Raw genomic sequence first — 50,456 nt, forward strand, 5'->3', positions numbered from 1 at the left:
TCACAGAGTCCCGATTCGCGAAGAAAAGGCGCCAGTCACCCATGGCAGCCCATTCGCTCAGGTTGACCGCTGTTTCATTGCTATTAAAGCTCAGCGTGAAATTGCGCGAGGCATGCTGCTGATAACGTTTCAGATGTGCAAGGTTTAGCTGGTCAGGCTGCAGAGTTTCCAGGATTTCGATCATCCGAAGCGCGAGTTTTTCAGGCTTTTGTCCCTTCGCGGCTTTGGCAAAAAAACTTATGACGCCGGGTTCCGCCGCATTCCATATCGAACCTTCCACCTCGGACGCGAGCCCTTCCTCGACCAGTTCTTTGTAGAGCAGCCCTTGCGGCTGTTCAGCCAGCATGGCGACCAAAGCCGCCACGGCCGCGGCCTCGGGATGTCCACCGGCAACTGTATGATACATAAGGCCGACCGTTGCCTGGTCACCAGCGCGGCGGATGGTCAGCTGACGTTCACCCTCCTGCACGGGTTCGGTGGTATAGGTCGCCTGCAACGGACGCTGAGGCTTGGGCATGGGACTGAAATATTTTTCGATCAGCTTTTTCGCGTCGGCTTCTTCGAACTGTCCGGCCACGATCAGCATGGCATTGTCGGTCTGATAGTAACGCTTATAGAATTCACGCAGGCGCTCCGCCGATACATTTTCGATATCGCTCTTATTGCCGATAGTCGCGCGGCCATAGCCATGCCACTGATAAGCGACACCCAGCATCTGCTCGCGGAGCACGTCCTGAGGATTGTTTTCATCCATTTCAAATTCGTTGCGAACCACAGAAAATTCTGTCCGAAGTTCATCGGCCGTGATGCGACTGTTCAGCATTCGATCCGCTTCCAGACTCAGCGCAAATTCAAGGTTATCCGGAGTCGCGGGCAGGGTCTCATAATAAAGGGTCCCGTCCGGCCAGGTCATGCCGTTGAAGTCACCACTTTTCTCCTCGAGCAGCTGCATGATATGGGTGCGCGTGCGGGTGCTGCGAAAGAGCATATGCTCCAGAAGATGGGCCATCCCCGCCTCACCGTAACCTTCATGGCGGGAACCCACAAAATAGGTCATGTTCACGGTGATCGTGGCTTTCGAATGATCGGGAAAGAGCAGAACCTTCAGGCCATTCTGCAGCTGATATTCGCGAATGCCTTCGACTTCGTGCCTGACCTGCCAGCTTTCTTTGCCGTGCGCAACGTTTTCGCGCAGAAGACCGACGAGAAAGGCCAGAATGAAGATGCTGGCACGCAGAATTTTGTCGGATGTCATGGAAAGTTCCTTCTCAGTCACGCAAGCCTTCGGGGACAGGGAGTCCCCATTGGTTCTTTCGGCTGAGAAGGCGGTTGGGGCGAGGGCAAAATTTGCCGGGTGATTACAGCTCTCTTTTGAACTTTTCAGGATATTTGTAATTCAGGAAGATGGCGCCCAGCAGGATCCCGACCATAAGCGGCAGGAAGATGCCTTCTGGAACATGCAGGCCAAGCATGGGAATCACCGTGCCGCCGAGTTTGATTTCATGGATTTCAAGAAGCACCTTCAGACCGGCGATGCCGACCAGAACAAAAGCGGTTTCAATAAGAATCGGAAAGCGCTCAATCAAACGAATGAAGTAGGACGCTGCCACCCGCATCATGAGTATGCCCAGGATAGCACCCGTGACGAGCACCCATTTTTCCTTGGAGACAGCCAAAGCCACAGCCACGGAGTCGATTGAAAACATTAAATCCATCAGCTCGACGGCGATGATGGTTTTCCAAACGGCCTTCCATCCGGCACGCTGCATAACAGGCTGCCCGACTTCATCCGGCAAACGGAATTCCTGCGCTTCCTTAACAGGCTGTTCTTTTTCCTTGGCTTTTTTCAAGAAGAGTTCATTAACGGCGAGCCACACGAGATAGCCACCCGCTAAGAACTTAATCCACTCATGCTCCATGAGAGCCACACCGACGAACACGATGCCAACCCGCATGACGTATGCGCCCCAGATACCCCAAAGCAGAGCGTGTCTACGATCCTCGGGATGTTTAAGACGCGCGCTCACGAGAGCGGCCAAAGCCAGGGCATTGTCGAAACTCAAAAGTCCTTCGAGAATGGCCAACTGTACAACCATTCCGATCTGCGTTGGGGTAATATCCAAAATTTAATCCTCAAAGTGGCGCGGTCAAACCGGTCAGAAAAATTTTCTTTAACAATGTAGGCTATACACGATAGGTACGCAATATTAGGCAAGGCTTTCAAGGGTCCCGATCGCTTTTTTTCTGCGACGAGGACGTTCAAAATGCCGGGAATGCTGGCGGATTGCGTGCAAAATCAGTATACCGTGGGGGAAACGTTGTCGCGAAAGGAATTTTGCATGGCCACTCCTGCACCGAGCAAAAAAGTCATTTTATCTGGAATTCAACCCACCAATCGCTTGCAGTTAGGCAACTACCTGGGTGCTATCAAGAATTGGGTGAAGCTCCAGAAGGACTTTGATTGCCACTACATGGCCGTCGATCTACATGCGATAACGGCACGTCAGGACCCGCAGGAGTTGCGAAACAACACGTACACGGCCATTGCCCTTTATATCGCTTCGGGCGTGGATCTGGAGCACTGCTCTCTCTTCGTTCAATCGCATGTGCCCCAACATTCCCAGCTTGCTTGGCTGCTCAATTGTTACGGTTATATGGGCGAACTCAGTCGGATGACTCAATATAAAGATAAAAGCAGCAAGGCCGGAGCCAATATTCCCGTCGGGCTCTTCACCTATCCGCTGCTGATGGCGGCCGATATCCTGCTTTATGATACGCACCTCGTCCCCGTGGGAGATGATCAAAAGCAGCATTTGGAATTGACCCGTGATGTGGCTCAGCGCCTGAATGGGCTCTATGGTGATGATACTTTTGTTGTGCCGGAACCCTATATTGCGCCGGTGGCGGCCCGGATTATGGATCTGCTCAATCCCACCACCAAAATGAGCAAAAGCGCAGTCAATGAAAACGGTAGTCTGTTCCTGACGGATAGCCCTGCGGATATCGAAAAGAAATTCAAGCGGGCGGAAACGGATTCAGGCAAAGAGATTCGCTTTGACGAGGAAAATAAACCGGGGGTGAGCAACCTTCTGTCTATTCAGTCGGCCATTACTGGTGAGTCCATAGCCGCAATCGAAGCCCGTTACGTAAACAAGATGTATGGGCATTTGAAAGTTGAAACCGCTGAAATCGTCAAACAGGAATTGGCCCCTATTCAAAAAAGAACCCAGGAACTTCTGGGTGACAAGGCGGAACTCGAGCGTATTCTTAAAACAGGTGCAGAGAAAGCCACGGCGAAAGCCGAGGTCACCCTGCGCCGCTTGCACGAGCGCATCGGCTTTATTCTGCGCTGATTGGAACGGGAACACATGGATATCAGCCTCATAGCGGAGCGCCTGCTCTTTGGCAATCGCCTGGAAGATAAGCTGGAACTGCCCGAGACCTGGACCGACGCCAGGCTCGGACCTGCCATCGGCATCCCGGCCTGCCCGGGCCGTCCCGAGGCCTTGAGTTTTGCGCCCAAGACCGAACGTGTTCCCTTTCCTCAGACGCGCGAACTTGTCGATGCTCGCACGCGCGGCATCGTTCTGCATTTCTTTGCCAATCACGAATTGCTGGCGATTGAAATCATGGCCCTGGCCCTGCTTCGCTTCCCCGATTCCCCTGTTAACTTTCGCGCTGGCTTGATCCAAACCATTGCCGAAGAACAGAGCCATCTGCGACTGTATCAGCGGCGCATGCAGGAGCTCGGTGTCGATTTGGGCGCCGTTCCGGTCAATCAATTCTTCTGGGATTGTCTCAAGAGTATGCAGAATCCCCTGGATTTTGTGATCGGGATGAGCCTAACCTTCGAGCAGGCCAATCTGGATTTTTCACGATACTACCAGCAGGCCTTTGCTCAACTCGGCGATACGGAGACGGCCGCGATTTTACAGACGGTTTATGACGATGAAATCGGTCACGTCAAGCATGGGGTGAGCTGGCTGAATCGTTGGAAGGATCCGGAGGAATCACAGTGGCAGGCCTATTCCAAGCGTCTTAAGTTGCCTTTAAGTCCAGCTCGGGCCAAAGGTCCTATTTTTGACATCGATGCGCGTCGGAGGGCAAACTTGAGCGAAGAATTTGTGGAACAACTGGATGTCTTTGCTGGGAGCAAGGGTGGCAAGCTTCCGGCCTTGCATTGGTATAACGCCGACTGTGAATTGGAACTGGCCCGCGAAAGCCCTGGATATAGCCCGAATCAAGGCACGCGCAAGGTCATGGGCGAACTCATGAACTGCATGATGTTTGTGGCCAAACCGGGTGATGTGGTCCTGGCCCACAAGGCGCCTTCGACGCGTTGGTTGAGTCGGATGCGTGAGCTTGGTTTTGATTTGCCTGAATTCTGTGAACAACCCGAAAGCGCGCGCGAATTGCGGCGCATGATTGAATCCCGCCGCTGGGAACGTCTCACGCCATGGGGCTGGACGCCGCGCAGTCTGGATATGGCGCGCATTATCGATCCCAGCGGACAAAAACCTTTGCCTATCGACCTGGCAACCGCCGGATTTTGGCAGAACCCCTGGATGGAACTGTTTCGCAAATCGGCGCTGCCCGCCTTGCGTCGTGAATTGCGTGAACATCTTTCCGGTGATGATCAAACCCTTTGGGGACCACAGGAAGCCGATGGAGCCCTGCTGCGCGACATGACGGATGTGCTCATGGCCATTGCGCGTTTGCACGATCAATTCGGAACGCCGGCGGTGATCAAGAGTCCCTATGGATTTGCCGGATCGGGTATGCTGCGAGCCTATCCTGGGCAGGACATGAGCGAATCGCAGCTCGGCTGGATCGAACGTCAGCTGAAGCTTTACGGAGCCGTTTTAATTGAACCCTGGCTGCAGCGCATTGCCGATATTTCCGTGGTCTGGAGTCCGGACGAGGAAGCTCTGAGCAGCTTTGTCTTTCACACCAATGCCAAGGGTCAATATAAAGGCCATTCCCTGCAGCCGGTGTCCTATGCCCTCGATCAGGAACTTCGTAGCATGATGTTTGCGGCAAAATCCGGCCACGAAGCGGCCTATGAACGGCTGCTCGAAGTCGCGAGCATTGTCCGCAGTAAATTGCAGGCGCGCGGTTATCGCTATGCGGCCGGGATTGATACCATGCTTTATCGTTGGCGTGATCGGGTTTATTTGCGCGTGCTCGGCGAAGTGAATTGCCGCATGACAATGGGTCATATTGCGCGGGGTCTGCGCAAGCGGGTGTCCCCTTACCAGCCAAGTTTATGGCAAACCATCACGGCTTTGGAAGCACAGGCCAAAGGCTGGGCAAAGCTGACTGATTTGGCAAGCGCGTTGCAAGATCAGCATCCCACTCGCAGCAAGCAAAATGCAGTGGAAAAAGGCATTTTCTTTACCAATGATCCCTATCAAAGTCAGTACGTGCTCGGGGTTGTCGCGGTCGGCGCGGATGCGATCGCAGCCTGTGAAGGCATGGGCGCTCTGTCTGCACAACCAACAGGATTGAGCGACCCCACGTAAAATTATGATGGACCGAGGCCGGGTCCTCCCGGCAAACTGATGGTCGATGCCGGACGCATTTCGATAGGGAGCAGACAGGTGTTGAATCGCAAGTCGGTCGCAGATGGATACCCGGAACAGGATCACTCGGAAGATGGGCTTCTTTTGGTGTTGACCAGTCATGGCCAACCTGTGAGTCCATGGATTGACGAGCTTAAAAAACAGGCGATTCCCACTCTGCAGCGCGAGATTCACTATGGCAAGCTGCACATGGGTTTTAAGGATCCCCGGCGACCCTTTGCTGTGGTCGAATGGTCGGAACCTGGCCGTCATACTCTGGAACGGCGTTGGATTCTTTCCCAGTTCTATCGCAGTCTGCGTCAACAGTGGCGTATCAAGAAACTTTGTCTTTTTATCGCGGCTTCTGCCGAACCGGTCCAGGAACTGATGCTGGCCGAGGATGGTTTCCTGGCCGCCATGCAGCCGAACGATCAGGGCAACGACTGGACCCGGGTCGATATTCTGAGCGCTGAAGGGGAAAAGCTGAAGAAAAGCGACCCGTATGCGGCCCTGCGTTGGGAAGCCATGCAAGGTTACCGGAAGTGGATCAATGAAAATCCGGATGACCTGACCTCGATTGAAATCGGCAACCGTTTGCGTAAATTCGCCAGCGAACAAAGCTGTGAATTTCGCGAGATGGGTTTGGAAGAACTGCGGCGTGAAGGTTTGAATCTTCTCCTTGCGGTTGGACAGGGGGCGCAACGCTCGCCATCCCGCCTCTATATGGTGACTCATCGGGTCAATCAAGGGGGCAAACCCTTGATGCTGATTGGCAAGGGTATTACCTTTGATACCGGTGGCATCAACCTCAAAGCCTTTGACAGTCATGTCAATGCCATGAAAAACGATATGGGTGGTGCGGCTCTGACAGCGCAGCTTTTCATGGCGTTGGTCAAAGCCGGCTATGAAGGTCCGCTGATTCTGGTGATTCCATCCTGCGAAAATTCCATTGATGCCAACGCCATGAAACCCGGTGTTGTGGTGAAAAGTCACAAGGGTTTGGATGTCTTTATCGAGCATACGGATGCCGAGGGTCGATTGATCCTGGCGGATGCCATGAGCTATGCGCATAGCCTCTATAAACCCGGCCTCACGCTGATGGCAGCGACCCTGACCACGGCCTCTCTCCGGCAGTATTCCAATTATTTTACGGGTGTGCATTTCGCCAATGACGAGTTGCAAAAACTTTTGCATCAGCGCGGGCAAAAATGGGGCGAAAGGTTCAGCTGCTGGGAAGAATTTCTGCCCTTTAAAACAGCCAACACGACCAAGGCTGCTGATCTCACCAACATGGGCCGCCTGCCCTCGCATGCGAATATAGGCGGAGGATCCAGCGTGGCCGCGCATTTTCTGAAGGAATTCGCCAGCCATCCCTTGGTCCATTTCGATATTTTCAGCACCTGCTGGAACTGGAGCGGTGATTATCCTGGTGTGGCGTTCGGTGCGACCGGCGCCCCCTTCAATACCTTGTTTGATGTCCTCAGGAATCATGGTCAGCAGCTGGCGGCTGGAGCATGAACGAGGTCACGGCATCCCCTTCCTTGGTTTCCCGGCTTCGATCCATACGGTGGTCCTGGTGGCGCGTGCTGCTGGGCATCGCTGCGTTCATCTTCCTCATCGAACTTGTAGGTCTGATCATCATCTGGCCTGACTGGGATGCCATACGTCAGGGCAAGGTGCCTGAATCAGCGTTGATCGAAGATTATAAAGAGAAGCGGGCCGAAAATCCGAAACTGCCACGCCTGCAGTGGACGCCGCTGCAGAAGCAGCTGCCGAATCGGGTGAAAAAGGCCTTTATTCTGTCGGAAGACAGCCGCTTTTACGAGCATAACGGCGTCGATTTTCAGGCCATCCAGGATGCCATCGATTACAATATGAAGCACGGCAAAATCCTTTTGGGCGCCAGTACGATTTCGCAGCAGACGGCCAAGAATATGTTTCTCAGTCTGTCCCGCAACCCTCTGCGCAAATTCCATGAACTGTTTTTAACATGGCTTTTGGAATACAAACTGAGCAAAGCGGAAATTTTGCATGTGTATTTGAATGTGGCTGAATTTGGCCTCGGGATCTATGGGATCGAGGCGGCCTCCCGTTATTATTATCATACAAGCGCCCATAATTTAACTTCGGCTCAGGCAGCTGAACTTGCGGCCAGTCTGCCAAGTCCGAAGAAACATAATCCGCGGACTCGCACCCGGTTTTTCACAAGGCATGTGGCTCGCCTTTCGCGAACGCTACAGATTGCAGATCAGTATGCCGAGCAGCAAGGCCAGAAGCCTACGACTGACAGCACGATGGTTTCCGCCGAACTTGCGAAAAAATTACAGGAGTTGCGGGAGTTGAATCGAGACGATGGCGATACGCCGGCGGAAGCGCCAGGCTCATCGATACCATCTGAGACCTCGCTGGAGGAACCCAAGGAAGATACGCCTGCTGATGAAGGGGACGTGACCGCCGGAACACCATCGGTCGACCCTGCGCCAGCCGCTTCACCTTCGCCTGAGCCTTCACCTGAGGCTAGCCCTACGACAACTCCCACACCGGTTGCTGAGCCCCAGGATGATGAAGATTATACTCTTCCACTGGAGTGATTCATGTCCGGCTATTCGCATCCTTATTGGCTTGAAGTCCCTGCATTAAAAGGCAGCCCTGATAAACCTCAGGACGCTGAGATTGTTATAATTGGCTCCGGTTTATCCGGCGTCAGCACCGCCTATTGGCTCCAGGAAAAAGGTTATTCCAATCTGCTCCTGGTCGACTACGAACCGGAAAAAGCGGCCACCTTTCGCAACTGCGGCCACATCCTGTATGGGACGGTGGAATCGATGCAGGCGCTGGTCGCCTTGCATGGCGCGGAAGTAGCCAGCAAACTCTGGTCCCTTTCCATCGATGTGTGTCACGAAGTTCGCGACACCATTCGCAGGCATCAGATTGAGGCCCACTATAAACAGGATGGGTACCTCGTGATTGCCATCGATGAAAGCGAGGAACGAGAAATTCAGCAGTCGATTGAACTTCTCCAGCAAAACGGTTTTGCCAGTGAATATGTGACGCGTGAACAGCTGGAAAAGAAGGGTTTTCGCAATGTTTTCGGTGGCCGTTTTGAACCCGGCTCGGCCCAGGCGCATCCGACTCTTTTCCGCAACGGGCTTCTTGACGTTTGCCTGAAGCGCGGACTGAAGTATCATTCGGGTGTGCGGGTGGAAGCTGTGGAAGAAGTCGGGGATAAGGTTCGACTGAAGACCACACCCTGGGGCTCGATCGAGGCGGATGCAGCGGTGATCGCGGCGAATGCCTATTCGCCTTTGCTATCTGAATTCTTTGCTCGATACCGACTGGTCGAACCCTACCGGGGGCAGATCATCACGAGCAAGCCTCTTCAGCATCGCTTCCCGGTGCGGTTTCCGCATTCCTTTGATCACGGTTATGAATATGCGATTATCACCGAGGACAACCGTCTGATGATCGGCGGCTGGCGGAACCGGACTGAAGGCGGCGAGCTGGGAACCTATGAAATCAATGTCAATCCACTTGTTGAGCTGGGTCTGAGGGAATTTGTGGAAAACCACTATGCCCTGACGGAAAAGGTGGAATGGGAATTTTCCTGGTCCGGAATCATGGCCGCGTCCAAAACCGGTTTTCCCTTTATCGGGCCCACCGATAGCCAGCGCATTTTCACCTGCAGCGGCTACACCGGTCATGGCTTTTCCTGGGCGCACGGATCTGCGAAAATACTGGCTGATATCATCAACGGCGATCCGGTGCCGGATATCGTGCGGGAAAAATGCAATCCGAGGTTTTTTATCTAAAGCGAGGCAACCATGCAGGACTTCACAAGCATTCCGATTGTCGATCTGGCTCAGGACAAAAAGAAGGTGGCGGCTGACGTGCGGAAGGCCTGCTGTGAAAGCGGCTTCTTTTACGTCATTCACCATGGTGTGGATGAAGCCCTGCAAAAGCGCCTTGAAGATTTGAGCCGGCAGTTTTTTCAGCAGGACGAAGCGTCCAAAATGCAGCTTCGCATGGCCTTGGGCGGCAAAGCCTGGCGGGGCTATTTTCCTGTCGGTGGTGAGCTGACGTCGGGCAAGCCCGATCTGAAGGAAGGTCTTTACCTCGGCACGGAATTACCGGCAGATCATCCCAAGGTCAAGGCAGGCGTGCCTTTGCATGGAGCCAATCTGTTTCCAAACGTGCCCGGTTTCAAGGCCACGGTGCTGGAGTATATGGATGCCGTCACCCGTCTAGGGCACCAGTTGATGGGAATCATGGGCCTGAGCCTCGGGCTTGCCGAGGATTATTTTCATCAGCATTGTACCAAGGATCCGCTCATCCTGTTTCGCATCTTCCATTATCCGCCCGATCCCCAACCCAAAACTCAGGATAGCTGGGGCGTGGGCGAACATACAGATTATGGTCTACTGACGATTTTAAAGCAGGACGACTGTGGTGGGTTGCAGGTCAAATCCAAATCCCAGTGGGTGGATGCACCCCCGGTGCCGCATTCGTTTGTCTGTAATATAGGCGATATGTTGGATCGCATGACGGGCGGGCTCTACCGTTCGACACCGCATCGGGTGAAAAATGTTTCGGGACGCAATCGCTATTCCTATCCTTTGTTCTTTGATCCGGGATTTGATAGCGAGGTGAAACCCCTGCCTCTGGCGAAGACGACGCGCGAAGACCGCGACGAGCGCTGGGATAAGGCCAGCGTGCATGCGTTTCAGGGAACCTATGGCGATTATGTGCTGAATAAAGTGTCGAAGGTGTTTCCGGACTTGAAGCAGGATGTGCTGGAAAAGAAATCCTAGGCTGTTTTTACGCTCGGATCGAGGGTAATGCCCTTTTGCTGAAGCATGTTGGCGAAGGCATCCTTTTCCACAGCTTTGGCATAAGCGTCACGCGGATCGACGATACCTTTGCTCACCAGAGCTATCAGGGCATCATTGAGCGTGCAGTTGCCTTTGGCTTTCTGGGTTTGCATGTGGTTTTGCACCATATGCGTATTGCCTTCACGGATCAGGCTCGAGACGGCCTTGTCCACGATCAGAATTTCCTGAGCTGCGACGCGACCGCCGCCTTTTTTCTTGACCAGGGTTTGCGCCACGACGCCTTTCAGGGATTCCGCCAGCATCACCCGCACCTGTTCCTGCTGATCCGCCGGGAACTGATCGACAAGGCGATCCACTGTCGAGATCGCAGTATTGGTGTGCAGGGTACCAAAAACCAGGTGACCGGTCTCGGCGGTTTCGATGGCAATTTCGACCGTTTCCAAATCACGCATCTCGCCGATCAGGATAATATCCGGATCCTCGCGCAAGGCTGCACGCAGCGCTCGTGAGAAGGATTGCGTATGCTTATGGACTTCGCGCTGATTGATCAGGCAGCGCTTTTGCTTGTGTACGAATTCGATAGGATCTTCGATCGTTAGAATGTGTTCATTGCGTGATTCATTGATCAGGTCCACCATCGAAGCCAGGGTGGTGGATTTACCACTACCGGTGGGACCGGTGACCACGACCAGGCCTTTATGCAATTCGCAGAGTTTGCGAACCGCCGCGGGCAAGCCAAGTTCATCAGCGGACAGAATTTTATCAGGAATCTGCCGCAGAACCGCGCCGACGCCCATGCGGTTACGGAAGACGTTGACACGGAATCGAGCCAGACCCGGCACTTCATAGGAAAAATCAGTATCACAGATGCGAGCGAATTCTTCGCGATTTTTCGGTGGCATGATGGGCAATAGATACGAGCGCACCACGTCTTCTGTCAGAGCGCCAGAACCCATGCGAACGATTTCGCCATCGATACGAACACAGGCTGGTTCGCCCAGCGTGAGATGCAAATCGGAGGCTCGCTTCGACACCATTTCTTCCAGAATGGTATCGATAGGCAAACGTCCAGTCCGCTCAATCGTTTCACCTGGGATACTGGCACCAAAATGGATCACAGGCTGATCATCAGGCGCTTTTCTAGGCGGAATATTGCTTTCCATGGCTTCCACCGCATGGGGCGCTGGGCCTGCCACGGGCAGATGAATGGCTGCATAGGTATTAGTGAATTCACTTGGACCACGGGACAGCGAATGAACCGACTGATTGAAGTGGTAATCTTCCGCGTCCGTGTATTCTTCTTTTTGAAATCCGGGCGGCGTCATCGCGGGTTGCAGTGCCTCGGGAACATGGGCGCTGATCACCGTATTTTGAGCCGGTTCAGGAGCTTTGAGAGGATCACTGTCCGCATCGGGACCAGGATCACTCGCAAAATCCACAGGAATAGGTTTATCAAATCGCGGCTTGACGACTGTCGCACCGGTATCACCAGCCGTGGCTTTGGGTAGGGGCGGCACTGTGAGTCCAATAACTGATGGAGGCAACGCAGGCTCTTCCGGTTTGGCCGCAGGTGTACCCGCGAAACTTTCGGTGCTGCCCTGTCCTGTGACCGTGGCCATTGCGAAATGTCCCGGTTGTTCCGATCGCGCAAAAGGCGAAGCCTCTTCCATGGCGATAGGTTTAGGAACCGGTTTCAAGGACTGATTCAGCAGTTGATTTTTGATCTGCTGATACATTTGATTGCCTTGCGGCGGTATGAACGCAAACAGGCGGGCCACATCACCGGTGGACGCGATCAGCTTGAGTTCACCGAAATTCACAATGGATAAGACGCCCTCACGTACGGGGGCGGAGGTCGGTTGACTCATGGGCAGCAGGGATTCGATCAGCTGCAGGATTTCCTGGCGAGTTTGTTCAGGCAATGGAGCCACCGGCCGTTCCACGGCAAACATCATCAACTGCGGTTTCTGTGCTTCTTCGAAGCGCACAGCTTCCGCCTTGTCGAGGATGGCTTGTTTGAGAGCTTTTTTAAAGTTCTCCATAACCCTTGCCTGTAGAAAAAAAAATAGTCTGAGTCCGAAATTCCTATCGGCCTGAAATCATCAGACTATAGTCTTTTAAAATTATACCGGGGCTTGGAAATGCGAAGGGATGAATGTAACTGGTTCAAAGGTCTGGGTAAAATGGCTTGAAGATCGGAAAACCTCAAGTATTTCTGCAAATTGCCGTAAATTAAAGGGTTCCATCAAGGAGGGACAGGACCTTGGGTTGGTTTACTCTCGCCATTTGTTGCATGATCTTTTGCAGCTTTAAATCTGTCCTGGCGAAAAAGCTTTTACATAACCTGGAACCTTCCAGTTTTTCCTTCTTTGATCAGCTCTTCACGATGCTTTTTGTCCTCCCTTTTTTGCATGCGCACAGTCTTGCCTCCCTCGACAGTGATTTCTGGTTGATGCTTGGCGCCAGCGTTGTTCCCGCCATGCTCGGCATTGTCTATCTCAGCAAAGCGACCAAACATGGGCAAATGTCGGACGTATCCCCGCTCCTGATTTTTCTGCCCGTTTTCGTGGCGCTCTCCGGTCCTTTATGGAGCGAGGATGGCCTCAGCTCCCAGGCCTGGGCAGGCATCTGCACCGTGGGTATGGGGGGGTACTTTTTGAAACTTGAAGCCTGGCGTCGGCCCTTCGAACCCCTGGTTAAAATCATGAGCGACCGCGCCGCGCGTTATGTGTGGATCACAGTCATCCTGGGGGTCTGGACCACTCATATTCAAAAGTGGATGGTGCAGGCCTACGATGCCGGTACAGCCCTCTTCTTTACGACTCTTGGTGTCATCATCTGCCTCGCTCCCCTCTCCTTCCGTCACGCCGGAGGCCTGCGCAACCTGTCCCGCGAAGCCAGCCACGTGTGGAAACTGCTCCTGATCCTCGGCCTCGTCTCGGCGGTTTCATCCTGGTCGCAATTCCAGGCGTACAACGTCGGCGGCGACGTCGCCACAGTGCTCAGCGTCAAACGGCTGAGTGTGATCTTTGTCAGTGTTTATGGATTTACCGTGCTGCGCGAAAGCATGAGTGCCGGCAAGGTCATCGGGATAGCCCTGATGACCCTGGGTGGTGTGGTGCTTTATTATGCGTGATTACCGGTCCAACACTTCCAAAGCCAGTTCCACTTTGCCGAAGGGCGCGGAGACCTGGAAACCCTGGACCGATGAACCCAATTCCTGAACCATGGCGCGAGCGATCTCGATACCGACCTTGCGGGCGTCTTCGGGATTCTTGGGGGCGGCCATGCGTTTCATGATTTCGTCCGGAATGAAAACACCCGGAACTTCGTTATGCATGAACTGGGCATTCCGGAAGCTCATCAGAGGCCAGATGCCGGCGATGATGGGGATCTTGAGATTATGCTTTTCAATGTATTCGAGCAGGCGATACAGAGCCCGCAGATCAAAGACGGGTTGGGTGATGGCCCACTCGGCACCGGCTTCGACTTTGTAAGCGAAGCGCTTCATCTCGTATTCGAAATCACGGTGCACAGGGTTGACGCCGACGCCTATGGATAAGGCCGTGGGTTCACCGATGGGTCGGGAACCGAGGTCCATCCCGCTGTTGAGTCGCGACACCATGTTGGTGAGACCGATGGCGTCGATATCGAAGACACCCGTGGCATTCGGATAGCTGCCCATCTTGGGCGGATCGCCTGTGACGAGCAGCATGTTGCGCAAACCAATGGCGTGAGCGCCGAGCATATCAGACTGCATCCCCAGAAGGTTGCGGTCACGACAGGTATAATGCAGAACGGTTTCGATACCGACTTTCTGCTCGATCATGACGGCGGTGAGAATCGCACTCATGCGCGCACTCGCCCGCGGGCCATCCGGAATGTTGATCGCATCGATGCCAGCAGCCTTGAGACGCGTGGAGTTATCCAGAATTTTAGTCGGCACCACGCTGGCTGGCGGCAGAAGTTCGACGCTGGTCACCTGCTGACCATGCGCGAGCTTATAGGACCAACGCGATTTTTCTTCGAAAGGTACGGGGACACAGAGCGCATTATGTTGGGTTTTGGTATCTTCCGATCCGGCAAATTCCATGGAAATGCGCGGACGTTGTGCGACTTCCGCGGCCGAGTTCATGGCCCGCTGATGCCGGAAGGTCTGGGACATGGCTTTGATATGCTCCGGGGAAGTTCCGCAGCAGCCACCCACGAACTGCACACCAATCTGCAGGAAGTGTTTGGTGAATTCAGCCATATACTCCGGCGTGCACATATAAATCAAACGACCATCGATTTCCTTGGGCAAGCCAGCGTTCGGCTGCACGATGAAAGGAATATTCAGGTCAGGGAACGATTTCTGAATCTGAGTCATGAGGGGTTGCGGGCCCACCGAGCAGTTGAAACCAACAGCATCAACGCCCCACTCCAGGACTTTTTTCAAAGCCCATTCCGCGGGCGTTCCCACCGGGGTCTGCCCTTCCGAACTGATCGTGATCTGAGCCAGAAGTGGCAGGTCAGGCGCCTCCTGTTTGGCTGCCTGAATGGCCTGTTGAAGCTCACTGATATCGCCAAAGGTTTCGAGACAGATCAGATCGGCGCCGCCTTCCTTGAGCCCGCGAATTTGCTCCGCAAAGGCATCCCGGGCTTCCTGGAAACTGGTCGGGCCCCAGGGTTCGATCCGTACGCCGAGCGGTCCCACCGAGCCCGCCACAAATGCCACATCTCCTGCGGCTTCCTTGGCTAATTTGGCTGCGGTCCGGTTGATCAGGACGGTCTGGTCCTGCAGGTTATGCTTGGCCAATTTGAAGCGATTGGCACCCCAGCTATTGGTGCTGAGAACTTCGGCGCCCGCCTTCAGATAGTCCCGATGCAATTCCAGAACGATGGAAGGACTGGAAAGGTTGGCGTCCTCGAAACAACGGTTGATGAATATACCGCGATTATAGAGTTCAGTTCCCGTGGCCCCATCAAAGAGCAGGGGAAGTTTCTGCTGAAGGACTTCTCGAAAAGATTTGGGCAGTTCCATCGTTCCATTCCCAGTAGCGTGCGGCTCCGGAACCCCTGCGGGCTTTTGAGCCAAGGTGACATGAATTGACACGATTTTGCTATCGTAATTCAGAATGGAAGGCTTGGAAAGAGGAGTTGTCAGTCAAAAATAGGAAAAAGGGCCTCGCTTGCCAGCGAGACCCCGGAAGGGAAGGAGTATGAGCAGACGCTTATTCAGCGTTGATCACTTGTTCAAGGTCTTCCGGTACAATTTCAGCTTCCATGGCGGCCTTTTTCGAAGTGTTCGCTGGCTTTTGCTTGGCAATCGCCGAGTCCTTCGGTTGGCTATAAACTTCAGCCTGAATGCGGCGCAGAAGGAAGTTGCCCTTGCGCTGCATTTCCACGTTTTTAATTTCCGGATCTTCGACCAAAGCAGTCAAATGGGTCATGGCAGTCTTGTTATCGTTCCGTCCATATTTCGCAACCAGGGCCAGATAGAATCGCGCATAAGCACTATGGGCATCTCGCTTCAAAACTTCTGAAAACACGGCCTCGGCTTTGGCAAAATCACGAAGACGGCTCAGGGCAATTCCATAACCCATCATCGCTTCGTTACAATCACCGCAGCGAGGACGGACAGCCTGGAAAATATCCCGGGCCGCTTCAGCGTTACCCATTTCCAGATTCAGGTGAGCCAGGTTCAAACCGCTGGCAATCTGCTGACCGGAACCATCAAAAGCCTGTTCAAACTTCTGCTTCGCGGCTTGATAGTCTTCGAAGTTGGCGCCGGGTTTATTCATCAAAGCCAGACCCAAAAGGTTATGCACTTCGGGATTGCCAGGATGATACTGATTCAAAAGGTTGGCGTAGTAGGCTGCCATGCTATAGTTTTTCTTCATCGACAGACCGATGGCCAGAACCGTTAAAGCCACTTCATCCTGGGGATGACTTTGCAGATAGGTCCGGGCGTCGGAAACTGCGACATCCCATTCGCCAGCGCCCAGAGCTGCATACAGTTTGATATGCTCGCTTTTGGTGCTGTTACGAATCTCGACCCAGCTGTCACGATCCAATTTCCGCATAATATTGCGGCCATTGGTCTGGTGCACGATGGGCGCCTTGCTATAAGACAAGGTGGAAGCGCCACGACGCGCTTCGCTGCTGCTCGTTCCACCACTGGTGGTGGTGCAGGCCGGGAGGGCGAGAATTCCAAGTCCCAAGATCAGATGCTTCCACTTCAACATAATACGCTCCTTCCAGATTCTTCCCAATATCGACTCGATCTTATTCACGATCTGTTTTCACAGGCATCCACTGCACATAACCATTACCGATGGCACCATGGCCACGATCCAGGTTGCCTTCCGAGCTATTGACCACGATCTCCTGCGACCAGACGGGAAGAGTGTCACCCTTCTCCGAGACGCCGAGGGCAATGATGTCAGCTTGCGAAGCGGTCTGTGAGATCACGTTAATGATCGACAGCTTTTGCTGCTCAAACTTCTGCACGATGCCTTCATCGAGAGTCTGAGGAATGCTCAGATCTTCAATCGCGCTCAGACTGTGGCGCGTGGTTTCGGACAGACGAAGCATGGCCAGACCACAGTAACTCGAAGTGCCAGCAGCGCAGACTTTTTCGTAACCCGCTTTGGTTTTCAGGAACACAGCATACTGAGTCTGCAGCGTTTTATACGGATCGGTCTGTTCCAGATTGAAAATCTGCTGTTTGGTTTCTTCCGCTTCCTTATCCGCCAGGACAAAGCGGGTCAATGCCAGACCTTCGGCCGCATTGCGATTCTCAAGACCAAGACCGCTCAACTGAGCTTCAAGCTGACGGAGTTTCGGGTAATCATTCTTCGAGGCCGCTTGACGGGCTTCGAAAGCAAGAACGTCAGCCAGCACAGCAGGATTATTCCCGGAGAGTTCACGAGCCTTGGTCACACCCCAGTAGGCATGACGAGCTTCACCATAACGCTCCTCGATAAACATCACAGCGAGGGCCGATTTGATCTGATCCTGACGGCTGACCTGAGCGTCGGCAACGTGAGCCTGGTGAACACGGACAGCATTGCCATAAAGTTCACGGCCCATATACAGATCCACAAGAGTCATACGAATCTGCGGTGCTTTGTTATCACGGGCATAACGGTCGACAAAGCGCTGATAGAAGAAGATCGTTTGTTCTTCCCAAGCCATGGGAACTGACCAGCTGCCGCCCAGGAGCAAGGCATCATGATCATAAGGACTGGCAGGATACTCATTCACGAGGGCAAACAGAGTCTCGACAGACTGGGGATGTTTCTCGTCGTTATGATAAGCCTTGCCCAGTATGAACATGCCTTCAGGACGACGGAAGTCCGAGCGATAGGATTTGGTGAATTCAGCCAGTTTCAAACTCGCTTTTTCCCAACGGGTGGCTGCAAAGTGTTCCTTGCCGCCTTCAAAGAGAGCGTCACCCAGGAGAGCCACAGCATCCAGTCTCTGATTTTGATAGATCGGCGTCAGCTTCGACTTGATCGCCAGACGAGCGATATCTTCCAGGTTTTGCCATTGACGCGCTTTCTTATAAGTTTCCAGCATCATGCCCGCTGCGAGCTGAGCATGGGAACCCTGGGGGTTCTTCTTCAAGGCTGCGGTCCATATAGCATAAGCTTTACCAGCTTGATTCAAGCTGATGTGCAGCAAACCAAGGTGAGCAAGGTCATCCCAGCTGCCGGTGGTTTGCAGGCGTTCTTCATACATCTGAGCCAAAACCTGCCGAGCAGGAGCCGCATCCTTCGTCACACCCGACCATGGCGCCCGCTCAGACCATTTGGCCAGAATTCGCTGCGATTGCATGGCCAATAGAAGATACTGCTGGGCCATTGCCGGCTGGCTGGCCGCCTTCAATTCCATGAAGACGCGGACAGCATCGGCATGCTGATCATTCAAGGCATACAGGCGACCGATATCGGTTTTCAAAGGAACCTTTTCGCTCTCGACAGCCTGACCTTCAAGATAGGTATTGGCCACGGCAATGGCATCGGTTTTCGTCTTGCGATCGCTGCCTGGGTTTTTGCCCTGAGCAATCAACTGCGATACGAGATTGCGATGACGCACTCGAACTTTTTCGGCAGCAGCCTTGGCCGCTTCCTGGTTTTGACCCAGGATGCCATCGGTTTCATAGAGCTGCTGAAAGCTAATCAAAGTCTTCTGGTAAGGTTTCACATTTTTGCTGGTACGGTACTGAGCTGCTTCGAGATCAAGAATGCGATCGGTCACCAGAGTCAGACGGGTTTGACCTTTGCTGGCATCGACCATGCCGCGATAGTAGCGAAGGGCAGGATTCAAATTACCTTGCGAGGAAGCCTGCAAAGCCGAGCGTTCGGCAACAGCCTTGGCCATCTCGGAATCGCGGTTGATCTTCAAATTCAAAGGAGCATTGTTCCAATCCGCACGGGAACCTTCCTCGGCTTTCCAGATTGTCACAGCATAAGCGAGCACTTTGTCACGATCACGACGAGCCAGGGACTTGGTTGCCGCCGTGGCACGATTCAAATGCGTACGATAGGCTTCATTATTACGAGCCGCTTCAGCTTTGGCCAGCAGGAGGTTGCCAGCCACGATGCCGGAAGCACCCAGGCGATTGGTCACGCGAGCGATATCCTGTTTGGCTTCGGTATCATTGCGCTGGGCACGAGCCGCCGCCACCATGAATTCCACGCGAGCCTGCAGACCTTTGCTCAGCTGCTTGGAAATACGCAGAAGAGCGTCTGGTTTTCTGGTTTCGCCGTTCAGATATTTGGCCACCATCGCGTGGTACACAGCATGGGCTCGACGCTCCTTGCTTTCACGAGCGAAGTCAGTCGCATGGCGAATGACAGCGGCGCGAGCTTCCTGCAGTTTCTGCTCGGGAGCTCCATAGTTACCTTGAACGGCTGTCAGTCGACCGGCTTTCATATCTTCAAAGAAATAGGCCAGCAGGACCTGATTCTTATAAAGATCAGCCAGCAGTTCGAGTCGACGACCGCCTTTGGCCAAAGCCAATTCACGAGTCTGCGCATCGATTTCTTCCAGGGTTCTTTGCACGTAGATGTCGTCGGTGAGACGGCGCGATGCCAGATCCGGATCACGCAGAGCGAGATCAAGAAGAGGCAATTCAGAGCCGGTCGACGGCAGGGGAATAATGGGGCTGAAATCAGCAGCCACGGCATGAGACGCCGATAAAAACAGATTGAGCCAAAGAATCAGTCTCGAAAGACTTCCAAACAGCTTTTCCACAACAAGCTCCACAGCAACAACTTCCATTCCGATTCCACCAGAGACGGGCTCAGGCCCTTCCTATCTTGCAAAGAATGGCCCATACGCGCTAAAAGGATAGAACCCTGATTTCGCACCATTACTTTGCAGAAAGATTAAGCTGGGCAAGGTTTTGTCAAAAAAATGGTCAGGACTGGGGATGACACTGTCTGGGAGGTGGGCGACCCTAATTATGGCTCGGGGTTACGGCTGGCGCCGCCGTGCTGCTTCTGGAAAATTCGAAGTTGCTCGGTGATAAATCCACCTTGCTCTTCCTGCGGCGAGCGCAGAAGGATTATGAAAATAAAGATAATGCAAAAGCCAAGGATCGTTAAAAACGCGATTTTCAATTCCTTGGGCACCCGACCCCAACCCTTGACAGCCTTATCCAGGGCGCTGTCAGGATAAAGTTCCTCGGCCGAGGGATTAATTTCGATCTTGGACTCAGGCTGGGCTTCGTCCCGGACTTCCGGCTGTTCCGCAGGCGAGAGTTCCATGGCAGGTGGCGACGCGGCAGGCGTGGCTGCGGCCTCCGCTGCGGGAACTGGTTTGCGCCGAGGTCCCAGACTTTCCTCGATTTTTTGCCGATAGTGCGAGATTAAAAAGTCCTTGAGCTGGCGCCGCTCACTCTGGCGAATGTCAACCAGTAAACCGTCGATTTTATAGGGGAATTCGTGAAGACTGGACTGGTTATGACCCTGGCAATCGGTGACCTTGAAGTGGACGCTACGGCCCAGAGTATTATGAAATAGAGGCGCATCCAACCCACAGATTCCATATCTTCCGAGGGGATAGCCAATAGCCAGTTGCGCGGCATCCGGATGCAACTTCGTAAGACGTGCGGGAATCGCCACATGAGCCAGCGAGATCATATGACTCTTGGGAATGAACGTGACGCTCGCTTGCGTCTGTTCGGTCCTTCCGGCCTGCTCGATCAGGTAGTCATCAAGGTTGGCCGGCAGCCTGGTCGACCGGAGTATACGGAAATTGCGCGAAATATCCGTGAATTTATCATCCATCACGTTGGGGCCGACGACCAGAATCGGAATGTCGGTGACCATATTGTCGAGCATTTCCTTGAATGCGACGCGGTTGGCGCCCACGCACATGCGATCTTCGATAATGATCACATCGGGTCCGATGAAACGCGGCTCATGAATCATATTGGTCTTGTTCAGGGCGATGGAGATTTGAAATTTTTGCGTATCCAGGCGGCGGATCAGATCGCGCCGCAGCTCCGGTGAGCGAATAATGCAGTAGATGCGATGCGGCGCGAGCGTGGGCTGGGCCGCGAAAAATTCCTGGAGTCGGTTCTTCTTTTCCTGATGAACTTTGGCCACATCCCAGCGGCAGAGCAAAGCATCCGAATAACGAAAATGCAAATGCGTGTTGTGATGGGCCAGGACCTTAAGCGTCAAATGATTGACATCTAAAAATTCTGCGATGCCACCACCCAGAGTCAACGTCGTGCCCACCGGCGGCGTCAATCGACTTTCGAGCCAGAGGTCCTGCCCATTCATCCAGGCGATGCGCGCTGGGATATGCAGGGCCGAGATATTTTTCATCGTGATTTGCGGATAGGGTTCGGCCATGTCAGCCGCCTGACCGGATGAGGCGAAGGAATAGCGCCGGACCCACAGATCAGCACTGATATCGATCGGAATAACATCGCGAAAACCCAGGGAAATGGCTCTTTTTACAATTTCATTCTGCAGGTGATTGATGGAAAGGATAAAGCGTACACCCGCATATTCCGGATGTGAGGTAAGGCGGCCCAGATGCTCGGAATTTTTCGTATCGATGATGGTGTCATCAATCATGATGGTGTTCAGACGAGCCGTGGGATAGGTGCGCGCGAGCGTGGGAAAGTCAGGCAAAACTTTGACATCCACCTTGAGCTTTTTCAGAATATCAATTTTTTCCTGCATCGCGGGATGCGGATTCGCACTGATCCAATAGATTTCTCGACCTGATGTCATGTCGTCTCCGGACACTTATCCTTTATTCCCTTCGGTAAACTTCGCGTCCAACATGAGTCGCGGCGGCCTTTGTACAGTCCTGACACACTGTGCTAGAATAATAGAAATAACACTTGGACCCAGAAAGTAGGGTGGGCTATGGAACTTTCGAGTATCTTGGGTCCGATCATTGCGATCGGCTCCATCGTTGCTGGGATCCTGCTCAAACATGCAGGCGCCCTTATCCCCCAAATCGTTTGGAATCCACCTTCCGTCGCTATCGTAATCGGCGGGACGTTAGGCTCTTTACTCGTCGCGTATCCTCTGAATGACTTCATCAACGCTTTCAAATCCGTGGGTATCTTTCTTAAAAAAGGTGAACCGGATCGAGCCGAGATCATGGCGCAGATCATCGATCTCGCTCAAGTCGCGCGTAAGGAATCGATCCTGGCTCTTGAAAAGAAACGCGATTCCATCACTTTTCCCCCACTCCGCAAAGCTGTGAAGCTGGCCGTCGACGGGACTGACCCCGCTGTCCTTCAGGAAACCCTGGAAACCGAATCCCACTTCGAAATGGAAGAGGCCGAGGTCAGTGTCAAGTTCTGGGAAGACTTTGGCGCGATCGCCCCGACCATCGGTATCCTTGGTGCCGTTATCGGTCTGATGAAAGTTATGAAGTCGCTCGACAAGCCCGAGGAAATCGGACCTGGTATCATGGTTGCTTTCGTTGCAACGCTCTATGGTGTGGGTTTCGCCAACATCTGGGGTATCCCGGTCGCCAAGAAACTGAAACGCAAAGCTGTTCTGCATCACTATGCGTTTGAAATGGTGATCATTGGTATCGATGGAATCCTGTCCGGTTTGAATCCCAAGATCATCGAAGAGCGCTTGAAAGTGTTCGTCGGTGGACACGAAGAAGAAGGCTAAAGGCACAGCCCTGACGGCGAAGGATAACGCTTGGCGAAGAAGCAAAAATGCCCTGAATTCGAAAACCACGAACGGTGGCTCGTGTCCTTTGCGGACATGATGACTCTCCTGTTCGCGGTCTTCGTGGTTCTTTATGCCTTGAAAAAGGAAGGCGCCAGCGAAGCCAAAATTCAGCAGGCTGCCGTGTCGATCCAGGAATCGTTCAATGATGTGATGGAAGATATCCCCGAAGTCAAACGCGTCGGTCCCACCGAGCAGGGCTTTGGTATTTTTGAGCATCGCAAGGGCGATCGCATTCGCCCGCCTATCGTCACCAAATATCCCTCCGCCGATCGGCAGACCAAGGTCATCGACGCTGAAATGCAAAAAGTCGCCGAAATGATCAACCTGCGGATGTATGGCAAGGAAAAGCTGCGTGAACTGGAAAAAAAGGGGCAGGAGCGCATCGTTTCCGTCCAGCGGGACAACGATGGGTTTCGGGTCAAGCTCTTGGCCACCCACTTTTATAAGCCGGGAGCCTATCGCGTCAACCAAAGGGCCATTGATGACCTGAATCAGGTCGGCAAGATCCTGAAGGAGCTGGGCCGCGATCTCACCGTGGAGGGCCACACGGATTCCGTGCCGGCCAGCGGTGAGCTGTCCAACTGGGAGCTGTCCAGTCTGCGCGCGTCCTTTATCGTGCGGCATTTTATTGAAGAATTGAATTTCCCACCAGCGACGCTGGCGGCAGCTGGATACGCGGATACCAAACCGATAGCCAGCAATTCGACGGAAGAAACCAGAGCCTTGAATCGGCGCATCGAGATAAAGGTGCACTACAATGAGTAAACCCTGGCTCAAGCTCAGTTGCCTTGCTCTGCCGCTCCTGGTCGGCTGCGATCCCTATCACAAGGACAAGTGTGAGTGGTATCTGGTCCCTGAGCCCGAACATATCCAACTGGTGGATACGGGTTGGGTTTCCCTTTGTGCCCGTAATTACACGATCAATAAGGAGCGGTGCTACCTCAAGAGCACCCTCGATTTTGCCAAGGAATTGAACGGCAAACTGATTCGCTTCTCCTCCCTTAAAGTAGCGGAAACGGGGCCCTATCCCCGTGAAATTTTAAGCGTGAAAACTTGCAAGCCAGATAAGGAATAAGTCGTGAGACGCAACAGTGGGGATGGGGTGCCTCAAAAGGGGCGCTCCTGTGGTGCCTGTACGTTGTGCTGTACGCAACTGGAGATCGAGTCCAAGCCTGGGTTCTCCACCCGCCTCGACACTGCTGAAGACATTGCCAAGGGCGCAGGCGCGGCCTGCCAGTACCTTACGCCCCAGGGCTGCAGCATTTATGAAGTGCGGCCGCTGGTGTGTCGGCAGTTTGCCTGTGATTGGCTGCTGGGGGAAAAAAAATTCGGACCTCAAGACTCCCCGATGAACACGGGTCGTATTGGGGTCCGCGGTGTCACATTACATTTTTATAACTACTGAGCCTAAGCTACGTTTAGAGACAGCCACAGATGCGGCGGTCGCCGATGCGTGGAAATTCAAACGGATTCGTATCCGATCTGTCGTAGACCACGCGACCGTTGGATTCAGTAAAGCAGCCCAGGCCCCGGCCATTGGTGTCGCCGAAATCCCAGTTTTCATTGCCTCGAATTTTTACAAACAGGTCATGACATTCCTGTTTGTTGAAATCGTTGTCCGTATCTGGGCCACTTCCGAAACGAGTCGCGATGTAAGGGTGTGGGTTCAGGCCGCCTTTCGCACAGTATTCGGTACATGACATTTCCACCGGAACAAAGCAGTGGCCATCCACCATGGTGCCGCCCAGGCACGTTGTGGTCGTGGTCGGTGCAGCGGGTGGGGCCACAGGCGCAGCCGGTGGCAGAGGCGCCGTTTCCACCCGAACGGTCTGACCAGCCGAGTTCGGATAGGTGTAACCGTAGATACTATTACGGGCAACATTGGATAGAGTTGTGCGATCCGAGCCGCGGAATGTGAAATGCACATCCCAGGCGACCAGGTTCGTGGCTATGGTTTTGGTGATGGTCACACCAAACGGTGCATCAGCGGGCAAACGAATGTCATAACTCTTCCACGCATCCACGGAAGTCATAACCCTGATGCCATCGGCTGTGGTCGTGTTACAACCCACCTGCACGTTATCATCCTGTACATTAAACGGAGAACAGTCGACCAGATAGCCAGGGACACCCGTGCCTGATTCCGTGGGGCGATCATTGGCCTTGGTATCAGGGTCGAGGGCTATAGCCTGACTCGTCGATTTGGATTTTTCAGTGAGGGAAAATGACTTCTGCGTGCACGATTGCGCACTGAACAGGAGCATCAAAGCTGCCAGCCGAATTGTCATCAAACTGTTAAAAACCTGCATGTGCCACCTCATGGGCACAAGATCGGCATTTTCTGCACTCAACTTGAACGAATTTTTTATATAACGGAAAGCATTGGCAAAAGTTTGCCAAATCCGCGTCGAAAAAAATGCAAAAAAGATTGGGATCAGCTTTTTTGGAGCCAATTGACTTCCTGGAGATCGGCCGCCAGGCGCAGGACATCGGCGTCGCGTCCTTCGCTCAGCTTCAGACTGATGGACTTGTATTCATAGAAGGCGATCGCCGCCAGCTGATAGTGGCGACTGCGATAAAGCCAGCGGGCCAGGGCATTCCACACCAAAATCTCCTGGTCGATGTAGTAAAGACCCGAGATCTTAGGAAGAATTTTTTTGATATCAATCAGCCGTTTGGCAAAAGGAATTTCACTATCGTAGGCTTCTTCCAGCGATTGGGTGATGGCAAACAGCTGAGCATTCTTGGGCGATTCCATCACGCGCGAACCGACGAGCCGGCTGATCTTGGGCAGCCGTTCCAGCCACTGGGTTTTTTTATGACCTGCAGTCCAAAGATAGAGTTCGAGTTTATAGGAGCTTGAATACTCAGACTTTTGTTTGCGGAGCAGGCTCATCATCTCGGTCAGGTCACCTGACAGGCTCGACTCCAGGCAGCATTGCTCCCAGGTCAATTCCTGACGACAGCTCGCATCGGTGATTTCTGATTCGATGGCTTTGGCTTTTTCTATGCCGGCTTCGAGCTGACCCGAGATGCGCAGTGATTTTACGATCCAAACGCGAATGGTATCGGTGACCTTGGAATCATCACAGTCGGCCAGGGCTCGATCCAAAAAGTGCAGGGCCAATGAAGCATTGCCCAGCCGCAAGGCGTAGATGCCCATTCCCAGGTTCTGACGCGCGGTGTGCTCGGGAGGCATGATCGCCATCTGGGCAGCCAGCTGCCGTTCCCACAGCGCCTGCAGGATCTCACTGTTGGAATGATGGATATCACTGATAATGGTATGAAGTTCGGAATACAAAAACGAAACCCGCGTATGCCCGGGCTTGACGCCGGCTACGCGAAGGATCGCCTGACCCAGGTTGGAAAGATCCTGAATCTGCCTTTTCCCGAGCCCACCATAACGATCATGATGGACCAGAGCCGAAACGATAAAGACAAAACGGCGAAGCAACTGGTCCGAGTCCTCGGCCGATTCCAAAAACTGGATCTGTTCGAGGATATAGTTCAGACGCTCGGCCTCACCCGATTGCTGGAGGATTTGATCCAGCTCGATCTTGATGGCCTTCTTCGTCTCGTCGATGGCGGTTTTTTTCCAGCCTTCTCGCCCTTTACGGGTCATGCCTGCGACTCCAAGTTTTTTTCGCTTAGAGCTTAAGTCGGACGAGGCGGGGGTCTTACTTTATGGAGAATTTTATAAGGTTCCAGAATCCATAAAGAAAGCCTCAAGAATGGGCCGGAAGCTTGCACACAACTTGAAAGGCTGAAACAGGCTGGCGAATATTTCTGATTCATTTCAATCTTCTAGGATCCTGTGCCGTGAAAGCACGCCTCTTTTGGACAAAACTTCTTTTGTTCAGGGGCCAATTCATCTTGAATTTTAGAGGCTTAATCTTCTGGCGCGGCAGGTGTCTGGACCGGTTGGACAGCCCCATGAAGCCTCTTGAGTGGGAAGTCCTGATAATGATTGCAAGCCATCGCACGGCACAAAGCGTGAAATAAGAGAAGCAGGGTTACACACGCACGCTAGGTTTTCCCAGGTCACCTGGGAGTATAGTTGAAAGGAATAAGATGAAGAAGGAGTTCTGCAATTTTGTTTCTTGTTTCTAGTATCTCGTGACGTCATCGTCGTCGCAGCGATGGCGCTCATCGTCCCCTATCTCGGTGTAGTGGTTTCTTCAGGGGTGCTTCATCCTCAACCTGCGTCGCATCAGGTTGAACTTACGGATGAGGCACCTTATCCTTTTCAGGGTCTTCGATAATTCATAGGCTGAGCCGGCCGCGCATTCATCGGATATTTCAATTTAAAGCGATCGATCTGCTCCTGAGAGATTTTCAGGTTGGCATGCAGAACGTTCCAATTCACCTTCTCACTGCAGGGTGGTGTGGTGAGTGAACCCGCGTAATGAAACGCGGTTAAAGATGCTGGCAGAAGGCCGCGCAGATTCAGAGTCACATTATAAGGCTTGATGGGGGCATTGGCCTTGACCGGCATGTAATCCCAAACCGTTTGATAGCCGTGATGGACTTTGCCAGGATTGATAAAGGCACCGACCACCGCCAGCTGACCCTTGTCGTTCGCATGAACAAAATGCACTTCCATTTGATACGTCCGATTTTCCACCAGATGCTCACTGGGCGCATGGAAATGAAATTGTTTTAGTTCATAGCGTTCACCCGCGATCGTCGCGAAGTTGCCACGCTCGACATTCACTTGAACCGTATGACCGTTATCCAGGACTTGGAACGTGCTCGGTTTGTAATCGAGTTCGATCGCGTCCCGCGTGGGCCAGGTGTTCATGATATTGATCGGACTTTGCTCAAGTCCGGTGCTGCAAACTTTGAAACCATCGGCGATGTCGCCCCAATGCTCCGGACCTTGATCACCCGAATATTCCCAATGCGGACCGTGGGCAGCAGGAGCTTTGGCGGCAAGGGCCAGGGTGTGTTTGCTGCTTTTTTTTGCGTGTTTTGCTGCTGGTGCGTGTTTTGCAGCCGGCGCATGGGCCGCTGCTTTTGTATGTTCAGTCTTGTCACGCAATTTGGCTTTTTGGGCTGCCGACAAGGTGCGTGGAGCGGGTTCCTCGTGTTCATGCGTCGCGTCTTCATTTTCCTTGCGCAGCGCTTTATGCAGACGGTCTTCACCATCGTCTTCATCTTCATGGGAAACAGCCGGATGGGCGGACAGTTTCATCCGTGCTGCCGATTTGGATTCGACTTCATGAGTGATGGTGGTTTCACTGGGCTCGTCATGAGCCGCGTGATGGGCAGGCTCGGCCCTTTGGTGATCGTCTTCCACCACTTCGAGTTTTTTAGGGGCATGGCTGCTCCGGTTTTCGATCGCGAGTTCACTCTGAACCGAGAGGGATCCTGGACGCAGGAGCGGATAAAGACTGCCAAATCCCACCAGAAATCCAGCCATCGTCGTCATCAGGAGAGCCGGCACCGGTTTTTGGTGATAGAGCAGCGCCGCCATCAGAGAGAAACCTGTGATCACCACAGCACCCAGGCCGCACTGATGAACGAGCTGCATGCGGCTCGCAACGACTTCACCCGGAACCAGAAGAGGCAATGCGATCGTCACCACCAGATAGGCCCATAGGCCGCCCGTGAAAAAGAAGGCGGTTAGATTTTTAAAGAGGCTGTCGTGGAGTCTTCGCCAGAAGAAGCAGATGGAAAGACCAAGGCCGATGAAACCCAGCGTGGTCGATTGCGTCTGATAATCCAGTCCTGTGAGGGCTATGGTGGCCTTCATGCCTTCCAGAGCAAAGATCACGATCGCAAAGAGAACACTCATGATGATGTAAGTTGGTGTTCCCTGATCGGGTTGCTGATGGTGATCGGAATGACTCTTCGCCATTTCACGTACTCCTTTGAGGGGCGCTAACCCACTTGTAGGGAGCATCGGAGGCATTTGGGGGGAATTAAGAAAGACCTCCTTACAGTTGGGTAAGGAGGTCTGTTCTTCTCTTGAACCCGATCAGACGCTTGGCGTATGAGGCAGGGGTCCCACACTCATAAGGGGGCGTCCTATCAGGGTTTCGGCGACTTTAAGGTAAGTTTCGGCCAGAGCCACCAGGCGATTCACGGGAACGTTCGGAACCACGCCCTGGCCACTGAAACCCAAATCGAGAAGATAGCGTCGCACGGTCTCCTTGTCGAGCATCTCGGGAGCGTCGCCTCGGGCCAGATTGGTTTCATAATTGGCTTTAACCCAAAGGCGGGAGGAATCGGGCGTGTGAATTTCATCGATCAAGCGAATCTGTCCCGTCCCGTCACGACCGAACTCATATTTGGTATCGACCAGGATCCAGCCTTTTTCTGCGTATTTTTGTTGCCCGAATCGGAACAGATTCAAGGCCATGGTCGAAATTTCCGTCCACTCCTCCTGGGTGCAAACGCCCTGCTGCACGAGCTGCCTAGGCGTGGCATCTTCATCGTGTTCAAAGGCAGCCGCTTTGGTGGTCGGTGTGATAATCGGTTCGGGCAGGGAGCGGTAGGGTTCCAAGCCTTCAGGAAGTTTAACCCCACAGAATTCGCGCTCACCCTTTTGATAGGCCCGCATCATGCTGCCTGCCATATACCCACGCACCACCACTTCCACTTTGTACGGCGTGCAGCTGATACAGCGTAAAACGCGTTCATGGGGGCGTGACAGATAATGGGTCGGGACCACAGCGGCTGCGGCTTCGAGCCAGTATTGCGAAATGTCCGCGAGGATGGTGCCCTTGTAAGGTACGAGGCCAATAAAACGATCGAAAGCCGAGAGGCGATCGGTATGATAAATGAGCAGTTCGTTGTCGGTGCGAATCAATTCCCGCACTTTCCCGGCATAAACATTCTGGTGTTTCTGCTGGAATTCCTTTTTTTCCGATTCGGAAAATCCCTGGTAAGCGTGTTCGGTGACGGCTCGGTCGGGGTCGCTGCTATGAGCGATTTCTTTGAGCAATTCGCGAATGGGCTTCACGTGCGGTCTCCTTTGTAGGGTGCGCTACTTCCCTATCAGAAGAGAAGCAGACGCACAAACCGCTAAATCAGCGCGGAAGCGATGGATGTGGACCATCAGGGGTAAGATGTCAATATTATTATGTTTTTCTTGAGCCCAGGTTATTGCGATTGATCGAAATCAAAAGTCCTATCGCCGTGCATATAGTGAGCATGGCGGAGCTTCCATAGGAAAAGAAGGGCAGAGGGATACCCACAACCGGGAAAATCCCCATGACCATGGCCACATTGATGGCGAATTCCAGGAAAATAAGGGATCCGAGGCCAACCGCCAGCAGAGCGGTAAAGGTATCCTTACAGTGCTTGGCGATATCAAGAGCGATATAGGTCAAGAGGCCAAAGCCCATAAAAATCAAGACGCTGCCCCAAAAGCCATGCTCTTCCGAAAAAACCGAGAAAATAAAGTCGGTATGCCGTTCGGGAAGGAAGCGGAGGTGAGCCTGGGTTCCTTGCATAAAGCCTTTACCAAAGATGCCGCCGCTCCCCACCGCAATCAAGGACTGCAGGGCATGATAACCGGTATTTTGTGGATCAAGATTGGGATTGAGCAGGTTGAGAATCCGCAGTTTCTGATAAGGCATGAGCAGAGTATTCCAACCCACGGCCGCGATAAAAGGCATGGCCAGCAAAACCGCTGCGATGGAGCGTAGATCGATGCGGATAAAGGCCAACTGACAAATGGCGATGAGCAAACAAATGCCTGCAGTACCAAAGTCAGGCTGGGCAAAAATAAGCGCGAAAATGAGGCCCATCATCATAAGGAGTGGCATGAGATCGCGCAGTCGATAGGGCGAATCCTGCCGATTGGACGAGAAAAAGCGAGCCAGGAGCAAAGCCATGCCAATTTTGGCAAATTCGGAGGGCTGAAAACTCAGGGGCCCCAGGGAAATCCAACGCTGCGCGCCGCCTGCCACGCGACCAGTAAAAAGTACGATCATGAGCAGAACACATATCAACCCGACAAACCAGTAGGTATAGGCTGCGACCTGTTTGATGGAAACGATCCAGCCGAAAATCACAAACGCGCTGAGCGTGATCACCAGGTTGCGTGTCTGGGCCCAGAAAAATCCAGCCCCGACACTCGCGCTATATAGGTTGATCAAGCCAATGCCAAGCAAGCCTGTGAAGAGCAGAAGCAACATCGTAATCTGTGGACTGCTGGGCTTTTTGAGGTCGCCTTCCGGAAGCAGAAAAACGCCATCAGAATGTTTTCTCTTGTTTCTCATGTCTGTGAGCCTCGGCTGCAGGTTTTTTCTCGCCCTGACTGATATCTTTATGTGCGGCCGCCAGCGCGGCTTTTTCATTTTTCAGGCGCCAGTAAGCTTCGATGATTTTGCCCGCGACCGGAGCCGCGGAACGACCACCACCGCCGACGGTATCGTTCTGGCTGACGATGGCCACGGCAATTTCTGCATTTTCCACTGGGGAGAATGCAGCGAACATCGCATGCTCTTTCCAGTTCATCGACACATCCGCCTGGTTGCGGTTTTTCTTCAAACTCACGACCTGGACCGAACCGGTTTTGCCCGCGACCGTGGTGCCGGGAACGTTGGCATTTTTACCCGTGCCTTTGGGATCCATGACGACCGACATCAGGACGTTGCGAAGGACCTGGAAGGTTTCCGGCTTGATTTCGGTCACCTTGCGAATGAGTTCTGGCTGATGCTCGTAAACCGTTTCACCGACATGATTGGTGACGCGATTGACCGCGTACGGTCGCCAGACTTTGCCACCGTTGGCGATGGATGCATAAAGATTGGCCATCTGCACGGGTGTAATCAAGTCATAGCCTTGACCGATGGAAATATTCGGCGTGTCACCGGCGGCCCAAGGGAAGCGGTGCACCAGCATTTTCCAGGCCGAGGTGGGAATCAAGCCCGGACGTTCCATGTTCAATTTAATGCCCAGTGCCTGACCCAGGCCCAAGGCCTTGGCGTAACGTGCGATACGATCGACGCCGAGTTCCACACCGACCTGATAGAAATAAACGTCACACGATTTCATCATGGCCAGATTCAGGTTCACGGTGCCGTGACCCCGACGTTCATGGCAATAAAAGCGGCGATTCCCGAGCGTGAAGTGACCGGGGCAATGATAGGTTTTGTTCACATCCACGACGCGTTCTTCCAGAGCCGCAATGGCTACGACCGGCTTATACACCGAACCAGGCGGGAATTCACCGCCAGTGGTTTTATCGAGCAGAGGCTTGAAGGGGTTTTCCGTCAGACGACGCCAGTCTTCACTGGAAACCCCGGTTTGCATGGCTCTGGGATCGAAACCAGGCTCACTCAACGCGGCCAGGATCTCTCCGTTCTGAGGATTGAGCACCACAACAGCCCCGTTTTTACCAGCGAAGGCATCCCGTGCCGCTTTTTGCAGCTCCTTGTCCATGGTCAGTTCCAAATCAGAACCAGGAATGGCGGCGACACTCGGATACTGCCAGCCATTTTCTTCAAAGGACTGCGTTTGACGACCGAAGGCATCCACCTGGATCAGGCGATAGCCGCGACGACCGCGCAGATATTTTTCCCAGCGGGCTTCCAGACCTTGCTTGCCGATCAAATCACCCAACAAATAAGGATTGTCCGGAGTCGCGTTATTCAAATCTTCCATGGCTTTGGGATCGATCTCGCGCAGGTAACCGATCACGTGCGGCGGCACATCCGGTCCATAATCACGGCGAGGCGCAACGCGGACTTCGATGCCGGGCAGAAAGATTTTGTTGGCTTCGATAATGGACACTTCATGCTGCGACATGTTGCGTTTGAGCGTGATCGGCAGGAATTTCGGTTGACCCTGCGCCATTTCCAGGCGGGTTTCAAAGCGGCTGGTCGGCACATGCAAAAGGCGCGCGAGGATTTTGAAGGTGGTATCGCGATCGGAGACATACTGAGGAATAAAAACCAAATCAAAAAACGGCGAGTTGCCGAGCATCACCTCGCCATTGCGATCGTAAATAATGCCGCGCGGCGCGGGAATCTCAATGCGACGCACACGGTTGCGTTCGGAGATATCCTTATAGTATTCACCCCGATAGATCTGAACATACCAGAGACGAAACAGCAGGCCGCTGATCACACCCAGGATCAGGATACTGGCCCACATAAAGCGGGATTCGATCAGCAGACTTTCTTGTTTATGTATGCGGGTCATTGCGGTACCGGCTCCTCGGCATCAATCGTCATCCATTCGCGGGAAAGGTACATGCCGTAGCTGACAGTCACGATAAAGCGGACGACCTGCTGCGCTATGTACGCCGGCTGATGGAGTGAGGCCGTTTGCAAAAAGTTGATGACGAACACTTCAAACAGGATCACCCACAGCGAGGCCAGAGCATACGAGACCAGCCATGGCGTTTTGTAGCGCCAGGACAGTGCCGGCCGCACCAGTGAAATCACATTGGCCAGGATCCAGTAGGCGCAGATATAAAGTCCGGCAGGAACCGCGAGGCGCGTTTCCAATATCAAGGCGCCCACCAGGGCCAGGATATGAGCCTGCAGGGGTCTTTGCCGAATGAATGTGATCACGAGCCAAGGTGTGATGAGGTCCAGATAGCCGAGTGAGCCAAAGAGATAAGGCAGGATCGTGATCTGGATAAAGCCAATGATCAAGAGAAACAGGATGTCCTTGGTCAGGCTGCCCGTGTTAGGCCTGGGTCGCCACTTTTTGAGAGTGCGACGCGTACGAGTCAAGGCATCTCGGCGCTCGAGGATGTCCATTTTCAGCCACCCTTTTGCTCATCAAATGGTTTGTCCAGCCAGGATTCTCCGGCTGTTTCGATAATCTTTTGCAATTCCTGATCGTGATTTTCCAGCACGATCACTTCCTCGATCCGATCAAAATCGGTCCAGGGTTCCACTGTAATGGTCTGGGAAATATTATCGGATTCATAGCTGATACGTACGACTTTGCCGACCGGCAAACCCTTCGCAAATCCACCGATGATGCCTGACGTGATCAACGTATCACCGATGCGCACTTCCGCGCGTCGATTCAGTTTCAAAAGACAGTGAGTATCGGCACCCTTGAGTACGCCGCGCACGCGGGTCCTTTGCAGGAGGACGTCGAGGTTAAAGTTGGCGTCGACCAAAAGATGCACGTCAGCAAATTTTTGTCCGGTACGAATCACGCGGCCCACCACGCCCTCGGCGGTGACGACCGGCATGCCCACCTTGACTCCATCGCGCTTGCCCTTGCTGACCCGCAGCGTTTTAAAGCTGGGATAACTGCGCGCGCCGATCACTTCAGCGACCAGATGCGCACCCTGGAAATGTTGTGTGAAACCTAAAAGATTCCGAAGCCGCGTGATCTCCTGCAGCTTGTCTTCATAGTCGAGCAGTTTGGTTTTCAAAACCGCGACATTCGACTTGAGCTGAGTATTTTCCTTGGAAACGCCGGTCAGCGCAAAATAATGATTCCACACGCGACCAAAGAAACCGCTGCCGTTATCCCAGACATACTCGAAGGGATAGAGAACTTCCTGGGTGACTAACGTCAACGTTGATCCCGTACTCCAGGGACTGAGAGTCGAGGATAGGAAGACGAACGGCGACAGAAGCGATGCCACCAGGACTAACCGCCAAAAAAATCTGGCCTTGCTTTTCGCCATGGACACTAACTCCAGGATCGCGTCGGCCCCGATGGGGCTGGCATGGAAACGTAGGTGAAGGAAAGGCTCAGGGGAAGACCCACTGAGCCATACAACCTTATTGGCTGTCTCATTGCAAACGATAATTCGTGGATCGGCAGCCTAAGAAAGGGATGGTCCTGCTTAACGCAAGGCCACATTGCTCAAAATATCAATCTGATCCAGCGCCTTACCGCTACCCAACACGACAGCTGTCAGCGGATCTTCAGCGATCATGATAGGCAATCCGGTCTCTTCGCGCAAAAGAATATCGAGGTTTTTGATGAGAGCGCCGCCACCAGCGAGCACGATCCCTTTGTCCACGATATCAGCGGCCAATTCAGGAGGGGTCTTCTCAAGGGCGATGCGAACCGTTTCCACAATGGTATTGACGGGTTCAGCAATGGCTTCACGAATTTCCTCAGAGGCGACTTCGATGGTTTTGGGAATACCAGCGACCAAATCGCGACCCTTGACGTGCATGGTCTGAATTTCATCATCGGGATAAGCGGTGCCGATGGCGATTTTGATTTGTTCCGCCGTCCGCTCACCGATCAACAGGTTATACTTTCTTTTAAGGTAGTTGACGATGGCTTCATCCATCTTGTCTCCACCTACGCGCACCGATTTGGAGTACACAATACCAGCCAGCGAAATCACCGCAACTTCAGTCGTTCCACCGCCGATGTCGACGATCATGTTACCGCTTGGTTCGGAAATAGGCAGACCAGCGCCGATCGCAGCAGCCATCGGTTCTTCAATCAAATGAACTTCACGCGCGCCAGCGGATTCTGCCGATTCTTTAACAGCGCGCTTTTCCACTTCTGTGATGCCGTAAGGTACGCAGATGATGATACGAGGTTTCACCATGGTCCGGCGATTGTGAGCTCGCTCAATAAAGTAGCGCAGCATGGCTTCGGTAATTTCGAAGTCTGCAATCACGCCGTCTTTCATGGGACGAACAGCGACGATGGAACCGGGTGTCCGGCCCAACATGTCCTTAGCTTCTTTGCCCACTGCGAGTATCTTTTTGCCTCCGCGAACGTCCCTTTGCACAGCGACGACGGAAGGCTCGTTCGTCACGATGCCTTTGCCTTTGACATAAACAAGAGTGTTGGCGGTTCCCAGGTCGATAGCCAAATCATTCGAGAACATTCCAGCCAACCAGTCGAAAATCATCCCCTATCTCCTGTTTCCAATAAACGATTTCTGTTTGCAGCTTATTATTAAAGCACGTTCTTGCGCATCCTCCAAACAAAGAAAGGGCCTGACCTCAAAATTTTCGAGATCTTCGGAGCCAGCGCTGTCTTCGTCCCGAGACGATCGAGCGGCCCCTCAGAATTGCCACTGCTTTGGGCAGAGGAATCGAGTCACGGTGAAGCCACAAAATCCTTGCAATCCATCTTAACGGCGCTCTCGCACTATGGTAAAGGTAGTAGCTTATCTTGTGCGCATGGGTAAATTGCGTCAAAAAGTACAGAATCAACTCTCAGCGTTGGGGAAAAAGGGGTCTAGGATGCTTAAGTGGAAGAGAACGACGGACTTGGACGCCAAGTCGATTACGAAGTCTTGGCAGTCTTATACCGTTTTGATTTTGGCCATGGGGGCCATGCTGTTCTTTGGCGTGTGTCAGCCGAATGAGGGTGGATTCATTCCCCCGACCGGTGCCGCTGCTTCTGTTGATGGCATTAAAATCAGTTCGCTGGACTTCCGCCGGGCTCATAGCAATATGACAAACCAGTACCAGCAACAGTTTCGGGATCAGTTTGATCCGGTGGCGATGGGTATTTCCCAGCGTGTGGTCGATCAATTGGTTGACTCGACTGTGCTGTACGCCGAAGCTACAAAAAACGGCATCTATGCCACTGACGAAGAAATTGAAAAACTGATTGTCGAAGGTGAGTACTTTAAGGGCGAAAAAGGAACCTTCGATCCCGAACTTTTCAAACGCTATCTGAAAAGCCAGGCGCACACCGAGCAAACTTTCACCGAAGAGATCCGCCGGAACCTCGTCGTGAATAAGTTCCGCACCTTGCTGTCGAGCACCTACCGCCCGACCGCGAAGTTCGCCGAGATCAATTACCTGATGGACGAATCCAAGGTGAACGTGGAGTACCTGCGTCTCGATCCAGGCGCCATTCCGGTAAAAATTGATCAGGCTGAAATCGACAAATTCATGAAAGAAGGCGGTGACGCCAAGGTCAAGGACTACTACGAGAAAAATAAGAGCGAATTCAACCAGGATAAAAAGGTCAAGGCCCGTCACATCCTGATCGGTTTCAAGGAAGGCCGTTCGGCCGCTGGCGAAGCCGCCAAACGTTCCAAGGATGACGCCAAGGCTCTGGCTCAAAAAGTGGCCGCAGAAGCCAAGGCGAAAAGCGGTGAATTTGCCAAGCTGGCGGAAAAATACACAGACGATCCATCGGGCAAATCCAAAGGCGGTGACCTTGGTTTCTTCAAGAAGGACCAGATGGTCAAGGAATTTTCGGACGTGGCCTTTGCTATGCAGCCGGGTGCCGTGAGCGACGTGGTGGAGTCACCCTTCGGTTTCCATATCATTAAAGTCGAAACCGTCCAGGAAGCCAAATCCGTCGCGCTGGAAGAAGCGCAAAAGGATATTGCGGAAAAGCTGATCGCCCGCGATAGAAAACCAGCGATGCTGGCCGAAAAAGTCAAAGCGCTGCAAGCTGCCCTGAAAGAGGGCAAAGGCGACGACATGATGAAAGAGCTGCAGGTTGCCTGGAAGGAAACAGGGGACTTTGGTCTCGGCTCACGCGTGATTCCCGGTGGTCTTGGTTCAGACCCGGCTGTTCGTCAGGCGATCGCGGCTTTGAAAAATCCTGGCGACATGGCTCCGGAAGCTGTCAGCGTCAACGGGGTTCAGTATATCCTACGTCTGAAGTCGAAAACGCCGGCTGACATAGCCAAGCTGGATGAAACCAAGCGTAAAGAGATGGTCGAGTCGGCCAAGTTCATGGAATCCTATCCGCTCTTTAACGCTTTGACATCGCAGATTCGTAAAAAATATGAAAGCGATGGAAAAATCTATAAAAATCCGGATTTTGTTCAGTATGATGCTCTGCTGACCCGCAAAGTTGAAGACTGAGTAGCATAGTTCCCACGGAAGCTCTGTGGTATCCTGTCAAAAAGTCTTAGACAGATGCCCAGAGCTTTTTGCATTTAAGCGAGCCGCCAATGACCAGGGCTTTGATCATTCGAAAACCTACGAATCTGGAGCAGCATCAGCAGCTTCAGGCGCAGAGCCTTGTCGTCTCCACGGACCCCGAATATTTGCAGATGGCGACAAGGTCGCATGAAGAGCACTATGCCTGTCTCGCCAAACTGAAACAAAGTCTGCTGGATCATCAGATCGAAATTTTGGAAGCCGGCCGCGGTCAGCATTGGCCGAAAGGTGATTTCGATGTGGTGATCGCCCTGGGTGGTGATGGCACTCTCATCACCGCCAGCTACGGTCTGCGCCCGGGCATGCCGCTGATCGGTATTCGCTCATCCTCGGCCAGCGTGGGTTTTCTGTGTGCGGGTGACCAGAGCAATGTCGATGATGTCATTCAGCGATTTGTGGACGGTCGTTTGATTTACGTCGAACGTCAGCGTCTCAGCGCCCGAATTGATCGCGCGGCGGGCGGTACGGAATCCATTCAAACGCCAGCCCTCAACGATTTTCTTTTTGCGGCCGCAAGTCCCGCGGCGACCACACGCTATCGCATTGGTTTTCAGGATCGGATCGAATCCCACCGATCCAGCGGGATCTGGATTGCGACAGCGACGGGTAGCACAGCGGCGATCGGTGCCGCCGGTGGTGTGCCCATGGATGCCGGTGATCAGCACCTGCAGTTTCTGGTGCGGGAGCTTTATCATCGGAAAGAGGAAGGCCTCGTCATCACGCATGGCTTTGCCGATCCAGTTCAGGATGACTTCTGGATTGAAAACCACTGCCCTGCTGCCATGCTCGCTTTGGATGGCGAAAAACAGGTCTTACGTATCAATTTCGGTGACGTGATTCGATTCACGCACGCTGAGCGCATTCGCGTCGCCATTCGACCCAATTGATTCGGACTTCGGTTATACTCGTGGTAGGGAGGGTCCAATCATGAGATGCCGTTGCGTTGTGATCTTAGCCGGGTTTTTCTTCTTTGCCTGTAAAACCGTCGAACCGCCTGAACCGCAGGCCCCGATTCCAGCTGCGGGCGCTCCGGCTGCGGCCACCACCACTCCTGTCAAACCTTCATCCTCTTTGCAGTCAACGCCCCATCTTGTGACACCGGGTCCCGACGAGGTTCTGACTCGCCGCAGTGCCAGCGCCCGTTGTCCGACATCGGTCGAACTTGACGAGATCGAGCGCGCGGTTCACGTTCTGGGTCGGGATACCATCGACCTTGTCCACGAAGACCTGACTTACCTCAAGCGTATGATGGCTCGGACGGACCGGGACGGGATCAATTCCTGCTGCAATCAACTTGAGCAGCTGGTGCAGGACTGCGAGATTATGAATGAAGACAAACCCTCGGCTGAGGCTTCGCTGGATAAAATTCGGAAGACCACTTTATTACTTTGCCCAGCTGGCTAAAGCCGGAAGACCGCTTTGCTACGTGGCCCGGCAAGACTACTTGACTACTTTGTCCCACTTGCTAAAGTCGCCCCATAATGGGCCAGCATGCGAATCAAGGCATCACGGTTGACGGGCTTGGTCATATGATTGGAAAATCCTTTGTCCAGGCACTGCTGCCTTTGTTCCTTGAGCGCATGAGCGGTCAGCGCGATAATAGGCAGCTGATAGCCGAGGCGACGAAGTTCCACCACGGCCTCGAAGCCATCCATCACCGGCATCTGGATATCCATCAGCACCACATCATAGGCCTTGCTTTGAATCATCTCAATGGCTTCGCGGCCATTGTTGGCTAGCTCTGCGTTACATCCTGCAATTTTCAGAAAACGCTGCACCACGATCTGGTTATCAATCGAGTCTTCGACCAGCAGAACCTTCAAACCATCGATGCGAACTGTCTGTCCAGGGACAGATGATGACGTCTGGCGGCCCAGGGCGTTGTTCGAACTCTGGAACAGCACCCGACTCGTGCGACCCGAGTCAATGGTGATGGTAAACGTGCTGCCGATACCCGGCCGGCTCGTCGTCAATTCCAGATCGCCGCCAAGGCCTTCGGCTAGTTTCTTGGAAAGCGTCAGACCCAGACCCGTGCCTCCGAACTTGCGGGTGGTGGAGACATCCGCCTGGCTAAAGGGTTTGAAAAGTTTATTGGCCTGCTCGGCCGAGATCCCGGAGCCGGTATCGGTGACAATAAAGGCCAGCAGGTTTTGATTCTGCGGCCCGATGACGGTTTTCACTTTCACCTCGATCGATCCTCGTTCGGTGAATTTCAGGGCGTTGCCGACAATATTCATCAGGATCTGCCTGAGACGCAGACTATCCGTTTGCACGGTCGCCGGAATCGGTCCATCGGCCGAGACGATCAGACTGATGCCTTTTTCCGCAGCCTGCAGATGCAAAAGCGTGGTGATGTCAGTGAGGATCTCCTCGATCGGCACCTCCTGCTTTTCAAAATCCAGCTTGCCGGCCTCGACCTTGGAAAGATCCAAAACATCATTGATGATGTTGGAAAGAAGCTCACCATTGCGCTTCAAAGCGTTCACATAATTCACGCGTTCCGAGGGCCTGATGCCCTGACTCACCAAAAGTTCCGAGTAACCGAGGATGGCACCGAGCGGAGTGCGAATTTCATGGGACATGTTGGCTAAAAATGCACTCTTGGCTGCACTGGCAGTATCGGCGGCTTCCTTGGCAATCCGCAAGTTTTCTTCAAAGGATCGCTGGTCGGTAATATCGGCAAGCACGGTGATGACCCCGCGTGGTTCGGCTGAACCCTCACTGATATCCGGAATACAGGTCACATGACAGAGGCGGGGCCGGCCCTGAAAATAGAACTCATATTCAAACATGAGTTTGGGATCAGGCTGATGCGAAAACTGCGTCCGCATTTTCTCCTGCACTTCCGATCCGAGGGTCTTGAGGACCGAGCGTCCATGCACAGCATCCCGGTCGAGGTTTTGCCACTGCAAATAGGTGTCATTGGCGAACAGGATGTTCTGCTGCCGATCAAAATAGATGATCGCATCGGGGAGAGCATCGGTGATGGTACGAATCTGATTGGCACTGTGCCGCAGCTCTTCGGTTTGTTCGGCGACCTGGCGTTTCAACTCCTGCTGCAGAAGCTGCTGCTTTTCGTCGGCAGCACGACGTATGGTAATATCGCGGGTGATGATGGAATAACCCTGCACATGTTCCTGGCTGTCATAGACAGGCGTAATGATCACTGTGGCAAAGAACCGTGAACGATCCTTGCGCAGGCGCCAGCCTTCCTCTTCAAATTTGCCCAGCGTGAGGGCAATCTCCAGTTCCCGGGTCGACGTCCCCTGTTCGTTGGCTTCCGCAGGATAGAATATGGAAACATGCTGACCCATCACTTCATGGGCGCTATAACCGGTTAAGCGTTCCGCCCCACGGTTCCAATTCAGGATGCAGCCTTCCGTATCGAGCAGAAAAATGCCGTATTCCTGAACCGAATCGACCAGCTCACGGTAGCGTTCCTCGCTGATCCGAGTTTTCACCTCAGCCTGCTGCCGTTTTACAAAAAGACCCAGGCGAATAGCCAGATCCTGCAGAACTTCCTGAATTTTCTTGTCCGTGACGCGGGGATGAGAACTGACAAATTCGATGATACCGACATGATCATTGCCGATGTCGATGATGAGTTGCAGGTGACTGGAAAACGGCGCTTCGGGCACGATGAGGGCTTGTACGATCGAGTCCGCCACATAAGGCAGAACAGGCGCCCCGCTTAACCGATAGGTCGCTTCAAATTCCTCAACCAAAGGGTCCCTGTTGTTCCAGGTTTCCTGGAGTGTCAGGGTATGGGATTCCGTGCTTCCCTGCCACACAGCGCCGAATTCCCAGCCGAGACCGGTGCAGGTGATGTGAATAAAGCGGCGGAACGCATCATCAATCGACTCCGCATCGACCAAAGCTTTCGTGACTTCGAGCTGCGTATTCTGCAAAACCTCTGCCTGCACGCGTTCGCTCGCATCGTGAATGAAAATTCCAAAGACGATATCGGCATCCGACTGCACGAGGGTGGTATTGATATCCGTCGGGATCTCCCGACCATTTTTGGCCAAAAGATTCATGCGGCTGAGGGTCAGGAAATAATCCTTGGGACTTTTATGGTTGTCCTGATAGCGAGCCGGGATGAATTTATCAATAAAGAGGGATCCGAGCAGTTCATTCTGCTGCCAGCCCGTCAGCAGCAGCATCTGTTTGTTGCAAAACGTAATGCGCCCTTCAGTATCCACGGTCACGAACGCATCCATCGCGGAATGGAGTATGGTGCGGTACCTTTGCTCCGCTGTTTCCAATTGATCGATGCTCGGAAAGGCCAGCGCTTTGGGCAATAAGAAATACAGCGCCACCGCTGTGGAAACTGACACCAAAGCCGTGATGGCTTTGGTCAGACCCTGCAGGGCATAATAGGGCTGCCAGACGGTGAGGATTTCGACAAAGTGCGTCACGCCACAGGCCGTAATAAACATCGCAAAGAGCACAAAGATCCAGTTGAAGTCCAGATCACGACGCTTACGGACCAGCTGAATCAGTAGCCATGGAATCCCGAAATAAGCCAGGCTGATGAAGACGTCCGAGAGCACGTTCAACCAAAGGATATCCGGCCGCCACAGATAGCAGTGACCGTGCGGCATAAACGTTTCCGTGTTAAACAGACTTCTGAAAAAGTCCATAGCGCCTGGCCTCCGATGGTTACGGCATACCGAAGGATTAGAAATTCCACTGCAGGAGGTTGCCTGTCGCAACACCCAAAAGGTTGGCAACAAGATCCTGCTGATCGAATTTGCGACCGCTTTTTTGATCCGAAACTTCTTTTAACAGGCCAGCGGTGAGCACCAAGCCTGATGACCATCCACGACAGGCAGGAGAAACATTCTGCGTCTTCTCAATCGCCTGACAGGTTTTCATGGTCGCTTCGACTGCTATAGAGGATAACCCAAAATGGGCTGCTTTGTCTGTTGGCAATGTAGCAAAGCCAGCTCCCAAAGCAGGGGCAGCGAGCGTGAAGAGAGCCAGGACCGACCCTCTGTAACAAAATTCATACAGGCCACGAACCGATGGCAAAGTTGTCCCTCCTTGACGAGCAGGGGTTTGTAATGTCTTCTTTTGATTGGCACAGAAGACTTGTTTTGTCCACGAAGGAATGACGAGGTATGATGGAAGGAGCAGGCTTCTTTCGTTGTCTGAACAAGGTGATTGAACATGGCAAGCTCCCCGAATGCTTTGACCGTCAAGTACACGATTCACGCTCCGGCTCAGGAAATTTTCAAAGCCTGGATCACGCCGCAGCTCCTGCAGCGCTGGGGGCCGGAACGCGCGGTGGTGGATGCCCGCGTTGGCGGCCAGTATCGCTTTGAGACGCGCGTTGACGGAAGTCCCAAGGATCTACATCTCGTCACGGGAGAATATAAGCAGCTGGTGCCTGGGCATCTTCTGGTGAAAACATGGGTTTATGAAGGTCCGGAAGCTCCCGGCAAGAAAGTCGAGTCGCTGGTCACAGTGAATTTCACCGAACTGGCGCCGCGGGTGGTGGAGCTGGAAGTGACCGAGGAGGGCGATGAGCTTGCCGATGAAGAGGCTCGTGAAGCGGGCCAGCAGGCTTGGATGGAAGCTTTAAAAATGCTGGAAATCCTATGTTCCGCCAAATGATAGATGCCGGCTGATCCAGTGGCCCTGTGAGATACAGGCCTGAATCAGAAAGCCGCCGGTGGGTGCATCCCAATCCAGCATTTCACCGGCGCAGTAAACCCCCGGATGGCTTTTTAGCATCAAAGCTTCGTCCAAATTCTGCCACAAGAGTCCACCTGATGATGAAATCGATTCACTCAGCGGCCTGGGGCGCTCCAATTGCAATGGCAAAGATTTAATGAGATGGGCGAGTGCTGTCCCATCGCGCGTCGCATCGGGCGGAGCCATATGAAACAGCAAAGCTTTGCTGCCAGGGCTCAGTTGCAAATACTTCTGCGCGCGTCGCATCGGCGAAAGATTTTCCTTGGACTTTTGCAGGCGTTGCATCACCTGCTCGGTCGTCAGATCCGGTTTCAAATCCACCTGAATCAGGCCGGGCATGCCCGCAAAATAAATGGGGGTCCCCTCGAGTCCATAGTGCGTGACGACCAGATCGCCTTTGCGTTGGCCACGGGCCGACGTCAGCTGGATATTTTTGATGGGCTGCCCTTCCGCTTCCTGCAAAAAGGCGGCAGGCCATGCGACTTCAAATCCGGTGTTGGACGGTGCGAAATCCTGAAAACCAAGACCTTTTTGCTGAAACATCGAGGGCCAGCTAAGACCATCGGTGGTTTCATAACTGCCCCCACCCAGCGCAAAGACCAGCGCATCAAACGAACCCAGGCTTCGCTCCTGACTCAGGAGTTCCCAGCCCGCATCACTGGGGCGAAAATCCGTGCACAGCGTATTCAAGGTGATGGTGACGTTCAACTCCTCCAGGCGCCGTTTCCAGTTCCGCACTAAAAGAGCCGCGTGCATGGTCTCGACAAAATACCGTTGGCTGGTTCCCAGAAATGTCCCGATGCCGAGCTTCTGTTCGATAAAATCCAGCCAATCCTGGGGACCAAACGCACCCAGACAGGCTTTCCAGTGATCCGCCGGTCCCGTGTAATGCCGGGCGAAAAGATCAAGCGGAAGGCTGTTGCTGATATTCAGCCCCGAGCCACCGGCGATATAGAGTTTCCAGGAAAGGCCTTTGCGCTTGTCAAACAAAGTCACAGCATGACCCGCGCTGGCCAAACCATCGGCGACCATGAGGCCGGCCGGTCCGCTGCCGATGACAGCTATACGGCGTGACCGATTCACTGGAAAACGCCCACTTCGCGCCAGATTTCGCCGCGTATCGTTTCCAGGATAAGATCCTCGCCGTCGTGACCCAGGACATAATTGTGATTGATCGGCACCTTGCCCGAAGGTGTGTCAAGAGCATAGGTGGGAATGCCGAGACCCGTGATATTGCCGCGCAGGGACTTCATCACTTCAATGCCGCGTCGGACAGAAACACGCAGATGCTCGGTGCCTTCGACAGCGTGGGGATGAAACACATAATAAGGACGAGCCCGAATCCGTAGCAGGCCGCGGCACAGAGCCATCATGCGTTCGGGGCTATCATTCACGCCGCGCAGCAGCACGGCCTGGTTGCCGACGGGAATGCCAGCATTGACGAGGTTGGCGACCGCCTGGGTGGCTTCCGGCGTGATTTCCTCGATGCAGTTGAAGTGCGTGTTCACATAAATCGGATGATACTGAGCCAGCATGCGAGCCAGTTTTGCCGTGACTCGATAAGGCAGCGTCACAGGCGTCCGGGTTCCGAAGCGAATAATTTCCACGTGAGGGATCGCGCGGATTCTTTGTACCAGTTGCTCCAGAGCCTGATCGGACGCCATGAATGCGTCACCGCCAGTGATCAGGACATCGCGAATGGCTGGGTTACTGGCAATATAGTTGATACCGTTATCAATGATCGTGCGGTTGAAATGAAGACCGACTTCGTCGTCCCGTCTTTTGCGAAAGCAGTAGCGACAGTACACAGGGCAGAGCTGAGCCACGCAAAAAGCCACACGGTCGGGATACACATGCACCACTTCACGAACCGGTGAATGCGGGACTTCTGACAAGGGATCCGCAACGCCAAGCGAATCCTTCAGCTCTTCGACCCGGGGCAGCGCCTGGAGCCTTATCGGACATTCTGCATCCCCGGCATCAATGTTCGGCAGCATCAGTCCCATATAGTAAGGGGTGATGCCGGCATTGAAAAGTTTCTGCAATTCGGAAAAGCCACGCTTTTCCGTGTCCTCCAACTGCAGCACAGCCGAGGCCTGGGCAGCATCCATCACCTGATGCTTCATCTGCCAGCGCCAATTGATGAAGCTGTGTGGACTCACTCCAAAGCGTGCGGCGGTCTTGGACGTCAAGGAACCAGGATCGTTCGCCAGAGCTAAAAATTCTTCTGGGATCAATTGAGATGCGGTATCCTTGGTTTCCATATCCGTCCTTCTATGTCGTAGTGGCGTTTCCGCGTCGCCGCATTGTATAGGAGCCAGCGTTGAAGATCAATCGTCTCGTCTTAGCCTCGACCTCACGTTTTCGGCGGGTTTTACTGGAACAATCGGGGATCCAGGTCTTCGGAATCGCGCCGCAGTGCGATGAAGAGGCCATTGTTGGATCCGACCCCTGGCAAACCGCGCGTTTGCGGGCCGATGCCAAAGCCTTAAGTGTCGAAATGGGGGCCGTCCATGAAAACTCAATCGTCATTGCCGCCGATCAGGTCCTGGAATTCCAAGGCCGTGCGTTTGGCAAAGCTGCTGATGAAGATGAGGCACGTCTCCGTTTACGTGAATTCTCGGGTCAGGTGCATCGATTGCATAGTGCCTTCAGTCTCGCCTTCTATGAAGCCGATCATGCCGAGCCTAAACTTTTGTCCTCGGAAGTTGTGACAGCCACTCTGGGCATGCGCACCCTCGCGGCTGATGAGCTGGAAGCCTATCTGCGCACCCGCGAATGGGAAGGCTGCGCCGGCTGTTATCAGTACGAAAACAAAGGCGCGCAGCTGTTTGATTGGGTGGATGGTGATCACACGACCATCATTGGACTTCCGGTTCTGGCGCTGCTTAAACAGCTGCGTAAGCTCGGGATCAATACCCTGACTCAACCGATGGGTCCCTGGACCTGTGAAACGGTTGATCCTGCGCGCACGCTTGAGCTTGGGCAGATTTGATTCAAAACACAACGCGGACAATCCGGTTGTCGTGCCTTGCAAACATAGCGGCCCAGGAGAATAAACCAATGGTGGGCATCAGGCAGATAGGATGGCGGCACCAGATCGAGCAGAACCAGCTCGGCTTTTTCCGCCGCCTTTTCGCCCTGTAGCCCCAGCCTCTGCGTGACCCGAAACACATGCGTATCGACAGCCAGAGTGGGATGTCGATGCAATTCACCCAGAATCACATTGGCCGTTTTACGACCGACGCCGGGAAGGGCTTCCAGCTCTTCACGCGTTTGTGGGACGCGACCCTGATATTTTTCCTGCAGAATCGCAGTGAGTTTCGCTACATTTTTAGCCTTGGTCGGCGCCAGGCCAATCGATCGAATACGCTGTAAAAAACCCTGCTCACCCCAGCTCAGCATTGTCTCTGGCTTAAAATCCTGCGCGTAAAGCGGTTCCATGACCTTGTTCACCTGCTTGTCGGTGGCCTGGGCCGAGAGCACCACAGAGACCAGCAGCTGATAGTCGGTGAAATAAATCAATTCGCAACGCGGGTCTGGATTTTGCTCGCGCAGTTTTTCCAAAATTTGGATGACAGCTTCGCGACGGCGAGCGAGGGAGGCAAGGCGTGGCACAGAATCCTCCCTGGACTGGCTTGCTTATTCAGAAACTTCCAAAGTCACATCACCGTAAACCTTGCACTGACAGGCAAGACGTTCATTCGGTTCGGCAGCCATGGTTTCGAGGAAATCCTTTTCATCATCCTGAATGGGGCTGATGCTTTCAGCACCTTTGATGACCTTGACCATACAGGCTCCGCAGGCTCCGTCCCGGCAACCGAACAGTATGGATGTATCATGTTCTTCGCACATGTCGATCAACGCGTAGCCATCTTTGACGTCCAGCGTGAGATTGTCGGTTGTTATGTGTACTTTTGGCATATAATCTCCTGTTAGCGAGGCGTCTCGTTCCGTATCCGGTGTGGAACCTCAATATAAGAGCGTGGCCAAAAATGTCTATCACTAATCCAAGGAAATTTCAGGAAAATTCTTGATTGTTTCCAGGTGAAAAATAATCTATTTATATCATAGGGTTAAGATAACCATTCCACACCGGAATGAATCCAAATACCGGGATTGTGGCAATTCATGACGGGCATCTGAAGAGAGTTACCAAGCCTCGCATGAACTGCTAAATTAGGTGACTTTCATTCTTAAGTTGGTGAGTCAGGAGCAAACAATAGATGAATCAAATCAAGAGCGGTCTCGGGACTAGTCTTGTTGGATGGAATATGACGAGCTGGCTGGCATCGGCCGCCAACAGCTTTGACGACCACGATGTGGAACTGGTGTACTGCGGCACGGAAGTGACGACCGAACGATGCCTCAGTTTCATCAAGGAAACGATTCCAGCCTGGCAAAGTCGGACCGTGAATTTTGATGAAGGTGAACTTTTTGTTCTGAGTGGTCAGCAAAGGCCAGTCATTATCATGCGTCCTAAGCCTCCTACCGAAGCGCAGAAGCGTGACGGCGGACTCCTGTCTCCCAGTGCCTATGGCCAGGCTCGCGACCTTGTCGGACGTGCCGTCAGCGAAGCGCGTAAACTCAAGGCGCAAAAAATAAATGTACGCTTTGAATCGTGTCAGGATCGGGAGATCCTCGGGGCTTTGGTCGGCATGGAAATGGCGGCTTATTCCTATAAACAGGCCATGGCTCCCCAGCCGGCACCCTTGCCCGCTTTGGGATTGTCCGTGAAAGGTGAATGGAAAGATGAGGCGCAGGCCATCGCGATGGGAACAAATATTGCGCGGCATCTCGTCAACTCACCGCCCAATCTTTTGTATCCTGATTCCTTTGCCAACGCGCTTCATGAACTCTTCAGCAACGTTCCTGGTATGACCGTCGATATTTGGGATGAAGCGCGCCTGCAAAAAGAAAATATGGGACTGCTCCTGGGCGTCGGTCAGGGTTCCGATCATAAGCCTCGCCTGGTCCATCTGAGGTATCGGCCGGAAGGCAAGCGCGAAGCGCCCCTGGCTTTGGTCGGGAAAGGCATCACGTTTGACTGCGGTGGTCTTGATATCAAGGATCCGGCCGGCATGCGCCTGATGAAAAAGGATATGGGTGGGGCGGCTGCAGCCATCGGTGCTCTTTACTGGATGACACGAAGTGCCTTTGCGCGTCCGCTTGATGTTTATATCCCGCTGGCAGAAAATGCCATCTCAGGAAAATCGTATCGGCCCGGCGATATCCTGCGTGCCAGGAATGGAATGACGGTCGAGATTCACAATACCGATGCTGAAGGCCGACTGATTCTGGCTGATGCCATGGCCGTGGCCGCTGCGCAAACCGGCGCCGATAAACCAGCGGCCATCATGGTCGTGGCGACGCTGACCGGTGCGATTAAAATTGGTTTGGGTTCGGATGTGGCGGGTTTCTTCAGCAACGATGAAGCCCTGGGTCAGGTCATTAGCAAGCGTTCCCAGGAATGGGGCGATCTGATGTGGCGGATGCCCTTGTTTGATGGCTATCGCCCGCGTTTGGAAACCAATGTTGCGGATATTAATCACTGCGCGACCGGATCCTATGGTGGGGCCATCACTGCGGCACTATTTCTGGCCGAGTTTGCCAAGGGCTACCCTTTCTCGCATATGGATATCTATGCATGGACGGATGGTGAGCGCGGCGCTCTGCGGGAAGGCGGTGGCAGTGGCCAGGCTGTGCAGTGCCTGGCCGGTGTTTTGCAAAGCTTTGGTTTGTAACGGAAGAGGAGATAGATTTTGGATTCCATCGTGTTCGAAGTTTTGTTCATCCTGGCTTTGATTATGCTCAACGCATTTCTTGCAATGTCAGAGATGGCGATTGTTTCCTCGAACAAGGTGCGACTCCAGTCGCTGGCCAACCAAGGCAAGGTCGGAGCTCGCGTGGCTCTGAACCTGATTGAAGCCCCCTCGGATCTGCTTGCTTCTGTCCAGGTCGGCATTACCATGGTCGGTGTGCTGGTGGGTGCCTTCGGTGGTTCCACCATTTCAGCCAAGCTGGCCTTTTGGATTGAAACTTCGGTTCCCCTGCTGGCTCCTTGGTCGAATGGCATTGGCCTGGGCGTGGTCGTGGTGATTTCCTCGTATTTCTCGCTGATCCTGGGCGAACTCGTGCCCAAGCGGATGGCGCTGAATAATCCAGAGCAGACGGCGTCTGCGGTCGCCCGTTCCATTCGAATTCTGGCAGCCTGCTCCAAACCGGCTGTTCGCTTTTTGTCCTTTTCCACGGAATGGGTTCTGCGCATTCTGGGTCTCGATCGCATCAAAGAACCCCAGGTGACAGAAGAGGAAGTGAAACTCCTCGTCGAGCAGGGAACGGAAGCCGGAATTTTTGAGCAGGGCGAGGAAACGATCATCAAGCGTACGCTGCGGCTCGGCAGCCTGTCGGCCGGTGATATCATGACCCCGCGGACCAAGATTGAAAGTTTTGATGTCAGTGACGGCCTGGATCAAATTTTAAGTCGCGTGATGGAAACCCGTCACACCTATTTTCCTGTGTATGATGGTCAGGTCGATAACCTAGTCGGGCTTCTTTCTGCCAAACGTATGCTCTATGCGATCGCCAAGAATCCGAAGAGCTGGGATATTCGTCAGTGCATGATGGAACCGATGATGGTGCCAGAGTCGGTTTCGGTGCTTGATGTTTTGGAAAGCTTCAAGGAAAAGGGCGCGCATGTGGCCATCGTCATCGATGAATACGGTGGTATGGCTGGGATGCTGACCATGATCGATATGATGGAAGCGCTGGTGGGATCCCTGCCCCATGGCCCCAGCGCGCTGGATTCGAAACTGGTTCGTCGTGAGGATGGTTCCATTCTTTTGGACGGGATGACCTCGGTTCATGAATTTGAAGAGATCTTTGAAATCGACTTCTCCCACTTTACCGAAGGCGAAGATATTCAAACCATCGCCGGTCTGATCATGAAGCAGATGGGCCGCATTCCCAAGGAAGGCGACGTGATTCTTCTGGATCATCTGCGGATCGAGGTCATGGATATGGATGGCCGCCGCGTGGATAAGATCCTGGTGCATCAGCCGCAGCCTGAATCCCGCATCGTCGAAGCGGAAGGCAGCTGATCCAGCATTTTTAGAAAAATTAGCCGAAATCCCCCTCTTTTTAAAGAGTGGATGTAAGGCTGCCTGTCTATCATTCGGGGAAGTTTACTTCTCCGCGCCTTCTGTTTTTTGATTTTGAATATATCGAAGAACAACATCCTTACTCATATTTCCAACGGTACCGATATAATAGCTCGGGTTTCACAGATGCCCTGCCCAAAGTTTTTTCCTGATGACTGGAAACTCCTGAAGGAGTTTTCTT

At 53.4% G+C, this 50,456-nt stretch carries 40 protein-coding genes; 18 read left to right on the top strand and 22 right to left on the bottom strand.

Features of this window, described 5'->3' with window-relative positions:
- Together VE954_RS17190 and VE954_RS17195 are read right to left on the bottom strand one after the other, a co-directional pair.
- A partial coding sequence (locus VE954_RS17190; protein ID WP_324954951.1) for a pitrilysin family protein occupies positions 1-1,255 on the bottom strand: 1,255 nt, incomplete at its 3' end.
- Between the two features lie 103 nt (positions 1,256-1,358).
- Complete coding sequence (locus VE954_RS17195; protein ID WP_324954953.1) at positions 1,359-2,123, bottom strand: TerC family protein; 765 nt, start codon at positions 2,121-2,123, stop codon at positions 1,359-1,361.
- A gap of 216 nt (positions 2,124-2,339) precedes the next feature.
- Here VE954_RS17195 and trpS point away from each other — a divergent pair, with 216 nt between their 5' ends.
- From trpS to VE954_RS17225, 6 genes are all read left to right on the top strand, one after another.
- Positions 2,340-3,353, top strand: a complete 1,014-nt coding sequence (gene trpS, locus VE954_RS17200; protein WP_324954955.1) for a tryptophan--tRNA ligase — start codon at positions 2,340-2,342, stop codon at positions 3,351-3,353.
- A 15-nt stretch (positions 3,354-3,368) separates the two neighbouring features.
- Entirely contained in the window at positions 3,369-5,522 is a 2,154-nt protein-coding gene (locus VE954_RS17205; protein WP_324954957.1) for a DUF455 family protein, read from the top strand.
- A gap of 78 nt (positions 5,523-5,600) precedes the next feature.
- Entirely contained in the window at positions 5,601-7,079 is a 1,479-nt protein-coding gene (locus VE954_RS17210; protein ID WP_324954959.1) for a hypothetical protein, read from the top strand.
- Positions 7,076-8,152 carry a monofunctional biosynthetic peptidoglycan transglycosylase gene (gene mtgA / locus VE954_RS17215; protein WP_324954961.1) on the top strand — a complete coding sequence of 359 codons (1,077 nt, stop codon included), beginning with the start codon at positions 7,076-7,078 and terminating at the stop codon, positions 8,150-8,152. The genes VE954_RS17210 and mtgA overlap by 4 nt, the downstream gene beginning before the upstream one ends.
- Positions 8,153-8,155: 3 nt before the next feature.
- Complete coding sequence (locus tag VE954_RS17220) at positions 8,156-9,370, top strand: FAD-dependent oxidoreductase (protein ID WP_324954963.1); 1,215 nt, start codon at positions 8,156-8,158, stop codon at positions 9,368-9,370.
- Positions 9,371-9,382: 12 nt separating this feature from the next.
- The gene (locus tag VE954_RS17225) at positions 9,383-10,369 is read left to right on the top strand and encodes an isopenicillin N synthase family dioxygenase (RefSeq protein WP_324954965.1); all 987 of its coding nucleotides are present in this window, start codon (positions 9,383-9,385) and stop codon (positions 10,367-10,369) included.
- On the opposite strand, the gene VE954_RS17230 is transcribed toward VE954_RS17225, so the two are convergent.
- On the bottom strand, positions 10,366-12,432 hold the full coding sequence (locus tag VE954_RS17230; RefSeq protein ID WP_324954967.1) for a PilT/PilU family type 4a pilus ATPase: 2,067 nt from the start codon (positions 12,430-12,432) through the stop codon (positions 10,366-10,368). The genes VE954_RS17225 and VE954_RS17230 overlap by 4 nt on opposite strands.
- A 221-nt stretch (positions 12,433-12,653) precedes the next feature.
- On the opposite strand from VE954_RS17230, the gene VE954_RS17235 reads away from it, so the two are divergent.
- Complete coding sequence (locus VE954_RS17235) at positions 12,654-13,526, top strand: EamA family transporter (protein ID WP_324954969.1); 873 nt, start codon at positions 12,654-12,656, stop codon at positions 13,524-13,526.
- Here VE954_RS17235 and VE954_RS17240 read toward each other — a convergent pair whose 3' ends face one another.
- The 4 genes from VE954_RS17240 to VE954_RS17255 form a co-directional block, all read right to left on the bottom strand.
- Positions 13,527-15,413, bottom strand: a complete 1,887-nt coding sequence (locus VE954_RS17240; RefSeq protein ID WP_324954971.1) for a bifunctional homocysteine S-methyltransferase/methylenetetrahydrofolate reductase — start codon at positions 15,411-15,413, stop codon at positions 13,527-13,529.
- A gap of 190 nt (positions 15,414-15,603) precedes the next feature.
- The gene (locus VE954_RS17245) at positions 15,604-16,617 is read right to left on the bottom strand and encodes a tetratricopeptide repeat protein (RefSeq protein WP_324954973.1); all 1,014 of its coding nucleotides are present in this window, start codon (positions 16,615-16,617) and stop codon (positions 15,604-15,606) included.
- A gap of 40 nt (positions 16,618-16,657) precedes the next feature.
- Entirely contained in the window at positions 16,658-19,660 is a 3,003-nt protein-coding gene (locus tag VE954_RS17250) for a hypothetical protein (RefSeq protein ID WP_324954975.1), read from the bottom strand.
- 182 nt (positions 19,661-19,842) lie between these two features.
- Positions 19,843-21,630: a hypothetical protein gene (locus VE954_RS17255; RefSeq protein ID WP_324954977.1), complete on the bottom strand. Its 1,788-nt coding sequence runs from the start codon at positions 21,628-21,630 to the stop codon at positions 19,843-19,845.
- 138 nt (positions 21,631-21,768) lie between these two features.
- On the opposite strand from VE954_RS17255, the gene VE954_RS17260 reads away from it, so the two are divergent.
- Genes VE954_RS17260 through VE954_RS17275 form a run of 4 tightly spaced genes read left to right on the top strand, consistent with a single transcriptional unit; the run spans position 21,769 to position 24,004 of the window.
- Positions 21,769-22,536 (top strand): motility protein A, encoded by a 768-nt coding sequence (locus tag VE954_RS17260; protein WP_324954979.1) that lies wholly within the window; start codon positions 21,769-21,771, stop codon positions 22,534-22,536.
- 30 nt (positions 22,537-22,566) lie between these two features.
- Positions 22,567-23,364, top strand: a complete 798-nt coding sequence (locus VE954_RS17265; protein WP_324954981.1) for a flagellar motor protein MotB — start codon at positions 22,567-22,569, stop codon at positions 23,362-23,364.
- Positions 23,357-23,674 (top strand): hypothetical protein, encoded by a 318-nt coding sequence (locus VE954_RS17270; RefSeq protein ID WP_324954983.1) that lies wholly within the window; start codon positions 23,357-23,359, stop codon positions 23,672-23,674. The genes VE954_RS17265 and VE954_RS17270 overlap by 8 nt, the downstream gene beginning before the upstream one ends.
- 3 nt (positions 23,675-23,677) lie before the next feature.
- Positions 23,678-24,004, top strand: a complete 327-nt coding sequence (locus VE954_RS17275; RefSeq protein ID WP_324954985.1) for a YkgJ family cysteine cluster protein — start codon at positions 23,678-23,680, stop codon at positions 24,002-24,004.
- A gap of 13 nt (positions 24,005-24,017) precedes the next feature.
- Here VE954_RS17275 and VE954_RS17280 read toward each other — a convergent pair whose 3' ends face one another.
- The 9 genes from VE954_RS17280 to VE954_RS17320 form a co-directional block, all read right to left on the bottom strand.
- Positions 24,018-24,908 carry a hypothetical protein gene (locus VE954_RS17280; RefSeq protein ID WP_324954987.1) on the bottom strand — a complete coding sequence of 297 codons (891 nt, stop codon included), beginning with the start codon at positions 24,906-24,908 and terminating at the stop codon, positions 24,018-24,020.
- A 125-nt stretch (positions 24,909-25,033) separates the two neighbouring features.
- Entirely contained in the window at positions 25,034-26,221 is a 1,188-nt protein-coding gene (locus VE954_RS17285) for a hypothetical protein (protein ID WP_324954989.1), read from the bottom strand.
- Positions 26,222-26,845: 624 nt separating this feature from the next.
- A complete protein-coding gene (locus VE954_RS17290) occupies positions 26,846-28,459 on the bottom strand; it encodes a carbonic anhydrase family protein (protein ID WP_324954991.1) in 1,614 nt (537 codons plus the stop codon).
- 120 nt (positions 28,460-28,579) lie between these two features.
- On the bottom strand, positions 28,580-29,566 hold the full coding sequence (locus VE954_RS17295; protein WP_324954992.1) for a phosphoribosylaminoimidazolesuccinocarboxamide synthase: 987 nt from the start codon (positions 29,564-29,566) through the stop codon (positions 28,580-28,582).
- Positions 29,567-29,684: 118 nt separating this feature from the next.
- Positions 29,685-30,830: a rod shape-determining protein RodA gene (gene rodA / locus VE954_RS17300; protein ID WP_324954994.1), complete on the bottom strand. Its 1,146-nt coding sequence runs from the start codon at positions 30,828-30,830 to the stop codon at positions 29,685-29,687.
- The gene (gene mrdA / locus VE954_RS17305; RefSeq protein ID WP_324954996.1) at positions 30,805-32,757 is read right to left on the bottom strand and encodes a penicillin-binding protein 2; all 1,953 of its coding nucleotides are present in this window, start codon (positions 32,755-32,757) and stop codon (positions 30,805-30,807) included. The genes rodA and mrdA overlap by 26 nt, the downstream gene beginning before the upstream one ends.
- On the bottom strand, positions 32,754-33,323 hold the full coding sequence (locus VE954_RS17310) for a hypothetical protein (RefSeq protein WP_324954998.1): 570 nt from the start codon (positions 33,321-33,323) through the stop codon (positions 32,754-32,756). The genes mrdA and VE954_RS17310 overlap by 4 nt, the downstream gene beginning before the upstream one ends.
- A 2-nt stretch (positions 33,324-33,325) precedes the next feature.
- Positions 33,326-34,213: a rod shape-determining protein MreC gene (gene mreC, locus VE954_RS17315; protein WP_324955000.1), complete on the bottom strand. Its 888-nt coding sequence runs from the start codon at positions 34,211-34,213 to the stop codon at positions 33,326-33,328.
- Positions 34,214-34,375: 162 nt separating this feature from the next.
- Positions 34,376-35,410, bottom strand: a complete 1,035-nt coding sequence (locus VE954_RS17320) for a rod shape-determining protein MreB (protein ID WP_141735649.1) — start codon at positions 35,408-35,410, stop codon at positions 34,376-34,378.
- Positions 35,411-35,747: 337 nt separating this feature from the next.
- Between VE954_RS17320 and VE954_RS17325 the strand changes: the two genes are divergently transcribed.
- The 3 genes from VE954_RS17325 to VE954_RS17335 all read left to right on the top strand — a co-directional run bounded on the left by VE954_RS17325 (position 35,748) and on the right by VE954_RS17335 (position 38,819).
- A complete protein-coding gene (locus VE954_RS17325) occupies positions 35,748-37,337 on the top strand; it encodes a peptidylprolyl isomerase (RefSeq protein WP_324955002.1) in 1,590 nt (529 codons plus the stop codon).
- An 89-nt stretch (positions 37,338-37,426) separates the two neighbouring features.
- Entirely contained in the window at positions 37,427-38,302 is an 876-nt protein-coding gene (locus VE954_RS17330; protein WP_324955004.1) for an NAD(+)/NADH kinase, read from the top strand.
- A 40-nt stretch (positions 38,303-38,342) separates the two neighbouring features.
- Positions 38,343-38,819, top strand: coding sequence for a hypothetical protein (locus VE954_RS17335; RefSeq protein ID WP_324955006.1), 477 nt, complete (start codon positions 38,343-38,345; stop codon positions 38,817-38,819).
- 44 nt (positions 38,820-38,863) lie between these two features.
- Here the strand turns inward: VE954_RS17335 and VE954_RS17340 are convergent, their stop codons facing one another.
- Both VE954_RS17340 and VE954_RS17345 read right to left on the bottom strand, forming a co-directional pair.
- Positions 38,864-42,058, bottom strand: coding sequence for a PAS domain S-box protein (locus tag VE954_RS17340; protein ID WP_324955008.1), 3,195 nt, complete (start codon positions 42,056-42,058; stop codon positions 38,864-38,866).
- A gap of 37 nt (positions 42,059-42,095) precedes the next feature.
- Positions 42,096-42,449 carry a hypothetical protein gene (locus tag VE954_RS17345; RefSeq protein ID WP_324955010.1) on the bottom strand — a complete coding sequence of 118 codons (354 nt, stop codon included), beginning with the start codon at positions 42,447-42,449 and terminating at the stop codon, positions 42,096-42,098.
- Between the two features lie 138 nt (positions 42,450-42,587).
- Here VE954_RS17345 and VE954_RS17350 point away from each other — a divergent pair, with 138 nt between their 5' ends.
- Entirely contained in the window at positions 42,588-43,034 is a 447-nt protein-coding gene (locus VE954_RS17350; protein WP_324955012.1) for an SRPBCC domain-containing protein, read from the top strand.
- Here VE954_RS17350 and VE954_RS17355 read toward each other — a convergent pair.
- Positions 43,017-44,198, bottom strand: a complete 1,182-nt coding sequence (locus tag VE954_RS17355) for a TIGR03862 family flavoprotein (RefSeq protein ID WP_324955014.1) — start codon at positions 44,196-44,198, stop codon at positions 43,017-43,019. The genes VE954_RS17350 and VE954_RS17355 overlap by 18 nt on opposite strands.
- Positions 44,195-45,379, bottom strand: a complete 1,185-nt coding sequence (locus tag VE954_RS17360) for a KamA family radical SAM protein (RefSeq protein WP_324955016.1) — start codon at positions 45,377-45,379, stop codon at positions 44,195-44,197. The genes VE954_RS17355 and VE954_RS17360 overlap by 4 nt, the downstream gene beginning before the upstream one ends.
- A 59-nt stretch (positions 45,380-45,438) precedes the next feature.
- Here VE954_RS17360 and VE954_RS17365 point away from each other — a divergent pair, with 59 nt between their 5' ends.
- Positions 45,439-46,110, top strand: coding sequence for a Maf family protein (locus tag VE954_RS17365; RefSeq protein WP_324955018.1), 672 nt, complete (start codon positions 45,439-45,441; stop codon positions 46,108-46,110).
- Here the strand turns inward: VE954_RS17365 and nth are convergent.
- Both nth and VE954_RS17375 read right to left on the bottom strand, forming a co-directional pair.
- Positions 46,041-46,733: an endonuclease III gene (gene nth, locus VE954_RS17370; protein WP_324955020.1), complete on the bottom strand. Its 693-nt coding sequence runs from the start codon at positions 46,731-46,733 to the stop codon at positions 46,041-46,043. The genes VE954_RS17365 and nth overlap by 70 nt on opposite strands.
- A gap of 24 nt (positions 46,734-46,757) precedes the next feature.
- On the bottom strand, positions 46,758-47,039 hold the full coding sequence (locus VE954_RS17375; protein WP_324955022.1) for a 2Fe-2S iron-sulfur cluster-binding protein: 282 nt from the start codon (positions 47,037-47,039) through the stop codon (positions 46,758-46,760).
- A gap of 302 nt (positions 47,040-47,341) precedes the next feature.
- On the opposite strand from VE954_RS17375, the gene VE954_RS17380 reads away from it, so the two are divergent.
- Positions 47,342-48,859, top strand: coding sequence for a leucyl aminopeptidase family protein (locus VE954_RS17380; RefSeq protein ID WP_324955024.1), 1,518 nt, complete (start codon positions 47,342-47,344; stop codon positions 48,857-48,859).
- Between the two features lie 18 nt (positions 48,860-48,877).
- Complete coding sequence (locus tag VE954_RS17385) at positions 48,878-50,215, top strand: hemolysin family protein (protein ID WP_324955026.1); 1,338 nt, start codon at positions 48,878-48,880, stop codon at positions 50,213-50,215.
- The last annotated feature ends 241 nt before the right edge of the window (positions 50,216-50,456 follow it).

The organism is Oligoflexus sp., assembly GCF_035638955.1.
In the GTDB taxonomy this organism is placed as follows: domain Bacteria; phylum Bdellovibrionota_B; class Oligoflexia; order Oligoflexales; family Oligoflexaceae; genus Oligoflexus.

Bases quoted from the DNA above. Each gene is read 5' to 3' on its own strand.
- trpS (WP_324954955.1), top strand. From the start codon at position 2,340: ATGGCCACTCCTGCACCGAGCAAAAAAGTCATTTTATCTGGAATTCAA.
- VE954_RS17205 (WP_324954957.1), top strand. From the start codon at position 3,369: ATGGATATCAGCCTCATAGCGGAGCGCCTGCTCTTTGGCAATCGCCTG.
- mtgA (WP_324954961.1), top strand. From the start codon at position 7,076: ATGAACGAGGTCACGGCATCCCCTTCCTTGGTTTCCCGGCTTCGATCC.
- VE954_RS17220 (WP_324954963.1), top strand. From the start codon at position 8,156: ATGTCCGGCTATTCGCATCCTTATTGGCTTGAAGTCCCTGCATTAAAA.
- VE954_RS17225 (WP_324954965.1), top strand. From the start codon at position 9,383: ATGCAGGACTTCACAAGCATTCCGATTGTCGATCTGGCTCAGGACAAA.
- VE954_RS17230 (WP_324954967.1), bottom strand. From the start codon at position 12,432: ATGGAGAACTTTAAAAAAGCTCTCAAACAAGCCATCCTCGACAAGGCG.
- VE954_RS17240 (WP_324954971.1), bottom strand. From the start codon at position 15,413: ATGGAACTGCCCAAATCTTTTCGAGAAGTCCTTCAGCAGAAACTTCCC.
- VE954_RS17245 (WP_324954973.1), bottom strand. From the start codon at position 16,617: ATGTTGAAGTGGAAGCATCTGATCTTGGGACTTGGAATTCTCGCCCTC.
- VE954_RS17250 (WP_324954975.1), bottom strand. From the start codon at position 19,660: ATGGAAGTTGTTGCTGTGGAGCTTGTTGTGGAAAAGCTGTTTGGAAGT.
- VE954_RS17255 (WP_324954977.1), bottom strand. From the start codon at position 21,630: ATGACATCAGGTCGAGAAATCTATTGGATCAGTGCGAATCCGCATCCC.
- VE954_RS17260 (WP_324954979.1), top strand. From the start codon at position 21,769: ATGGAACTTTCGAGTATCTTGGGTCCGATCATTGCGATCGGCTCCATC.
- VE954_RS17270 (WP_324954983.1), top strand. From the start codon at position 23,357: ATGAGTAAACCCTGGCTCAAGCTCAGTTGCCTTGCTCTGCCGCTCCTG.
- VE954_RS17280 (WP_324954987.1), bottom strand. From the start codon at position 24,908: ATGCAGGTTTTTAACAGTTTGATGACAATTCGGCTGGCAGCTTTGATG.
- VE954_RS17285 (WP_324954989.1), bottom strand. From the start codon at position 26,221: ATGACCCGTAAAGGGCGAGAAGGCTGGAAAAAAACCGCCATCGACGAG.
- VE954_RS17290 (WP_324954991.1), bottom strand. From the start codon at position 28,459: ATGGCGAAGAGTCATTCCGATCACCATCAGCAACCCGATCAGGGAACA.
- rodA (WP_324954994.1), bottom strand. From the start codon at position 30,830: ATGAGAAACAAGAGAAAACATTCTGATGGCGTTTTTCTGCTTCCGGAA.
- mrdA (WP_324954996.1), bottom strand. From the start codon at position 32,757: ATGACCCGCATACATAAACAAGAAAGTCTGCTGATCGAATCCCGCTTT.
- VE954_RS17310 (WP_324954998.1), bottom strand. From the start codon at position 33,323: ATGGACATCCTCGAGCGCCGAGATGCCTTGACTCGTACGCGTCGCACT.
- mreC (WP_324955000.1), bottom strand. From the start codon at position 34,213: ATGGCGAAAAGCAAGGCCAGATTTTTTTGGCGGTTAGTCCTGGTGGCA.
- VE954_RS17320 (WP_141735649.1), bottom strand. From the start codon at position 35,410: ATGATTTTCGACTGGTTGGCTGGAATGTTCTCGAATGATTTGGCTATC.
- VE954_RS17325 (WP_324955002.1), top strand. From the start codon at position 35,748: ATGCTTAAGTGGAAGAGAACGACGGACTTGGACGCCAAGTCGATTACG.
- VE954_RS17330 (WP_324955004.1), top strand. From the start codon at position 37,427: ATGACCAGGGCTTTGATCATTCGAAAACCTACGAATCTGGAGCAGCAT.
- VE954_RS17335 (WP_324955006.1), top strand. From the start codon at position 38,343: ATGAGATGCCGTTGCGTTGTGATCTTAGCCGGGTTTTTCTTCTTTGCC.
- VE954_RS17340 (WP_324955008.1), bottom strand. From the start codon at position 42,058: ATGGACTTTTTCAGAAGTCTGTTTAACACGGAAACGTTTATGCCGCAC.
- VE954_RS17350 (WP_324955012.1), top strand. From the start codon at position 42,588: ATGGCAAGCTCCCCGAATGCTTTGACCGTCAAGTACACGATTCACGCT.
- VE954_RS17360 (WP_324955016.1), bottom strand. From the start codon at position 45,379: ATGGAAACCAAGGATACCGCATCTCAATTGATCCCAGAAGAATTTTTA.
- VE954_RS17375 (WP_324955022.1), bottom strand. From the start codon at position 47,039: ATGCCAAAAGTACACATAACAACCGACAATCTCACGCTGGACGTCAAA.
- VE954_RS17380 (WP_324955024.1), top strand. From the start codon at position 47,342: ATGAATCAAATCAAGAGCGGTCTCGGGACTAGTCTTGTTGGATGGAAT.